This is a genomic window from Marinitoga sp. 1155 (genome assembly GCF_001021175.1).
In the GTDB taxonomy this organism is placed as follows: domain Bacteria; phylum Thermotogota; class Thermotogae; order Petrotogales; family Petrotogaceae; genus Marinitoga.
In genome coordinates this window covers 57,672-98,782 of the sequence record NZ_AZAX01000011.1, presented here as the reverse complement: position 1 = coordinate 98,782, position 41,111 = coordinate 57,672, and the positions used below count along the sequence as shown (strand labels likewise).

Annotated in this window: 44 protein-coding genes and 1 tRNA gene (1 of these 45 only partly in view); 25 read left to right on the top strand and 20 right to left on the bottom strand. The window is 27.2% G+C overall.

Annotated elements, in window-relative coordinates:
* The 6 genes from X274_RS04680 to X274_RS04655 all read left to right on the top strand — a co-directional run.
* The coding region (locus X274_RS04680) for a cysteine peptidase family C39 domain-containing protein (protein WP_047265648.1) at positions 1-298 on the top strand (298 nt) is incomplete at its 5' end.
* Positions 299-300: 2 nt separating this feature from the next.
* Positions 301-1,728: an apolipoprotein N-acyltransferase gene (locus tag X274_RS04675; RefSeq protein WP_047265647.1), complete on the top strand. Its 1,428-nt coding sequence runs from the start codon at positions 301-303 to the stop codon at positions 1,726-1,728.
* A gap of 14 nt (positions 1,729-1,742) precedes the next feature.
* Complete coding sequence (locus X274_RS04670) at positions 1,743-2,345, top strand: hypothetical protein (RefSeq protein ID WP_047265646.1); 603 nt, start codon at positions 1,743-1,745, stop codon at positions 2,343-2,345.
* Between the two features lie 14 nt (positions 2,346-2,359).
* A complete protein-coding gene (locus tag X274_RS04665; RefSeq protein ID WP_047265645.1) occupies positions 2,360-3,346 on the top strand; it encodes a hypothetical protein in 987 nt (328 codons plus the stop codon).
* 53 nt (positions 3,347-3,399) lie between these two features.
* Complete coding sequence (locus X274_RS04660; protein WP_047265644.1) at positions 3,400-3,756, top strand: hypothetical protein; 357 nt, start codon at positions 3,400-3,402, stop codon at positions 3,754-3,756.
* 4 nt (positions 3,757-3,760) lie between these two features.
* The gene (locus X274_RS04655) at positions 3,761-5,068 is read left to right on the top strand and encodes a hypothetical protein (protein ID WP_047265643.1); all 1,308 of its coding nucleotides are present in this window, start codon (positions 3,761-3,763) and stop codon (positions 5,066-5,068) included.
* Positions 5,069-5,271: 203 nt separating this feature from the next.
* Here X274_RS04655 and X274_RS04650 read toward each other — a convergent pair whose 3' ends face one another.
* From X274_RS04650 to X274_RS04635, 4 genes are all read right to left on the bottom strand, one after another.
* Positions 5,272-6,621, bottom strand: a complete 1,350-nt coding sequence (locus X274_RS04650) for an FAD-dependent oxidoreductase (protein ID WP_052913176.1) — start codon at positions 6,619-6,621, stop codon at positions 5,272-5,274.
* A 316-nt stretch (positions 6,622-6,937) separates the two neighbouring features.
* Positions 6,938-7,522 (bottom strand): hypothetical protein, encoded by a 585-nt coding sequence (locus X274_RS04645; protein ID WP_047265642.1) that lies wholly within the window; start codon positions 7,520-7,522, stop codon positions 6,938-6,940.
* 1 nt (position 7,523) lies between these two features.
* Complete coding sequence (locus X274_RS04640; protein WP_047265641.1) at positions 7,524-8,075, bottom strand: macro domain-containing protein; 552 nt, start codon at positions 8,073-8,075, stop codon at positions 7,524-7,526.
* A gap of 31 nt (positions 8,076-8,106) precedes the next feature.
* Positions 8,107-9,372: an SLC13 family permease gene (locus X274_RS04635; protein WP_047265640.1), complete on the bottom strand. Its 1,266-nt coding sequence runs from the start codon at positions 9,370-9,372 to the stop codon at positions 8,107-8,109.
* 193 nt (positions 9,373-9,565) lie between these two features.
* Here X274_RS04635 and X274_RS04630 point away from each other — a divergent pair, with 193 nt between their 5' ends.
* From X274_RS04630 to X274_RS04605, 6 genes are read left to right on the top strand one after another with little or no spacing between them, the layout of a single operon-like run.
* A complete protein-coding gene (locus X274_RS04630; RefSeq protein WP_047265639.1) occupies positions 9,566-12,061 on the top strand; it encodes an ATP-dependent Clp protease ATP-binding subunit in 2,496 nt (831 codons plus the stop codon).
* Complete coding sequence (radA, locus tag X274_RS04625) at positions 12,061-13,401, top strand: DNA repair protein RadA (RefSeq protein ID WP_047265638.1); 1,341 nt, start codon at positions 12,061-12,063, stop codon at positions 13,399-13,401. The genes X274_RS04630 and radA overlap by 1 nt, the downstream gene beginning before the upstream one ends.
* A 16-nt stretch (positions 13,402-13,417) precedes the next feature.
* On the top strand, positions 13,418-14,503 hold the full coding sequence (gene disA / locus X274_RS04620) for a DNA integrity scanning diadenylate cyclase DisA (protein ID WP_047265637.1): 1,086 nt from the start codon (positions 13,418-13,420) through the stop codon (positions 14,501-14,503).
* Positions 14,504-14,505: 2 nt separating this feature from the next.
* Positions 14,506-14,955, top strand: a complete 450-nt coding sequence (smpB, locus tag X274_RS04615; RefSeq protein ID WP_047265636.1) for an SsrA-binding protein SmpB — start codon at positions 14,506-14,508, stop codon at positions 14,953-14,955.
* 8 nt (positions 14,956-14,963) lie between these two features.
* Positions 14,964-15,887: an ABC transporter ATP-binding protein gene (locus X274_RS04610; protein ID WP_047265635.1), complete on the top strand. Its 924-nt coding sequence runs from the start codon at positions 14,964-14,966 to the stop codon at positions 15,885-15,887.
* A gap of 2 nt (positions 15,888-15,889) precedes the next feature.
* Positions 15,890-16,588, top strand: coding sequence for a pseudouridine synthase (locus X274_RS04605; RefSeq protein WP_047265634.1), 699 nt, complete (start codon positions 15,890-15,892; stop codon positions 16,586-16,588).
* Here X274_RS04605 and X274_RS04600 read toward each other — a convergent pair.
* Positions 16,523-17,026 (bottom strand): prepilin peptidase, encoded by a 504-nt coding sequence (locus X274_RS04600; RefSeq protein ID WP_175419740.1) that lies wholly within the window; start codon positions 17,024-17,026, stop codon positions 16,523-16,525. The two genes, X274_RS04605 and X274_RS04600, sit on opposite strands and share 66 nt — an antisense overlap.
* Positions 17,001-18,074 (bottom strand): tetratricopeptide repeat protein, encoded by a 1,074-nt coding sequence (locus tag X274_RS04595; protein WP_047265632.1) that lies wholly within the window; start codon positions 18,072-18,074, stop codon positions 17,001-17,003. Before X274_RS04595 ends, X274_RS04600 begins: the two co-directional genes overlap by 26 nt.
* Positions 18,075-18,264: 190 nt before the next feature.
* Here X274_RS04595 and X274_RS04590 point away from each other — a divergent pair, with 190 nt between their 5' ends.
* The 3 genes from X274_RS04590 to X274_RS04580 all read left to right on the top strand — a co-directional run bounded on the left by X274_RS04590 (position 18,265) and on the right by X274_RS04580 (position 19,853).
* Positions 18,265-19,062, top strand: coding sequence for a metallophosphoesterase (locus X274_RS04590; RefSeq protein ID WP_047265631.1), 798 nt, complete (start codon positions 18,265-18,267; stop codon positions 19,060-19,062).
* 140 nt (positions 19,063-19,202) lie between these two features.
* A complete protein-coding gene (rpmE, locus tag X274_RS04585) occupies positions 19,203-19,418 on the top strand; it encodes a 50S ribosomal protein L31 (RefSeq protein ID WP_047265630.1) in 216 nt (71 codons plus the stop codon).
* A gap of 81 nt (positions 19,419-19,499) precedes the next feature.
* Entirely contained in the window at positions 19,500-19,853 is a 354-nt protein-coding gene (locus tag X274_RS04580; protein ID WP_047265655.1) for a S1 RNA-binding domain-containing protein, read from the top strand.
* A gap of 49 nt (positions 19,854-19,902) precedes the next feature.
* On the opposite strand, the gene X274_RS04575 is transcribed toward X274_RS04580, so the two are convergent.
* Positions 19,903-20,145: an FmdB family zinc ribbon protein gene (locus tag X274_RS04575; protein ID WP_047265629.1), complete on the bottom strand. Its 243-nt coding sequence runs from the start codon at positions 20,143-20,145 to the stop codon at positions 19,903-19,905.
* A gap of 205 nt (positions 20,146-20,350) precedes the next feature.
* On the opposite strand from X274_RS04575, the gene secG reads away from it, so the two are divergent.
* The 5 genes from secG to X274_RS11975 all read left to right on the top strand — a co-directional run bounded on the left by secG (position 20,351) and on the right by X274_RS11975 (position 25,046).
* On the top strand, positions 20,351-20,590 hold the full coding sequence (gene secG, locus X274_RS04570) for a preprotein translocase subunit SecG (protein WP_084822631.1): 240 nt from the start codon (positions 20,351-20,353) through the stop codon (positions 20,588-20,590).
* Positions 20,591-20,597: 7 nt separating this feature from the next.
* Positions 20,598-21,788: a tyrosine--tRNA ligase gene (gene tyrS, locus X274_RS04565; RefSeq protein ID WP_047265628.1), complete on the top strand. Its 1,191-nt coding sequence runs from the start codon at positions 20,598-20,600 to the stop codon at positions 21,786-21,788.
* An 83-nt stretch (positions 21,789-21,871) separates the two neighbouring features.
* The gene (locus X274_RS04560) at positions 21,872-22,879 is read left to right on the top strand and encodes an S-layer homology domain-containing protein (RefSeq protein WP_047265627.1); all 1,008 of its coding nucleotides are present in this window, start codon (positions 21,872-21,874) and stop codon (positions 22,877-22,879) included.
* A gap of 113 nt (positions 22,880-22,992) precedes the next feature.
* Positions 22,993-24,561 (top strand): hypothetical protein, encoded by a 1,569-nt coding sequence (locus tag X274_RS04555; RefSeq protein ID WP_047265626.1) that lies wholly within the window; start codon positions 22,993-22,995, stop codon positions 24,559-24,561.
* Between the two features lie 338 nt (positions 24,562-24,899).
* Positions 24,900-25,046 carry a hypothetical protein gene (locus X274_RS11975; protein ID WP_156166136.1) on the top strand — a complete coding sequence of 49 codons (147 nt, stop codon included), beginning with the start codon at positions 24,900-24,902 and terminating at the stop codon, positions 25,044-25,046.
* Positions 25,047-25,094: 48 nt separating this feature from the next.
* Here X274_RS11975 and X274_RS04550 read toward each other — a convergent pair.
* Positions 25,095-25,171 (bottom strand) — tRNA-Asp (locus X274_RS04550).
* A 431-nt stretch (positions 25,172-25,602) separates the two neighbouring features.
* Here X274_RS04550 and X274_RS04545 point away from each other — a divergent pair.
* Genes X274_RS04545 through X274_RS04535 form a run of 3 tightly spaced genes read left to right on the top strand, consistent with a single transcriptional unit; the run spans position 25,603 to position 26,619 of the window.
* Positions 25,603-25,875, top strand: coding sequence for an HU family DNA-binding protein (locus tag X274_RS04545; protein ID WP_047265625.1), 273 nt, complete (start codon positions 25,603-25,605; stop codon positions 25,873-25,875).
* Between the two features lie 52 nt (positions 25,876-25,927).
* Positions 25,928-26,305 (top strand): fluoride efflux transporter CrcB, encoded by a 378-nt coding sequence (gene crcB / locus X274_RS04540; RefSeq protein WP_047265624.1) that lies wholly within the window; start codon positions 25,928-25,930, stop codon positions 26,303-26,305.
* Positions 26,302-26,619 (top strand): DUF190 domain-containing protein, encoded by a 318-nt coding sequence (locus X274_RS04535; RefSeq protein WP_047265623.1) that lies wholly within the window; start codon positions 26,302-26,304, stop codon positions 26,617-26,619. The genes crcB and X274_RS04535 overlap by 4 nt, the downstream gene beginning before the upstream one ends.
* A 34-nt stretch (positions 26,620-26,653) precedes the next feature.
* Here X274_RS04535 and X274_RS11970 read toward each other — a convergent pair whose 3' ends face one another.
* The 12 genes from X274_RS11970 to X274_RS04480 all read right to left on the bottom strand — a co-directional run bounded on the left by X274_RS11970 (position 26,654) and on the right by X274_RS04480 (position 38,477).
* Positions 26,654-26,794 carry a hypothetical protein gene (locus X274_RS11970; RefSeq protein ID WP_156166135.1) on the bottom strand — a complete coding sequence of 47 codons (141 nt, stop codon included), beginning with the start codon at positions 26,792-26,794 and terminating at the stop codon, positions 26,654-26,656.
* 156 nt (positions 26,795-26,950) lie between these two features.
* Positions 26,951-28,357, bottom strand: coding sequence for a hypothetical protein (locus tag X274_RS04530; RefSeq protein ID WP_047265622.1), 1,407 nt, complete (start codon positions 28,355-28,357; stop codon positions 26,951-26,953).
* Between the two features lie 10 nt (positions 28,358-28,367).
* The gene (locus X274_RS04525; RefSeq protein ID WP_047265621.1) at positions 28,368-29,612 is read right to left on the bottom strand and encodes a DUF58 domain-containing protein; all 1,245 of its coding nucleotides are present in this window, start codon (positions 29,610-29,612) and stop codon (positions 28,368-28,370) included.
* An 8-nt stretch (positions 29,613-29,620) separates the two neighbouring features.
* The gene (locus X274_RS04520; protein ID WP_047265620.1) at positions 29,621-30,553 is read right to left on the bottom strand and encodes an AAA family ATPase; all 933 of its coding nucleotides are present in this window, start codon (positions 30,551-30,553) and stop codon (positions 29,621-29,623) included.
* A 12-nt stretch (positions 30,554-30,565) separates the two neighbouring features.
* Positions 30,566-32,167: a hypothetical protein gene (locus X274_RS04515; protein ID WP_047265619.1), complete on the bottom strand. Its 1,602-nt coding sequence runs from the start codon at positions 32,165-32,167 to the stop codon at positions 30,566-30,568.
* 10 nt (positions 32,168-32,177) lie between these two features.
* Complete coding sequence (locus tag X274_RS04510; protein ID WP_047265618.1) at positions 32,178-32,930, bottom strand: ABC transporter ATP-binding protein; 753 nt, start codon at positions 32,928-32,930, stop codon at positions 32,178-32,180.
* Between the two features lie 15 nt (positions 32,931-32,945).
* Positions 32,946-33,668, bottom strand: coding sequence for a LytR/AlgR family response regulator transcription factor (locus tag X274_RS04505; RefSeq protein ID WP_047265617.1), 723 nt, complete (start codon positions 33,666-33,668; stop codon positions 32,946-32,948).
* Positions 33,668-34,684, bottom strand: a complete 1,017-nt coding sequence (locus X274_RS11510) for a sensor histidine kinase (RefSeq protein ID WP_052913175.1) — start codon at positions 34,682-34,684, stop codon at positions 33,668-33,670. Before X274_RS11510 ends, X274_RS04505 begins: the two co-directional genes overlap by 1 nt.
* A complete protein-coding gene (locus X274_RS04495) occupies positions 34,674-35,213 on the bottom strand; it encodes a hypothetical protein (protein WP_047265616.1) in 540 nt (179 codons plus the stop codon). The genes X274_RS11510 and X274_RS04495 overlap by 11 nt, the downstream gene beginning before the upstream one ends.
* On the bottom strand, positions 35,213-35,854 hold the full coding sequence (locus X274_RS04490; RefSeq protein ID WP_047265615.1) for a hypothetical protein: 642 nt from the start codon (positions 35,852-35,854) through the stop codon (positions 35,213-35,215). The genes X274_RS04495 and X274_RS04490 overlap by 1 nt, the downstream gene beginning before the upstream one ends.
* A 13-nt stretch (positions 35,855-35,867) precedes the next feature.
* The gene (locus X274_RS04485; RefSeq protein ID WP_047265614.1) at positions 35,868-36,569 is read right to left on the bottom strand and encodes a hypothetical protein; all 702 of its coding nucleotides are present in this window, start codon (positions 36,567-36,569) and stop codon (positions 35,868-35,870) included.
* A 177-nt stretch (positions 36,570-36,746) separates the two neighbouring features.
* The gene (locus X274_RS04480; RefSeq protein WP_052913174.1) at positions 36,747-38,477 is read right to left on the bottom strand and encodes a CehA/McbA family metallohydrolase; all 1,731 of its coding nucleotides are present in this window, start codon (positions 38,475-38,477) and stop codon (positions 36,747-36,749) included.
* Between the two features lie 307 nt (positions 38,478-38,784).
* Between X274_RS04480 and arcA the strand changes: the two genes are divergently transcribed.
* Both arcA and X274_RS04470 read left to right on the top strand, forming a co-directional pair.
* On the top strand, positions 38,785-39,990 hold the full coding sequence (gene arcA, locus X274_RS04475; RefSeq protein WP_047265613.1) for an arginine deiminase: 1,206 nt from the start codon (positions 38,785-38,787) through the stop codon (positions 39,988-39,990).
* A 32-nt stretch (positions 39,991-40,022) separates the two neighbouring features.
* A protein-coding gene (locus X274_RS04470; protein WP_047265612.1) for a basic amino acid/polyamine antiporter crosses the window boundary here: on the top strand, positions 40,023-41,111 show its 5' portion. Its footprint extends 321 nt past the window's final position; the window shows 1,089 of its 1,410 coding nt (coding positions 1-1,089); it begins with the start codon at positions 40,023-40,025; its stop codon lies off the right edge, out of view.

Below are 41,111 nucleotides of genomic sequence, written 5' to 3'. Positions count from 1 at the left end.
AATTGCAGGAACAGAACAAAAAGGAACAACCCTTTCAGGATTAAAAAAAGCTGTAGAAAGGATAGGATTTGAAGGCATTGGATTAAAAGGTGATTTTGAAAGTTTAAAAAACATAAGAAAGCCTGTTATAGCATACATAAATAATAACCACTACATTGTTATAGAAAATATTAAAAATAATAATATATATGCCTTTGATCCTCAAATTGGTTATATAAAAGTATATTATTTTGATTTTTTGAAAATTTGGAGTGGCATATACTTCAAAATTAAAACAATGAAATTAGAAGGAGAATAAAAATGTTTGCTCTTGTAACGGGGGTATTCTTTTACTTTTCAAATCCACCATTTAGAACTTTTTTCTTTATTTTTTATGCATTTATACCATTTTTTTATTATATAAATAACCAGCTTCAAAAAAGAAAGATATTATTATTTTCTGTATTAGTATCAATAATGAACTCTTCATTTATTTTTACATCGCAAATAGAATTAAAGTATAAATTTGCTGGCTTTTTATCCTTTGTTTTAATAGTAACGACACTTTTTTATTCCTTTGGAAGATTTGTAAAAAAAATAGAGAATTATAAATATAAAACATATCAAAAAATGTTTGTAATATCTTCATTCTGGTTATTTGAGGAGTACTTTTCAAGTAAAATATTTCATGGATTTACGCCTCATCCTGGTATAGCGTTATATAATATAGGAATATTTCTATTTTTTTCAAAATATATAGGAATGATGGGATTATCTTTTATTATAATAGCAACGAATTATTGGTTATATTATCTTTTAAAGAATAAAAAATATAAAATGTTTTTGATAATTTCTTTGTTGATCTTGATTTTACCCTATATGAGAATCAATTCTCAAAAAGATATAATGGAAAATAAAGTAAAAACAATTAAATTGGCAATAATACAGGGAAATATATCATCGAGGGAATATGAGGTATCGCAAAATAACAATGAATTAAGTTATAAGATATTCAAAGAATACATAAATCTTTCATTAAAAAGCTCAAAAGAATACTCGCCAAATATAATCATCTGGCCTGAAACTGCAGTTCATAGATGGATGATACGATTACCAAACTACAGAAATAAAATATTAGAGTTTGTAAGAGAAAATAAAGCTAATTTAATAATAGGAACACCTGATTTAACTCCTGAGGATAAAGAATATAATTCCATATTTATTATTTCAAAGAATGGAAAAATAATAGGGAAATATTACAAAAACAAGCTTGTACCATATTATGAAAAAGTATTTGAAAAAGGAAAAGAATTAAAAATTATTGATATAGAAGATTTAAATATAGGATTCGAAATATGTTTTGAAGTGGTGTTTCCTGAAATAACACCTGAATTAAAAAACAAAGGTGCTGATGTAGTAATAATAGCAAGCAATAATGGAATGTTTGGCTACAGTATAGTACCATATTTAATGTCAGCACATGGAGTATTTCGAGCAGCAGAAAACAATATATACATAATTCAGGCAACAAATTCAGGAGTATCACAAATAATATCTCCTGATGGAAAGATATTAAAATCATCAAAGTTATATAAAAAGGAAATTATAACCTATGAAATACCGATAAAAAAATTAAATAAAACATTTTATTCCAAATATGGAATAAAGTTATATTATTTAATATTTACAATAATAATTGTAATATTAATCAACAATAGCGCGCTATTGAAAAAACAAAGAAAAAAATGATGGGAGGATGGAAAATGAAAAAGGTAGTGATATATGCTATTTTGTTGATGATGTTTGTGAATATGATTCCAGTAAATATTTTTGCTGATTCAAAAGTTGTTAATGTAAAAGTTTTAACTAATGATGAAATGAAAAACATTATTGGTGCTGGTAGTAATAATGGTGGAGGTAATAGTGGAGGTTATACAGGATATAGATATTATTCTATTATAGATGATAATAGTAAAAAGATAATATATAAAGGTCCTGAAACAACTATATCTCCAGCAGTAGAAAATCCTGATTATTATAAAAAAATGTCTTTTACATTTACACTTAATGAAACACTTACACATGAATGGGAAGTTTCTGGTGGAGCTGAATTCCTTAAAATATGGAAAGCAAGTGGCGGATATACTCATAAAAAAAATAAAAGTAAAATTGTATCTTTTCCTGTAACAATTCCTCCGCGTCATCAGGGATATGTTGTTAAATTTAAAGAAGAGATTGAATATATTGTTTATGCTAAAAGAGAAAAATGGAAAGATGGAAAAATAATAAGAATAGATATGCCATCTGGAACAAGAAGAGATAAATTAGAAGTGCTTGCTCCAAGATATGTTAAAATTAACTATTAACGAGAGGTGAAAAAGTGAGAAAATTTATAATAGTATTAATAGTTTTTATTAATGTAATGATTTTTTCGCATAATTTATCAATGAAAAATAAAATATATATTGATCCTATTAAAGTTGATTTAGATAAGTATATTGGAACAAATAATGGTCAGATTTTTTTAATAAAAGATATTGATAATTTAAATATTGAAAGATATAATATTTATAATGAAGAGGTAACTAATTTTTTTGAATTTTTTAAAAACTTTTCTCTACCGGTTTTAGTAAAAAGTAATCCATTTTCAAAACAACCATATTACACCGAATTTTTAAAAGTAATAAATGATAAAATTTATATAATAGATCAGATTGGTGAAAAAAGAAAATTGTATATATTTTCACCTAAAAATAATGAAGAAAAAACGATAAAAATAAAAGGAGAAATTCGCTACACTTCCTTTATTTCATTTGATGCCAGGGATAACGATATTTTTTTAATTAATGAAGAAGGATATTTATATTATTATAATATAAATAATGGAGTAAGTAAAAAAGGAAATGGTTTTCCTAATAAAAACAAAATAATGATTGTAAATAATAATGTCTATGTTATTGTATATGATACAACTTTTAAATATCCGCATATAAGTATAATAAAATATGATTTTGATTTAAATATTAAAAACTTTAGCAACAGAGAATATTCGGTAATAGAAACACAGTTTGATTTTATATCAGAAAATGAAGAAAGAGAAATATATAGTAGTTTTATCGAAGATTATATAAAAATCACAAAATTTAAAAATTATATAATAATAATGGATGAAAAGAATTTTTATATAATAGACACAAGAACAGATGAAAAAGGATACTCAAAACTATTTAAAAAAATACCGATAAAAGAAGTGATCGATAAAAAAGTGGGAAGTATAAACAATTTAATACTAGATTCGGATGAAAAAAATATATATCTTATAAACAAAGAAAATTATATACTATATGTTCTAAGTTTAGATATTTAAAAAATATGGAGGAGTTATCAACTCCTCCATATAATAATGAAGGGTGGTAAGACATGAAAAGGATAATAATATTTTTTTATACAATATTGTGTATAACTATATTTTCTAACAATGGAGAATATTTTAAGAAATATTTTTTAAAAATATTTAATGGAAAAGATTTTCAAGTAGTATTAGAAAACGAGAAAACAGAATTTTATGAATTATCGAATTTTTCCATATACACTAATTATCCTTATAATGATAGATTTTATGGTAATTTAAATGCCGGAATAAAATTAAAAATTTTTGATTATTCAATGATAATAGAAAATAAAATATTGGAACATCGCAATAAAATTAATATTGCAAATATCGAAGCAAGAAAAATGAATTATCAATATATAAAACTTAGGGTGAAAGGATGGTAAGAAAATGAAAAAATATATAATCCTATACTTTTTTTTAGTTGCAATGTTGGTAATTATATTTCCTCATGAATTAAAATATTATTTTAGAGAAATAAAACCATTAAATTTAAAACCAATATATACAATAGCAACAGACAAAAAATATAAATTTGATGATGGTTCAGATATTTCAGAAGAAGAGATTATTACTATACCGAAAGAAATAATAAATGAATATTTTCCATTATCTTCTATGTATTGGATAGTTAGCGAAGATGGTAATAATATATATATTTTTAAAGGAGTAGTTGTATCATATGGAATGCCCGTTGATTATTTAGATTTAAAAGAACGTAAAGCCTTTGTTTATGTTATCAATCTAAAAACTAAAAAAATAAAAAAAATACAAATTAAAAAATTTGCACCACCACCATTTGCAGAAGGACTTGCTGTTAGAGATATAAAAGAAAAAAATGGGAAAATATACTTTTTTACAAACAGTGGAATAAGCGTATTTAACAAAGATTTTAAAATGATAGATTTTTATATTTTTGAAGATATTGCAAACCTTATTTCCAAGAAAACAAAAGAAGATTATTATAATAAAAATATTTCTGTAGTTGGATATAGCCACGGAAAGGAAATGATGATAGATAAAAATGAAAATATTCATATAATTAGTAATGTATATGAATATATAAATTCAAAAAAAATTCATAGTGTTATATATCGAAAATATAGTTCATTAAATAAAAAAGAAAAATACTTTGGATATACAATATATGGAATAAAAAAAGAATATGAAATAAAGCAGGAATTATTTGAAACAAGTAAAATGGAATCATTTTTATTAGAAGATAAAGAAATACCATATTTACTGATATTTGAAGAAAATATTAATAATCAAGAATATAATCTTTATAAAAAAATAAACAGACTTGCTTTATGGAAGATTACAGAAGATGGAATAACTGAAAGAAATAAAATTATTGATACAAGATATTCTTTTAGATATGAACAAATTACGCATGCAGCAGAATTAATAGAAAATAATTTATATTTATTAACAACTGACCCAAAAATGGGATACACAAATACAGGAAATTTGTGTTTTATAAAAAAATATGAAATTAAAGATATAGGTTTAGTTGAAAAAAATGCAAAAATATTTTTGAATTTTGGGGATAAAGAACCTGTTCAACCATATAAATTTATACCTACTGATATAAAAATAAAAAAAATAAACAATATACTATATTATTATGTATATGATAAATTTTATGAAAGATTTGTTATATTTAAAGAAATAAAATACCATCTTCAAAAATTCTAAAATACCATTGTTCACAATGCTTTCATATTAGCTTTTTAAAAAGTTTACCTCCCTGGTGTGCAATATAATTGGTTAAATTATTATTTGATTCGGTAAAATCAAACTATACACTTTTACAGGGAGGTTAAATCATGAGTAATAATTCTAAACAATTTTATCTTGATTTTGTCTATATAGTATTAAATTTTTCCTGAGTTTGACGCTTATATTTTTTTAATTGCCTGTGTTGCTGCTACAAGGTCAATATCCCATACTGGAGAAAATGGAGGTGAATAAGCCAGATCCATATTTCTTAGCATATCGACTGTGCCGTTTGTGTATAACAATGAAGTAATTGTATTCAACCTTGGGTGAGTTTCACCACCTACAAATTGTGCTCCTAAAATCTTTCCAGTTTTTTTCTCAAAAACAAGTTTAATTTTTAATTTTTTCGAGCCTTTGTAATAGTGGGCTTTGCTTCCCGATTTAATAAATACAGCTTCCGCATCATATCCTTTTTCTTTCGCCTTTTTTAAAGTTAAACCAGTTTTTGCATATTCAATATCTTCAAATTTTGTAATTAATGAACCAACAACACCTATAAATGAATCATTTCCACCAGCAATATTTTTTCCCGCAATCCTTCCCTGCTTGTTTGCCGTAGTTCCAAGTGGGATATAAACGTTTTCTTTTGTAATAAAATGATTTACTGTTGCACAGTCACCGGCTGCATAAACATCTTTTATATTTGTTTCCATTTTTTCATTTACTATAATAGCACCATTTTTTGCCATTATTAAACCAGATTCTTTTAAAAATGCTGTATTTGGTTTTACGCCTATTGACACTATAATCATATCAGCAGCATAAACGCTATCTTTTGTAATTACTTTAAATATCCCATTTTCTTTTATAATATTCTCTGCAAAAGTATTCAAAACAAATGTAATTCCTTTATCTTTTAAACTATTCATAAACTCTTCATGAATTTCAGGTTCGATTTCACCAAGAATATGGTCAGTTCCCTCTATTATAGTAATATCTATATTATGTTTTTTTAATGCTTCGGCAGTTTCAATTCCGATAAAACCTCCTCCAATTATAATTGCTTTTTTAGGGTTATTCTTATGTATAAAATTTAAAATGTTTCTTGCATCATCAGGATTTCTTAATTTAAAAATACCATTTTCTCCCCAGGTATCAAATGAAGGGATTATTGGAGATGCACCGGTAGAAACCACTAGTTTATTATACGAAACAATTTTTTCATCATTTTGTGATTTTATATATACAACTTTATTTGAAAAATCGATATTATAAGCCTCATGTTCTACAAAAACATCAGCACCTTTTTTTTCTTTAAATTTTTCAGGGGTTAAGGCAATTACAGATTCAGCGGATTCAACATCGCCGCTAATGACATATGGCAAACCACATCCGCCATAAGATATATATGGTTCTTTTTGAAAAATAGCTATTTTCAAATTTTTATTTATCCTCTTTGCACTTGCTGCTGCACTTGTTCCAGCGGCTACTCCGCCTAAAATTACAACATCGTATTCCATTTTTTTCATAACAACACCTCCGTTTATTATTAATATTTTGCTATTAATATTAACATTATCTTTAAACAATTAAGGAGCATAGCTCCTTGAAATAATAACTAATCTATACAAAATATTAATACGATGTCTAAAAAGTCAAATTCACTTAGGCAGCTCGATTGCTTATCCTTAAAATTATTCATTCTCAGCCGTCGTTCAGATTTTTCATCCATGAAAAAGCTTCACTCAAAAAAACGTCCTGTTTTTTTGACGGCTTCCATTCATAATTTTAAGGGCAATCTTCGAGCCTTCGTTTCATTTGAGACTTTTTAGACAACCTAAAATATTAATTTAATATATCGTAGTAAGACAGTAAAGATAAAAAAACAGAATAAGTCAAATATACAATGCTTGGTATATAAAATAATTGATTTTTTCCAAGTGAAGTTTTTCCAAATAGTGAAAGTCCAAACCATTGAATCCCATATTTGAATATTAAATATAAAATCGAAAATATCATAATCATAGATATTAAAAATTTCATAAAAGCTGTAATTTTAGTTGCTCTTATTTTACCCTTTAAATAATAAATAGCATTAAATTGTTCAAAAATACTATAAGAAAGATATAATATTCCAAGAATCATTATATTAAAAACATCAAGTGTGAATTGACTTCCAAGCATACTCTGGATTAGCGGTTTTTGAAAATATATTATACTCATAAGTAAAGTTAAAAAAAAGGATATTAAAAAGTTAAAGCTTGAAAAAATAATTTTCAACCATCCAATTAAAGCATTTCCGGAAGAAATATTTTCGACTATTTCTTTTTGTTGCTTAACGTTATTTTCAATTTTTTTAGTTGATTTAATTTTTTCAGACAATAAATGTTTTGTTTTTCTTTTTTCATTGTGGATTTTTAAAGTTGCCATTTTATCCTCCTATGACTTTCATAAATGTGAAAGCTCTATTTTTTTCTAAAAAACAAAATCTTATTTCTTTTAAGTATAAGGATATTTTTGAAAAATCATTTACGGCTTTTAAATAGGTTTTGCATGCTTTTTCAAATGGATAGCCAAATATTCCAGAACTTATTGCAGGTAAAGAAATTGAAGAAATTTTCATTTCGTCAGCTTTTTTAAAAGAATTAAAAACAGAATTATAAAGCAATTTCTCTTCGTTGTCATTTCCTCCGTGCCATACAGGTCCAACTGTGTGAATGACATATTTAACAGGTAAAGAACCTGCTTTTGTAACGGCAACTTCACCTGTTTTTATTATACCATTATTTTTAATATATTCATCACTTTCTTTTTGAATTTGATATCCTCCTGCTTTAACGATGGCTGCAGCAACGCCACCACCATGAGAAAGATAAGAATTAGCCGCATTTACAATTGCATCAACCTTTTCTTTTGTTAAATCACCTATAATAATTTTTAAAACGATGTTGTTTATTTTCTTTTCAAATAATACTTTATTCATAACAACACCTCCAGGTACAATCATTAGAAAATTAAATAAAAAATAAATAGATAGTACCTAAAATTAAAGGAATTAAAACAGGGAAAAAGGATTTTTTCATATACTCATTAAAGGTAACAGTTTTGTTGTAATTCTTTTCAAGTAAAGATACTCCGACAATATTCTGAACAGCACCTAAAGGAGTTAAATTGGTACCTAAATTTGCACCAATAGCATAAGCGTACCATAATTCATAAGGAGCTCCATTTAATACTAATAATTTAATAACAGGGGCTAATATGAGTGTTCCTGGCACTGCGCTCAAAAATGGAATAACAATCGCAGAAGACCACATAATTACTATCATTAATATTATCGGAGAACCTATTAAAGGGTTAAAAATATTTGCAATCATTTTAGTTACACCGATTTCCTCTAATGAAAAAGCTATTGTAAATAAGCCAGCGTAAAAAAACATGGTATCCCAATCTAAATCTTTTGACATGCTTTCAAAATCTTTTTGGGTTAACAACATAAGTATTAAAGCTCCAAAAGTAGCGATTAAAGCCAGATCTATCTTTATTACAGAATGAAACATAAAACCCATTAAAACAATAATAAATATTGTAACCCCTTTATACATCAATGACTTATTTTCAATAGCTTTTTCAGGATCCATATTAGATAGTGTTTTTAATTTTTCATTGAAAGTTTTTGTGTCTACTTTGTTGTTGAATTTAAACATAATAAGAACTGAAATAAATGATAATGTTGTAATTGGAAGCATTGTAATTAAGAATTTTGTAAAATGAAGCTCACCGATGGAACCTAAAACAATATTAAGAGGACTACCGATTAAAGTACTCATTCCACCGATATTGTCAATGGTTATTGTTAACAGCATCAACGGAACAGGGTTTATTTCAAGCGTATCAGCAACTAAAAATATAATAGGAGCAATAAGCATAATTGTAATGAGATTATCTAAAAATGCAGAAAAAAGAGCGACTAATAGCATTAGCAATGTCAAAACTACCCAGAATTTATATCTGCTTAATTTTATTGCATTAACAGCGGCAAATGTAAAAAAACCACTTTCTTTTAATATTTCTACTATGATCATCATTCCCAATAGTATTCCGAGTGTTTCAAAACTTACAATTCTTCCAATATTTTCAAATTCCAGGCCGTCTACAGGTTTTAATATGAATAGTAGAATACCAAAGAGAAAGGTAATAATAGATTTTTTAACGTTTTTTGCAAAGATAATAAAATAATATGCTACTATGGTTATCAGTAAAACAACAAACGCTGACATATAGACCGCCTCCAATTAGATAGTTTTAACATCATAATTAAACTCTTTTTCTTTAAATTTCTCTTGAAAAATATTTTAAGGTTTAAAAAAGTTTTAAGAGTATATAGCGATGAAAATCAATAATTTTAAAGGTATATTCTTCATAATTTAGTGAAAATGTGTTAAAATATCTATTAGATACGGAGGTGATAATATGTTTGATAACTTTACAGATAGAGCGGCTAAAGTTTTTATCGAAGCCCAAAATGAAGCAAGATTTATGGGACATCCTTATGTAGGAACAGAACATCTGTTATTGGGACTTTTAAAAGTTAGTGGAAAATACTTAACTCAGATTTTTTCGTATTATAATTTAACATACGGAAAAATAAAATCAGAAATAACAAATATCGTTGGAGTAAACGCTTCGCATAATATTGTAGGGTCATCCCCTCAACCTACTCCAAGAGCTAAAAGAATTATAGAATTAGCTTATGATGAATCAGAAATTCTTGGAACTTCACAAATAGATGCCGAACACTTATTGCTTGGGATATGTCGTGAAGGCGAAGGGATAGCAGCGCATGTTTTACGAAGATTGGGTATAAACCTTGTTGAAATGAGAAAAAAATTAGCAGATTTAATGTTAAACAAAAATGAGAATGAAAAAGGAGTATCACCATTTGTTGAAAAGGATGATGAAAGACTTAGACAGAGACAAAATGCGATTAAGCAGCTTGAAGGTTATGGAACTGATTTGACGGATAAAGCTGCAAAAGATGAATTGGATCCAGTCATTGGCAGAGAAGTTGAAATAAGAAGGTTAATGGAAATATTAGCACGAAGGAAAAAGAATAATCCTGTTTTGATTGGTGAAGCAGGAGTTGGTAAAAGTGCTATTGTTGAAGGATTGGCTGAAAAGATAATAAAAGGTGATGTTCCAGAAGTTTTGAAAAATAAATGCATTTTTTCTCTTGATTTAACTTCTCTTGTTGCAGGAACAAAATATCGTGGTGAATTTGAAAAGAGAATGAAAAAATTAATGCAAATACTTGAAAAAAATAAGGATATAATATTGTTTATAGATGAATTACATATGATTGTGGAGGCTGGGGCTGCAGAAGGGTCTTCAATGGATGCTGCTAATGTTTTAAAACCAGCACTGGCAAGTGGGAATATTACGGTTATAGGTGCCACGACTCCGTCAGAGTATAGGAAATTTATTGAAAAAGATCCTGCTCTTGAGAGAAGGTTTCAAAAAATATATGTAAATGAACCGACATATGAAGAGGCAATTGCTATTTTAAAAGGAATAAAATCAAAATATGAAGAACATCATAAAGTAAAATATACAAATCAGGCGTTGGAAGCGGCTGTTAACCTATCTTTAAGATATATTACAGACAGATATTTGCCGGATAAAGCTGTAGATCTTATAGATGAAGCTGGTGCAAGAATGCGATTGAATGCATTGACTCTGCCAAAAAATTTAAAAAAGATGTTAAATAAAATAACGGAATTAGAGAACAAAAAAGAGTATTTTGTTCAAAAAGATAAATATGACGAAGTCGAAGAAATAAAAAATCAGATCAATGAATTAAAGAAAAAATATTCAAAAAAATATTCAGAATGGAGAAAAAACGCGGAAAAGGATATAATAGAAATTACAGAAGAGAATATTTCAGAGGTAGTTTCAGATTGGACGGGTGTTCCTTTGAAAAAATTAGAAATGTCTGAAATGGAAAGGCTTTTAAACCTTGAAGCAGTATTACATGAAAGAGTGATAGGACAGGATGATGCTATAAAAGCAGTATCAAAAGCGATAAGACGCGCAAGAAGTGGGATTAAAGATCCAAAAAGACCAACAGGGGTATTTCTGTTTTTAGGGCCAACCGGTGTAGGAAAAACAGAACTTGCAAAAACAATTGCTGAATATTTATTTGGTGATGAAAAAGCATTGGTAAGAATAGATATGTCTGAATATATGGAGAAATTTAACGTTTCAAGATTAGTTGGAGCTCCTCCAGGATATGTTGGTTATGAAGAAGGTGGACAATTAACTGAAGCAGTAAGAAGAAGACCATATTCCGTCATTTTATTAGATGAAATTGAAAAGGCTCATCCTGATGTTTATAATATATTATTACAGATTATGGATGATGGACGATTAACAGATTCGCAGGGAAGAATAGTAGATTTTAGAAATGCTATTATCATTATGACCAGTAATCTTGGCAGTGAAACAATTAATAAAACCAAACGGTCTATGGGATTTGTGGATGACGAATCTGAAGAGAAAAAGTATAATGAAATAAAACTGTCTGTAATGGAAGAGGTTAGAAAAGCATTTAAACCGGAATTTTTAAATAGATTAGATGAAACGGTTGTGTTCCATCCTCTTACAAAGAAAGATATGAAAGAAATAATAAAAATTCAATTAAAAGATTTGGAAAAACGATTAAATGAAAAAGATTTGCATTTAAAATTCAAAGAAGAAGCTATAGACTTTTTAGTGGAAAAAGGTTTTGATCCAATATTCGGAGCCAGACCACTTAAACGAGCTATTCAAAGATATTTAGAAGATCCATTATCAGAAGAAATATTAAAAGGTAGATTTAAAGAAGGAGACAGAATAATAATAGAAATTAAAAATGATAATATTCACTTTAAAAAAGGAAGAAAAACATCATCTAAACAGAAGGTGCTATAATGGCCAAAAAGAATCAAAAATATTTTGTTTGTTCTGAATGTGGTTATGAAAGTACAAAATGGTTTGCAAAATGTCCTTCATGTAATGAATGGAATACCGCGGTGGAATTCACCGCGGATGTTTTTGATAATACGACTGTACAATCAACTTCTGAAATATTATTTTTAACCGATGATATAAAAGAACCAGTAAAAATAAAAACAGGATTTAAAGAATTAGACGAAATTTTATATGGGGGTTTAGTAGAGAGCGGTGTATATCTTCTGGCTGGTGAACCAGGTATTGGGAAAAGCACGCTTTTAACTCAGCTTTCCTCCAATATAGGAAATGAAAAAACAGTTATATATGTATCTGGTGAGGAATCTGCAGAACAAGTATTTCAGAGATTTAAAAGGTTAAATGTAAAAACAAATAAGAGCAAAATAGGACTTGTTTTTGAAAATTCTATGGAAAAAATAGTTTCATTAATAGAAAAATTGAAGGATAAACCAGATTTGTTGATAATAGATTCTATTCAAACCATAAAATCAGAAAAGTTTTCATCATATGCAGGTAGTGTATTACAGGTAAAAGAAGTAACACGGTATCTTTCTGAATATTGTAAGAAAAAAGGTATAACTTTAATAGTTGTTGGTCACGTAACAAAAGGAGGTATTATAGCAGGTCCAAAAATATTAGAGCATATGGTTGATGCAGTTTTGCAATTTGAACTTGAAAAAACTTCCGGATTAAGAATGCTCAGAATTTTGAAAAACAGATATGGTCCAACCGATGAAATTTTAATGTTTGAAATGACTCAAATAGGCTTAAAAGTTATTTCTGAATATACACAGTATTTTTTAAAAGATTATAAAAATGCATCTGGCAATGTTTTAACTATTGTTAAAGAAGGAAGTAAGTTAATTCCTATTGAAATACAGGCATTGGTAAGCAAACCGGTATATGGAAATCCTAGGAGAGTAACCTCAGGTGCTCCGCTTGATAGACTACTTATGATAATAGCTGTTTTGAGCAAAAGATTAAGGCTACCCTTTGAGTCAAAAGATATATTTTTAAGTACTTCTGGTGGTTTTAAAATATCAGATACTTCAAGTGATTTGGCAATTGCATATGCGTTACTTTCATCTTTATTTGATATTTCAACAGTTGATTCTATAGTTGTTATGGGAGAAATAGGGCTGGATGGAAATGTAAGGCATATTAGAAGTTTGGAGAAAAGAATTGATTTTGCAAGAAAAATAGGAATAACAAATATAGTTATACCAAATTCAAAATTAGAATATAAGGATATAATAAAAATAAAAAATCTTACCACTATGTTAAAAAAATTTTTTTCCTGAATAAGGGGTGATTTAAATGAAACCAGCTTTTGATGAAATTCTCAGCATTCTTGCTCCTGGAAAAAGATTAAGAACAGGAATAGATTTGATTATTTCTGCAAATTTAGGTGCATTGATTTTTTTAACAGATAAGGCAGAAGAACATCTTGAAAAAGGGTTAATACAACTTGGTTTTATTATAGATTGTGATTTTGAACCGGAAAGGTTATATGAATTGGCAAAAATGGATGGCGCTATTGTATTAAATAAAGATGCAACTAAGATTTTATATGCAAATACACAATTAAATCCATCGAGTGATATTCCGAGTTACCAGACAGGAATGAGACATAGAACTGCAGAGAGAATGGCAAAACAAACAAATGAAATATTAATTGCAGTATCAAAAAGAAGAAATCAGGTTTCTATATATCATGGAAGTAATAGTAGAGTTTTATATCCTGAGATAGTAATATTACCAAGATTAAATCAGGAGATAGCTGTCGCTCAAAGATATAAGCAGAGCTTTTTTGAATTATTATCTGAAATAAATATTGCAGAAATGGAGAATAGAGTTATATTATCAAATGTTGTAGAAGCCATCTCAAAAGGATTTATGACTTTGAAAGTTGCAGAAAAAGCCGAGAAATACCTTTTAGAATTGGGTGAAGCAGCCGAAAGTTCAAGACTTGAGATTAATGAAATTTATAGAATAACCCCGAGATATCTGGGTGCTTTGATAATGGATTATTCCATGAATTTATTGGATTACCAATATCCACAGGATTCGTTGACTTTATTTAATGGTTTGAAAACAGAAGATTTTTTAAATATGAAAATAATTGCGCAAAAATTGGGATATGATATAGAAACTGAAAATGATCTGGAAGAATTTTTTGTTTCACCACGTGGATTTAGATTACTTTATTCAACCAGAATTCCTTCAATTATTGTGAGGAATGTTGTGGAAACATTTAAAAACTTAGATTCTTTAATGAAAGCAAATATGGATGAATTAATAAATGTACCAGGAATAGGTAAAAAACGTGCAGAAAGGATTAACAGAGCTATAAAAAGGAAAAGTGAATTTTCGGAGAAGTTATCATCTGAAATGGAGGAGTAAAGATGAAAATCATAACAAATAATAAACATGCAACATATCAATATCATATTTTAGAGAAATATGAAGCGGGAATAGAGCTAAGAGGCTCAGAAGTAAAATCTTTACGTGAAGGTAGAGTTAATTTAAAGGATGCATTTTGTAAGATAGAAAAAGGTGAAATATATTTATATAATGCACATATAAGCCAGTATAAAAATGCATCATTATTTAATCATGATCCAGAAAGACCCAGAAGATTATTAATGCATAAATATGAAATACTGAAATTGGATCAAAAGGTTAAGGAAAAAGGGTTGACTATAGTACCATTGAAAATGTATTTTAATGAAAAAGGTCGTGTAAAGGTTGAAATTGCTCTTGTGAAAGGTAAAAAATTGTATGATAAGAGAGAAGATATAGCAAAAAGAGATTTAGAAAGAAGATTAAGAAAGAATTTAAAGTATGATATGTGAGGTGTATTATGAAAGCAATAGAAATGAAAAAAGTTACCCGTAATTTTGGTAATGTAGAAGCTTTAAAAAATATAAATTTTGAAGTGGAAGAAGGAAAAATTGTTGGATTATTGGGACCCAATGGTGCAGGAAAATCTACTTTGATGAAAATTGTTTCCACATTAATTTTACCTTCATCTGGTGAAGTTAAAAGTTTTGGGATTGATGTTATAAAAGAAAAAAACAAGGTCAGAAACTTTATAAGTCTTGTTTCTGATTATACAGTTTTAGAAGATGAATTAACACCATACGAAAATCTAATATTATTCGGGAAAATAAGTAATGTGAAAAGTGATTTGAAATCCAGAGCGTTAACGTTATTAGAAGATTTTGGGCTTTCTCAATATAAAAACAGATTAACAAAGAACCTTTCTTCTGGAAATAAGCAAAAACTTAATATTGCGCGCTCTTTAATAAAAGATCCTAAACTTCTGTTATTAGATGAACCAACAATAGCAATAGATGTAGAAACTTCGAGATTTATTAGAGAATATATATTGGATCAAAATTTAAAAAATAATAAAACAATTTTAATTTCGTCGCATTATATGTGGGAAGTAGAACAAATAGCATCTGAAATAGCGGTTTTGGTTGAAGGTAAAATTGTAGCGCATGATAAAATGATTAATATAATGAAAAAATTTGAAGATAAGTTTTCCATAATTGAAGTAGAATTAGAAAACGAGAAATATCTTTCCCAACTTGAGAAATTAAAAAATGAACCTGAAATATTTGGATTAAAAATTATTTCTACAACAACAGCTATAATAGAAACGCCTTTAAATATAAAACAATTTGACGAAATTATAAATAAATATAATATAAAATGTATATATAGAAATATGAAAATTTCACTTGAAGATGTATATTCATATATAACAAAAGGAAGATAATGATGGATAGATTGGATAAGTTTTTATCAAATTCAAAAATAGGCTCAAGATCAGAAGTAAAAAAGTTGATAAAATCAGGAAAGATTCGGGTTAATGGGGAAATTATTAAAAATCCCAACTATAAAGTTTCAAACTCTGATACTGTAGAATTTAATAATCAAATAATAGAAGGACATAAATTTATATATATTATTTTAAATAAGCCAGCTGGTTATGTGTCTTCAACATATGAAAATAAAAATAAATATGTAATTCAATTAATAAATCATAAATATAAAAATGAATTATCCATAGCTGGAAGATTGGATAAAGATGCGCGGGGGCTTTTGTTTTTGACAAATGATGGTGAATTAATTCATGAAATAATATCACCTAAGAAAAGGATATATAAAACTTATGAAGTTAAGGTTATAGGGGATATTACAAAGGAAAAAGTTGAAAAATTAAAAAAAGGTATACAATTAAAAGATTTTAAAACAAAACCTGCAATCGTTGAAAAAATTGAAAATAATATAATTACAATAAAGATTTCAGAAGGCAAATATCATCAAATAAAAAGAATGATGAAAGCAATAAATCTTACAGTAATTGATTTAAAAAGAGTGGCTATAGGAAATATATTTCTTCCAGATAATTTAAAAGAAGGAGAATGGATTGAAATTAGAAAACCAGATATTTTCAACAACAGTTCCCCAGAATAGAAAATAACCAAATGCGATTTTATTCTTTCTTTCAAAGATTAATGAAACAATAACAGAAAAAATTATTATATAAAACACATCAATACCATAAATTAAACCGAGACCTGATAAAAGTTTAACATCTCCAAAACCTAACTTTTTATTTTTCGCATATTGAAATAATATAAAAAACAGAAAGATGCTTATTAATATATTAAGAATGTTTGTATTTATTAAACCGTATAAAATTATTGTGTAATTTAATATGTCTGGGATATAAAGTGTATTATAATCAACAAATGCAATTAAACCAAGTAACAATATTATAATATTAAAATTTCCAAAAAATAGTACAAAAAGAACTCCCGACATAATCGGGAGCAATATTTTTTTATTTTTAAAAAACGATGATGTAAAAAGTTCAATGTCTTCTTTAATCCATGAGAATACTTTTTTCATTTTCATCAAGCATTTCATCTAAAATATTTTTCATTCCGTAGTAATACCATGGAAATTTTTCTTTAATTTCTCTAATTATTAGTTTAGCTTCTTCTTTCTTTCCTGATTTTAAAAATGGTATGGTCAATAAAATTTTAAAGTGTTCATACTCTTTGTTTTTATATAAAAATTTACTGATAAATTTTTCAACATTTTCATATTTTTTATTCTGAAACATTATTTTTGCCCATATTTCAACATCACTTACATATTCTGGCTGGGATTTGGAAATTTCTTCTTTTAATTCGTCTGCTTCAATATTTCTACTTAATTTTCTATAAATTTCGATTAATTCATATTTTGCTAAAATACTTTTTGGATATTTATTTAAGAACTTTTCTAAAATTCTTGCAGCTTTTTTGAAATTTTTACATTGCCTGTAAGCGTCAGCTATCATAAAATAAGTAACAGAGTTTTCTGGCATTAATTCTACTTCCTTCATCCATATTTCAGCAGCTTTTTCATATTCCCCGAGATTAAAATACGTTTCTCCCAATTCAGATAATGCAGCAACATTCCAAGGATCTTGTTTAACAGCTAATTCTAAATATTTTTTTCCTTCCTCTAAATTTCCTTCTTCAATTAAAACAGACCCCAATATTTCATAAGCTGGTGTATAATTTGGATCTATATCTATCATAAATTTCACAATCTTTTTTAGTTCGTCGAAATTATGATGATCAGCATAGTCCAGAATAATATCGTAGAGTTCATTTAAAGTAGCATGGTTAAAATCACCAGGAGTTAAATTAAATTCATTAAGGTAAGAAAGAAATTCGGAGAATATAAAAGGTTTAGTAACAAAATTTGAAGAAATTCCAGGAATATTTTCTGAAATAAATTTAATTTTTTTTGCTTCTGACATCAATTTATTTTTTGATTTTAAATCAGCCATCATTAAATCTAAATCACCTTCATACATAACATCTGCCAATATTACAGGAAAAACTGTATTTGTATTTATTTCAATCTTTTCACCGTTTAATTCTAAAATAGCCACTGTTTCCACGGATATCTCCTCCTATATTTAATATAGTTGTAATTTTATTTTATCATTTTTTACATAGAATAATAAATGTTATAAGTCTTTGTCAAATAGTATAATGTTAAGTAAGAGTTAAATATCTATAATTATTTTAAAATTTCTTAGTATTCTAGATGGTTTATAAAATCTTTATAAATTATAAGGTGGTTAGAAAATGCGGTTTTTAAAAAATTCTATGATTTTCATTCTAATAATAATATTTTATGCTTTTATTATTGAGCCGTTTTCCATAAAAAAAAGTTACCTGAATATAAAATTATCAGAATTAAATTTTAAAGAAAAATTTTTGAATGAAAAAAATATTAATATAAAAATAGTACATATTACAGACCTTCATATGTATAAATACATATTTTTCCATGATAAAATTTTAAATGAAATAAAAAAGGAAAATCCTGACATAATATTATATACAGGAGACACAATAATAAAAAATACAGATAAAAAAGATTTAAACATGTTTTTTAAAGCATTAAATGAAATAGCGCCTGTTTATGCTGTTTATGGCAATTGGGACTATTATGATTTAGATATGATAAATGAGATTTATAATAAAAACAATATACACGTAATTAATGATAATACAATTAGTATATATTTTAATAAATTCTCTTTAAAACTTATTGGGCTACCTATATATAAAAAATTGAGTTATATTGATACAACTCCAGCAAGTTATACCATAGTTATGGAACATATACCGGATACCATATTTTATAATAAAGAAGCATTTGATGAAGCTAATTTAATTTTAGCAGGGCACACTCATGGAGGACAGGTCTACATACCGATTATAACAAAATGGATATTAAAAAAATATGCTTTTTATCTAAGAGGTGAAAAAGAATTTGAAAATAATAAAATTATGTATATAAACAATGGTTTAGGAGCATGGTTTAACCTTAGATTTTTCGCAAAACCTGAGATTTTAGTAATAAAGCTGCAAAAATAAACTTTAAATAATTATTTGCGATTATTGTATACCATATTTTAATATAATTGTTTATTAAAATATAAATACTTTCTTGACTATGAAAAAAGAATATGTTATAATTTGTCAGACAAAAATATTATAATATAGAGGTGAATAACATGAAAAAAGGAATACACCCAGAAATGAAGTTGATTACTGTAAAGTGTGCATGTGGTGCTGAACATCAACTTTATAGCACAGAAGATAATTTCCGTGTTGATGTATGTTCAAAGTGTCATCCGTTTTATTTGGGTGAAACGAGTTCTCAGATTATAGATACTGAAGGTAGAGTACAGAAATTCAAAAACAAATATGCAAAATTTCTCAACTCATAAGTGGGAGGATAACCTCCCATATTGTTATATATAAATTTTTTATTAAATTATTTTATGGAGGTAGTTTTTGTGGCTAAAAGTATGGCATTTGGAGAAACTGTGAAAGTAACGGTTAAAGACATTAAAAAATTCGGAGCTTTTGTTACATTAGAATCTGGAGAAGAAGGTTTTATTCACATTTCAAAGATTTCCAATGACTATGTAAAAAACATTTCTGACTTTTTAAAGGTTGGACAGGAGCTTGAAGGAAAAATCATTGGTAAAACAAAGGATGGTAAAGTAGAGCTTTCGTTGAAAACAGAAGACGTAAAAGAAGAAAAAAAGGATGAAGAGTTTGAAAAAAAACTTACCCGTTTTTTGAGAGACAGTGACAGAAAATTATCCGAATACTCAAAAAGGCTCGATAAGAAAAGAGGTGGCAAGGGTAAAAGATAATCTTTTATAATTTGTGGGGGACATAAGGCGGCAATAGCCGCCTTATTTTTTATTTTTTTGAAGTTGTATTTGAACTTTTAGATGTTTTTGAGCTATTTGAGCCTTTTGAATTACTTGTTTTCGAATCATTTATATAAAACCCACTACCTTTAAAAGAAATACCAATTTTTCCAATACCTTTTTTCGCAGGACTTCCACATTTTTCACAAAATATTTCAGGAGTTTCATTCATACCATGCATTACTGTAAATTCATGTCCGCAACTGTCACAAACATATCTATAGATAGGCATATAAACACCTCCTCTCATAATTTCTTGTAAATTTTAACAATATTATGTTTAAAAACCTTTTCGAGCAAATTAATTTCACAAAACAATATTTCTAAAATATTTTATAAATTATTATCAAAGACCATTTTTTACTTGAATTATCAAAAGTTTTAGTGTATAATATTTTTTGAGAACATTAATATAAAAATCAAAGGAGGCAGTTGAAGTGTCAATCTTAACAATATTAGCTATTATTGTTCATATTATTCTATCGATTGCTTTAATTTATTTCGCATTGCAACGAATGCAAAAAAATGCTGAATTAGGTGGAGCATTTGGTTCGGGAGCTGCCCATACAATGTTTGGAAGGGAAAAAGGGCTTGATCCTGCAGCAAAGATGGCATTATGGTCAGGAATATTATTTATGATATCTTCTTTTGTAGTCGCAGCGCTTCTTGCGAGGTGAGTAAATAGTGGATTTTGAAAAGCAATTTGATATTATAAAAAGAAATACAATAGACTTAATATCATCAGAAGAATTAAAAGAGCGTTTAAAATCCGGGAAAACATTGAGGGTTAAACTGGGTGTAGATCCATCGCGCCCCGATCTTCATCTTGGGCATGCTGTCGTATTAAAAAAGTTAAGAGAATTTCAGGATTTAGGTCACCAGGTAGTCTTAATCATAGGAGATTTTACTGCAAGAATTGGTGATCCTTCTGGTCGTTCTAAAACAAGGCCGATGCTTACAAAAGAAGAGGTTGAAGCCAATGCCGAATCCTATAAAAAACAGGCTTTTCGTATATTGGATCCGGAAAAAACAGAAATAAGATATAATAGTGAATGGCTTGAAAAGATGTCTTTTTACGATGTAATTAAACTTTCATCAAATTATACAGTTGCGCGTATGCTTGAGAGAGATGATTTTGCAAAAAGACTTGCAAATAATGAACCCATAAGTGTGTCGGAATTTATGTATCCTTTAGCTCAGGCATATGACTCTGTTATGGTTGAAGCTGATGTAGAAATGGGAGGAACAGATCAATTATTTAATTTGCTGGTTGGTAGAAAAATCCAGGAAGCGTATGGTCAAAAACCTCAAATTGTTTTAACCATGCCTATCATTGAAGGAACAGATGGACATTTAAAAATGAGTAAATCATATGATAATTATATAGCCTTTGAAGATGAGCCATTTAACATGTACGGGAAGGTAATGTCTATTCCAGATACATTAATATTAAAATACATGAGATTGGCTACAGATATTCCTGAAGAACAAATAAAAGAATACAGTGAAAAAATGAAAAATAATACCATTAATCCTCGAGATGTAAAGATGAAATTAGCTTATGAAATAGTGAAATTTTTTCATGGTGAAGAAAAAGCTGAATATGCACAAAATGAATTTATAAAAGTATTTCAAAAAAAGGATATTCCTGATGAAATGGAAGAAATCATTGTAGAAAATGAAATTAAAGCTATTGATTTAATTATGAAAACAAAATCGGTTTCAAGCAAAAGTGAAGCAAAAAGGCTTATCAGTCAGGGAGCAGTAAAGATTAATGATGTTAAAATTAATGATCCTTTCCAATTATTAGAAATTAAGGGCGATGAAATACTAAGAATTGGGAAAAGACGATTTTTTAAACTAAATACGAATTAAAAGAAAATCAGTTTTTTATAGTATAATATAATTAGTGTATTTTCACAACTAAAATTCAAAATTTAAAAGAGGGGGTAGAGCGTATGCGTAAAACACTTTTAGTATTGGCATTAGTTCTTTTTGGAGTATTATCATTTGCATTTAAAGATGTACCTAAAGATCATTGGGCATATGATTATGTTATGGATTTAGCAAATAGGGGAATTCTTCCTATGGAAGATAACTTTAATCCCGATATCGTTTTAACGAAAGCTGAAATTGCAGTATTATTATCAGACACATTAACTTATATTGAAAACGACCCTGTATTGGCAAAAGCTGAAGATATCAAAAGAGTTGAAACTGTTATGAAGATTTTGGATAAAAAATTATCAAATGTAGTGAAGGCAAATGATGAGAAATTATCAGCATTGGGAGTAAAATTGGGTGCGGTTGAATCAGCTGTTACTGCAAATCAAAATGTATTGATTAATTTAACAAAAAAGGTTGAAGTTTTGAATAAAGAGATATCAGCCTTAAAAACAGCAAGTTCAAGAAGTTATTTAGAATTAAAATATACAGTTCTTGATTTATCTGATAAATTAAATTCTATGTCTTCATTAAAAGATGATGTTTCTGTAAATATTGAAAACATAGATGGATTATGGGAAGAATTAGATACTGTAAAATCTGATTTAGATTATGTAGCAGGTCAAAATGTAAAAGAACATCAAGGATTAAAAGATATGATATCTAAAAAAGCAGATAAAGAAGTTGTAGATGGATTATCTAAAGATTTAGAAAAAACAAATGCAAAATTAGAAACAATAACAAAGGTTGCTTATAGAGCATTTAATAATGCGGATATGCTTGTTGAGGATATGCTTGATTTGCAGGATCAGGTAGATGAGACAACGACAAAAGTGGATAAAGTTTCTGGTGATTTATTAAAGGTTCAATATCTTGCAAATGACTTATCAGATAGGATGACAAATGTTGAAGGAAAAGTATCTGCGAGTGCAGAAAAAGTAAACAAGGCTAACATGTTAGCAATGGTTGGAATAGCATTAGCAGGTGTAGCATTGGTACTACCATTTGTAGTAACAAAATAATATATCAATTGATTAATTAATTTAACGTTAAGAACTCTTGACATTCTTTCGTTAATATGATAGAATATTTACAGTTTAATTCAAATTAAATTATATTTAAGGAGGTTGTTTGAATGAAGAAGATCTTTGTTTTAGTTATGGTATTAGCGTTCTTAGTATCTGCGTTTGCAGCTACTGAAGTGCCTGCAACATTGTCAGTTACTAACCCTGTATTTGAGGGAACAGTTAGTTTTGAAGTTGGATTTGATGAAAATGGGTTAGATTTAATGTTTGGAAATACTTTGAAGGTTACAACAGCATTTTCATCAGGTTATTCAGCAACATTTGGTGGTAATGAAGGTGGGATGTTAACAGCTGTTTTAAGTGGTGATTTAGTTGGTTTAGCTAAAGATACTACTCCAGCTTTTGATTTAGTTAGCATTACTTACGAAGACAATATGTTAAAAGCTGTATTTAATAACAGTGGTATTTTAGATTACTCAAAATATATTGTTTATAATACTTATGATGATGATGGTAATCCAGAATTATCCAAAGTTGGTGCTCATCATGCAATTGTAACATTAAAAGATTTAGGACTTGAATTTTTATATGTTGATTTAACTTCTACAGATGATGTTAAAGCAGATGCTACACAAACAGATAATCCTGTAATGTTGAACGGTGATTTATTTGCAGCAAAATATTCTTTAAGTGTAGTTCCTCAATTTGATGTTGATTTAACAGCAGGTTTCTGGGCAGCAGATCCAGCAACAAGATTAGCAGTATCTACTCCTGCAACAAAAACAGGTTTTGCAGTTGCAGCAGCATTTACAGGTAAGGAAGCGGTTTCTGGGTTAACTGGCGAATTCTTCTTTGGATCACAGGAAGGTTCTTCAACATATTTATTATCAGCATCTTATAAAAAAGATTTCGAAGCAGGCATGTTTACTGTAACACCTCATACAACATTTGATTTTGCTAAAGCTACAACATTACCAGCATTTGTTAAACCGGTTTCTGATGCTACACAGGTAACCTTTGGTGCAGATTTATCAGCTGATTTTGGTGTTGCTGGTAGCATATCTTTAACAGATAAAGTTACATTACCATTGCCTGGCGATATGACTTATACATATGCTGTAGAATATTCAAATAAAATACATGATTTGTTTAATATTGAAAGTGTAAAAGTTTCAAAAGCAGATGGAACAGAAATTGCTACACCATTAAGCTTATCAGCTAAAGTATCAGGTTCCCAAACATTTGATGCAGTATCAGCAGTTTATGATGTAACATTGAATTCAGTTGATTTGGATAAAGTTTCTGATGAATATGCTGTTGATGTTCATAGTAAAGTTGGCTATGAAGCAGATATGGTTAATGTAAGTGCTCATGTATATTATAAATTATATGCAGCTACAAAAGATGCTACAAATAATTTAGGTTATATGGTTTCAGTTACAGTAAAACCAGTAGATAAAGTTGATGTTGAATTATCTATAAAGAACTATACAGATAGCGATTCAGATGGAAATATTTTTGAAGAAACATTCAATGAACCAAGCGAATTCTTATACACAGCAGATGTAACATACTCACCAAATGATGTTATAACAACTGGAGTACATGTAAGCAATGCATCATTTGGAAGCAAAGATTTATATTGGAATGCATACATAAAAGGTTCAGTAAGCTTCTAATAATGTTGGTTTATATAAAAAATCCCGGCAATTGCCGGGATTTTTTATGTTTTCTCATTTTACTTTTATGATAAATATTCATTTTTATTCAAATAATTATTATGATATCGATTATAAAGATAAGATTAGTACTTATTATAGAGATTTACCAAATGATTAAAACATATCTTAAGATAATTTGAAAAGATGTTTTTCAAAAATATTATTTCGAAGGCGTTTTAATTCCTATTAAAAATTTTTATATTAATACTAAATTATGGGATTATGATTATGAAAAATTAAACGATATTAACCATGAAATAGGATATGAAATCAATTTATATTATAAATTAAACGAGATGCGAACAGGTTTTGAATTTGGAAATACTATTACCGATAAAACGACAAAGCTTATTATTGGTTTTAAAGATAACCACTACTGGCAATTTTATATAAAAATAGATGTAACTCCATCAAGTGAGGAAGCCTTTGAATATAATGAATGATATTGGTGATTCAAAATAAAAAACTCCTGGATTCCTCCAGGAGTTTTTTGGCGGGGACGACGGGACTCGAACCCGCGGCCACCGGTGTGACAGACCGGCATGCTAACCAACTGCACCACGTCCCCAACTGACCGAATATATTCTACCAAAAGAAATATTACATTTCCAGTCCTGAGTGGTTTCTAAATGGTGACATGTTTTTTAGTATTATTTTAATTATACACGGTCTAAAAAGTCTCAAATGAAACGAAGGCTCGAAGATTGCCCTTAAAATTATGAATGAAAGCCGTCAAAAAAACAGGACGTTTTTTTGAGTGAAGCTTTTTCATGGATGAAAAATCTGAGCGACGGCTGAGAATGAATAATTTTAAGGATAAGCAATCAAGCTGCCTGAGTGAATTTGGCTTTTTAGACATCGTATTATATTGAAAAATATGAATTAAAATACTTTAAATAGTAAAAAACTCTAAAATTTACATTACTGCTTGATTTTAAGCAAAAAATGTGGTAAAATTCCTTTGAAATACGTTTATATCAATATATAGGGGGTGCATGTATGAACAAAAAAGAACTCGTTAGTGCATTAGCTGAAAAAGTTAATGTTACAAAAAAAGAAGCTGCTTTATTTGTTGATTCTTTTGTTGAAGTTGTATCCGAAGCTTTATCAAATGGTGAAAACGTAAAAATTGTTGGTTTTGGTACATTTGAAGTTGTAGAAAGAAAACCAAGAAAAGGTGTTAATCCACAAACAAAAGAAGCTATTGAAATTCCAGGCGGTAAAGTACCTAAATTCAAACCAGGTAAAGAATTAAAATTAAAAGTAAAATAATCTAAACGGAGCCAAAAGGCTCCGTTTAGATTTAAATGGAGGAAGATAAATTATGAGTTTGATATATATAGGCTTAGGAGGCTTTTTGGGAGCTATTTCAAGGTATTTAGTATCAAAGTATATAAACTCGATGTTTTCGCTTGCAAACATGCCGTATGGTACATTATTTGTAAATATTTTAGGGTCATTTGTTTTGAGTTTTATTATGTCTTTAGGTATAAATAGGTTAGAAATACCAAAAAATTTTATGCTATTTTTTTCGACAGGATTTATAGGATCTTTCACAACTTTTTCAACTTTCATGTACGAAACTATAATTTTAAATGAGGAATCGTTTAATTATTATTCTTTTGTATATTTAATAACAAGTATAATTCTTGGGCTTTTTTTTGCATTATTAGGATATTCGTTAGGGAGGATAGGATCATGAAATTTTTAAGAATTTATCTGGGAGAATCAGATCACTGTGGGCATGAATCAGCTTATAAACATATAGTTAAGTTATGCTATGATCATGGATTAAAAGGTGTAACGGTATTAAAAGGAGTTATGGGTTTTGGTGAAAAGCATCATGTGCATAGAGTTGACTTTTTTACTTTGAGTGAAGATTTGCCCATTATTATTGAAGTAATAGATGAAGAGGAAAAAATTCAAAGATTATTAAATGATGTAAAAAAATGCAATTTTGATGGGTTAGCAGTGTATTGGGATGTTGAATATATGAGGATAATTAAAGAAGAATAAAAGAATATAAAAAAGAAGCCCAATGGCTTCTTTTTTATATCAAGTTATTGTTTATGTATAATTCTTCTAAAGCTTCTTCTTTTAAATTTTCTAATAAAGTATCTATTTCACTGTTAGAGGCTTTTTTTTCCATAAATCCTAATTTTTTGTTTAGATAATTTTTTATAATTTTCATGTCTCTCCCTCCCCATTGTAATGTTTTCATCTTTATTATATATTTAATTTTATACAATTAGGTATCCGAACTATTATGTTATTTAACATTTATTATTTCATCTTCATTAATCAACAAGGATTTTATAAGGAGTAGACATGAATTTTTCAAATTATGTTAATTTTTATCGGATTTTTGATTTTTAGGTATACTATTAAAAAATTCTATAGATTTCATAATTATATTTTTTATTTCATTTTTTGTATAATCATAATTTTTTTCTCCATATTCTTTTAGAACAAAAAGATTAGTTAAAAGTTCAAATTCTTTTGGATAAGAAATCTTACATAATAATTCATAGGGAGTTAAATGTGAAAAGGATTTAAAAAATCTTTTTCTGATATATTTATATCCTTCTTCTATAATATATGGAATATCTTCTTTTTCAATTTTTTCTATAGAAAATTTTTTGATTTTTTTAATATCTTCTTTTTGATTTTTAAAGAATTTTTTTATAGCCATTATTACTAAAATTCCAAATAAAATTGATAATACTAAATATAGCCATTTTATAGGTTGATATAGTTTTACATAGGCTGATTTAGGTGAATTAGCAATTTCTCTAAATATATCTGTTATTTTTGAAGCAGAAATAGCGTTTATAGGTTTGTCTTTCTCTGTTAAATTGATAGAATTTTGCGATTTATTCACCATTGGCTCACGGCCTCTTTCCATATATGATATACCCGTTCCAATCAATAACAGAACAGAAAAAAATATTATCAAAGATATAACAACTTTCTTTTTTTCATTTTTTCCAAGTAATTTCCATATTATAATTGCCAAAATTATAGCGATAAACCCACCAATTGCAATATTTATTAAAATTATTGTATCCACTATTTTATTATTTAATAATATTGTTTTTCTTTCTTCTGGAGTGATGTTATTTGAAAATTTATCTTTTATTTTTTTTATTTCGGTTTCATCTTTTTTTTGGGTTAAGCTGTTTTCTAAATTTATTTCTTCAGCTCTTTTTTCATTTAGTAATTGTGTATCTGGAGAAAAATGTAATTCCTTAAAAGGATTATAATAATAATTAAAGTTTATCAGTGAAAATAATATGAATATTAGATATAATGAAATCACCATTATTTTATTTTTTTGATCTTTTAATAATTCAAATAAAGATAATAATAAAGCTATAAGAGGGAATAAAGGATTTATTAAATTTCTAAGTAAAATTAATGCAATCAGGAATAAAAATGTGAATCTAATGATATCTTTTTTGAAAGTATCTTTTTGAATTCCTGGTAGGTAATAGGATAATATGACTATTGCTATTATATTTAAACTATAGTATAAATTTTTTGAACCTGTTGCGTTTAAAAGGAAAAATGTAAACATAAATATTCCAAATAAAGCTAAAAAAGCTATATAATATGGCATACCAAATTTTCTTATTCTAATATACAGGAATGAAAACAATGTACCAAATATAAAAAGGACTAATCCTGAATTCCAATTAAATGGAATAAATGTCAAAAAGATTGAAATCAGATAAATCCATCTTTTTTTATTCATTCAATCACCCCTATATACTTTCAAAAATTTCAGTTAGAGAATTGTTTGGCGATATGAGACGGACGATAATATAATTTTCTTCGAGTAATATTGCTTTTTTTTCCAGTTCTTTTGCTTCGACTCTAAATATTTCATGTTCTTTTATATCAAGTTTTCCTTCATGTTCAATTCTAAACCCATACGGCATTATAAGCACTATAACTTTAGAAGTTCTGGCTCTCAATTTTATTAAATCCGGTATAATTTCATCAGTTAAATGAATGGAGATTATAATTACTGTATCTTCATATGTAAGATAAGGTAGTTCTTTTTTTAAAATATTTTCAAATGTATATGTGGGTTTGTTTATTCCTTCTACTATAGAAAGAATATCATAATAATCTATCCAATCATTGGAGGAAATCTTTTTAATATCCTTTCCAATAACAACTAAATTTACTTCCTGATGTTTAAGTTTTTGTGCTCTAATTATGCTTGCAGCAGCCTTTAGTGCGTATTCTTCATAGATTTTCCTTTCTTTTTTCCAGAAAATATTATTTTCTGGTATTCCAGCTGGGAGATTTAAATCTACAAACATAAATATTTTTCCAGTTGATGTATGCGAGAATTTTTTTACCATTAATTTATCATATTTTGCTGATATTTTCCAGTTTATTCGGTTCATTGGTTCATTATTATATTCATCTATATTTTCAACATATGTTACATCTTCTAATATTCTGATATTGGATTTTTCTCCTGGTAATAATTTTTTAAGACTTTCTTTGTTGAATTCGGAATATATGAATTCAGGTAAAACATCTATACTTTTATTAACCTTTATATTTTTCCAGAATTCAAATCCCAGAGGTGTTTTATAATTTATACTGATAAAACCTATTTCCTTTTTCCCTCTTGTGCCAAAAGAAGTTATGAAAACAATTTTTTTTGTTTCATGAGCAGCTAATTTTATTTTTTGATATGGAGGTCTTAGTCTACTTAATAAATTGGAAGGTGACAGCGTAATAGTAATTTCTTCATCAGAAGGGTTGTTTAATATTACCCTATATTCAATTTCTTCTTCTATAAAGCATTTTTCATATTCAAGGTCATAATTAACCTTCAAGCTTTCAAATATGCGTTTTTTTTGAATAAATTCATACCAGCTAAATATTATAAGAGACAAAAGAATGATTGTATAATTACTGAAATAGAATATATTAAGTATTATGGTAAATATACTTAATAGTACCAAACCTTTTATTTTATATTTCATACTATCATCTACTTTATTAGTTTTACTTCATTGAGTATATCCTTTATTAATCTATAAGAAGAAACTTTTTTAATTTTTGCTTCTGCTTTTAATATAATTCTATGTGATAAAACATAAGGAGCTATTTTTTTTATATCATCTGGTATTACAAATTCTCTTCCTTCAATTGCAGCTAAACTTTTTGAAAGCTGCATTAAAGCAATTGCACCTCTGGGGCTTGCGCCTACTTTTATATCTTTATGATTTCTTGTTCTGTTAACTATATCAACGATGTATTGCTTTATTTCATTTGAAACCAGAATACTTTTTATTTCTTTTTTTGAGTTTAGCAGTTCTTCTTCATTTGATACACTTTTAATTTCATAGATTGGATGCTTCATTTCTTGAGAAGAAAGCATGTTTATCTCATTTTCTATATCGGGATATCCAAGACTCAGTCTTATCATAAATCTGTCTAATTGTGCTTCTGGTAATGGGAAAGTCCCCTCAAATTCTATAGGATTTTGTGTTGCTATAACAAAAAAATTATTTTCTAATCTGTGAGTAATTCCATCTATTGATACCTGATTTTCAGCAAGAGATTCTAATAATGCAGATTGTGTTCTTGGAGTTGCACGGTTTATTTCATCACCCAATAAAATATTTGTGAAAATCGGTCCTTTTTTTAGTATAAATTCATTTTTATTTTTATCATAAATATATAATCCTATTAAATCATTTGGTAGTAAGTCAGGAGTAAATTGTATTCTTTTAAATTCAAGATCAAATGACTTTGCCAGAGCTCTGGCGAGCATGGTTTTTCCTGTTCCTGGAACATCTTCAAGTAAGACATGACCATTTGAAAGAAATACTGCTAAAACCATTTTTATTTTTTCTTCTTTTCCTTTGATTACAATTTCAACATTATTTACAATCTTTTTAGCTAAAGTAGCAGTTACCATAATGCACCCCTTTCATTCCCATTTCAACATACGTTCTTTGGTTTTCTTTATTTCTCTTTTTATAAGATATATGGTTAAAAAAAGCAAAAATAATGGAAGAACAGCTCCAATAAGATGATATAAAAGAGTTGAGTCAAATAAGAAATCAATTAATTGTTCTTTTATTTCTATATTTTTTAAAGAGGAAATATATAAATTTCCTGGCAAAAATATTCCAAGTCCAAGTCCAAGAATAATGCCTTCAAGATAAAAAACTTCTTTTCCACTTATAATATTTTTTTGGGATAAATCTCTTTTAGGATTTTTTAAATAAAGACTAATTCCGAGTATGGAAGAATACATAATTATTAAAATTACAGGAATAATACTCCAAAAAACCTCTATAGATGCTTTTCCTGATAAATATATTAATACTGTTATAGCAATATACTCAACAACGTATATTATAAAAGGCATAAATGCTTTTGAAAAAATTAAATGTCCTATTTTGATAGGGTATAATTTTGGTACTGGCCATAATTTTCCTTCATATGAAATGGCATAAATAGCAACCATTGCAGCATAAATAGCAGCGATCATAACAAAAATAATACTTATCATATCAAGTGATGTAGAAGAAAACATAAATATTATTGGAAAAAATAAAGGATATAATAAAAGGAAAAACGTTTGTGAATCTCTAAAAAGCAGTTTAAAATCTTTTTTTAATATTGGGAATTTTGAACTTTTAAACTTAATTTCTGCTTTTTTCTTTTTTCCCTTTTTTCTTGATACAGAAAATTCAAGTGTATTTGATAAGTTATAAATTATATAAGATAATATAAGTATAGTTGAATACAGCAAAATCAAGAAAGGGATACTACCTTTCATTACGTTAATTACCCATGTGTGAGGCCAGAAAATATTTAAGATTATATTTGACATTTTTTCAAGGGCGTTGGCTAACTGAGAAGGAGGAGTATTTGCAAAGTTTGGGAGTAAGTTGCTAATTCCAACATAGAAAAAAATACTTATAAAATACATAATCATTGTCCAGCGCTTAGCAGACGTTTTTGTTAAAAATTTTGAAAATAATATACCTCCTAAATTTGAAATTAATAACAATAGAATTAAAAATCCAATGCCTCCAAGTATGCTGAAAATAATACTATTTTTAGCTATTAAAGCATAAACTGCAAAAATTGGTATCATCATTCCCAGAGGAAGCCCGGCCATTATTAAACTATCAATGGCACTTGCTATATATATCGATGAACGCCTTATTGGCATAGAAAGCAACAGTTGAGTCATTTCACTTTCATATAAATTTGCAACAATAGCAGGTGAATAATTTAAGAAAAACATGAATCCCATAAGTAGAAACCACATTCCAAAAATCACATCTAAAATAGTCCAGGGCAAATTTATACCTAATTGAGAAAACGGAATGTTTAATTCTTTAAACATAAAATACATCATCGGAGCGAGAGAACCTCCAAATATTATAGCAGGGAGTATATAAGCCATTAAAGCTCCCCATGGACCTCGCTTTTTATATGTGCCATCTTTTTTCTGTTTCGGTCTTAATTTATTTTGATATGAATATTTTAATATTAATATAATCTTATTTTTCATTAGATCCCCCCTATAATTCCTTTATTATATCATCTAATTCCCCAGCACCTGTTAATTCAAGGAATAAATCTTCAAGAGATTGTTTTTCACCAGTTTTTGATAGGCTTTTTAATTCTTCTAATGTTCCTTCAGCTATTAAATTACCACTTGATATTATACCAATTCTATCACACATTTTTTCTGCAATCTCAAGAATATGTGTTGTCATAAATATTGTTGCACCTTCATGAGCGTATTTTTCTATTAACATTTTTAAGATTTTAGCAGATTTTGCATCGAGGCCAACTGTAGGTTCATCTAAAAAAATAATTTTTGGTTTCCTCATTAATACAGATGCTACCATTAACTTTTGTTTCATTCCATGAGAATAATCTCCAATAAAAGAATCAAGATAATCAATTTCAAAGGCATCACAGATTTCATCAAGCCTTTTTTTTGCATCATCTTTTCTGACTTCATATATATCCATAATAAATTCAATAAATTCCGATCCTTTTAAGTTTTCATACATTTTTGGTTCGTCAGGAACTACTCCGATATTAGCTTTGATTTTAATTTCATGTGTTTTCATATTCATTCCAAGAATTTCGATATTTCCATCTGAAGGTTGTAATGTTCCGGTTAGCATCCTTATAGTAGTGGTTTTTCCTGCACCATTTGGGCCTAAAAAACCATAGATTTCTCCGGGTTTGATATCAAGGTTTATGTTATTTACCGCAGTGAAATCCCCAAATTTCCTCACCAAATTCCTTGCTTTAATCATAAGTTGCACCTCCGTTTAAAAATTGAATTTATTTTTTATATAATTTAAATGGCTTCTGCCAATTTTCAGTTCAGTTCCATTATCAAGTTCTAAAATATAATCCCGAACAAAAAATTTTTTAAATTTTTTTATATGTTCAATTGAGACAATATAACTTTTGTGTATTCTAATAAATTTTTCCGGGTCTAATTTCATTTCTAAATTTTTTAAAGTATCATCATAGTAATATTCCTGATTTTTTGTACATAAAAAAACATATTTATCCTCTGCCTTGAAGTAATATACATCAGTTTCTGGAATTATTAATATAATATCTCTGTCTTTTACCGAAAATTTATTTATGTATTGTATATTAATATTATCTAATATTTTTTTAGTTAATAACTTTTTTCTTTCCGTTGTTCTATCTATAGCTATTTTTAATCGTTTTAAATCAAAAGGTTTTAGTAAATAATCTATAGCATTTTCTTCAAAAGCTTTTATAGCATATTCTTGATATGCCGTTATAAAAATCACAAGTGGTTCATAAGATAAATTTTTTAAAATTTCAAAACCACTTTTTTCTGGTAGATTAATATCAAGAAATAATAGATCAGGTCTTTTTTCTTCTATTAAATCAATGGCTTCGTCACCATTTTTGCTTTCACCTATTATTTCAATGCTTTCAAAATTTTCCAGCATTTTTTTTAATCTATTTAAAGATCTCTCTTCATCCTCGATTATAATACATTTAATCATTATATTTCCCCCATATTTTGTATTGATATAATAACTTTTATACCTGATGGATTATTTTGATATATATTAAAATTAGCATTATTTTTATATATAAGATTTAGTCTATTGATAACACTTGAAATGCCAAAGCCATATCTTATATTTTCAACTTTTCCTATACCATTATCAGATATTTCTATTATAAATAAAGTGTTTTTTAGATGTATATTTATATTTATAAAACCGCCATTTTTTTTTGGAGCAATGCCATGGATTATGGCATTTTCCACCAAAGGTTCTATAATTAGTGTAGGAATTTTATAATTTAAAGTTTTTTTATCAATATTTATATAATATTTTAATCTATCTCCAAGTCTCACTTTTTCAATTTCAAGATATTTTGTTACTATATTTAATTCATCTTCAACAGTACAAAAATCTTTGTCTGAAGAGTATAATATTTTTCTATATATGTCTGAAAGATTTATAATAATTTGTTCAACTTTTTCAGGAGATTCATATGCCAGATCTATTATAGCATTCAATGTATTAAAAAGAAAATGCGGGTTTATTTTAGCTCTAAGCGCTATTAATTCTGATTTTAACTTTTCGCTTTTTAATTTTTCGTTTTCAATGATTTTAATTCTGAGTTTTCTATATATTAAAATTATTGATACAATTAAAAAAATAAGTATAATATTAACAATTAAAAATAAGTATTTATATGAAGGGGAAAGATTAAATGATAATAAATTTGACATAATATATTCTGAAATAACTATACCAGAAAAAAAACTAAAAATCAAAATTAAAAATTGTAAAATTTTTCTTAAAAATTGTATTTCGATTTTTATAAACGAATACAACAATTTTTCCAGTAAAAAATATATTATTCCAATTGAATTAGAAAAAATTTCGGCAATTATTAATCCATGCCAGAAATTAAAATAAGGAGAAAAAATATATATGAGAATTAATATAAATATAGAACTTATCTGATTTTCTATTAAAATAATGTGCAATTTTTTATTTTTCATAATATATCAACCTATAATAGTTTGGATATTCTTTTAATTTTTTTAATAAAGATTTTGCTTTTTCTTTATTATCTAATTCATATATCCGGTATAATTTATACAATACTTCACCAAAGTTAAATTTATTTTTGAAATCATCATTCACTCTAATATAAATATACTCAAAATCATTAATAAAAATTTCTCTCGCAAAGTCATATGATAAAATTTCAAATGCGGTTTTTCCTCTTATATATCGATATATGAGGTTGTCAAAATTCTCTTTGACAACCTCTTTCATTTCCAGCATTCCACTATAAAGATAATAATATTTTAAAGGTAAAAACCATTCATGTTTTGCTTTTTTAACCAATACACTCCCATGGATTATTTTATTTAATCCATTTTTACTCGATTCTGTAATATTTAATATCTTATTTAATTCAGCCTTATTTAATTTATCAAAATTATTCAGATAGTAATTTAATATATTTTCTGAAAATACGTATGAAGAAAGTAAAAGTAATATAATTATAATCCGTTTTTTCATTAGAACCCCCAGATAATTCCCGCTCCAAATGAATAATAATAGTTATAATTAGGCACATTATCCGTTATTTGATATTCTCCTTCAATTTTCCAGTTTTCGGGTGAATAATTATATGTGAATTTACCTTCTATTACAACACTTAAGAATTCCATTAGATTTAAATAAATTTTAGCTCTTGGGGAAATAGAAACTTCTTCTCTTTTTAATTGTACCACATATGGAACAGAATCAATATTATTTACAATATCATCAATAGATTTTCCATTTCTTGATTCATCAACTTTTTTACTTACAATAGTTTCTCCGCCACCCAGGCCAATTCCAACATCAATATTTATTATGTTTAAATTAATTTGTTTTCCGAAAGTGAAATATCCTTGAGAAACATATAATTTATAATTTCCGTTTGTAGTTTCACCACTATAACCTTCTCCACCAAAGTAAGAACCGCCTGGTATTATACCAAAGCCGCCACCACCTTGTAAAATTAATTCATCGAAAGATAAATAATCTTTTAAAGGGTTAATCTGTTTTACCTGATCTTTAGGAATGTAATTAAGTATATATCCACCGCCACCAAAATTAATTGAAAATATTGAAACAGAAAATATCAGAGTAAAAATTAAAATCATTTTTTTCATACTATACACCTCCTCAATATTTTATAATTTGAATATTTTTATTTGAATTTATCTTACCAGTATTATTTTTATTCATTTTCACTGTTATATTTTCTGAAATAGAATTTATTTTAATATTTCTAGAATCATTCCATGTATCCAGAAAAAAGATATTGCCACTTATAGATATGCTATCAAGATTTATATTTTTTAGCATTTTAGCCTTTATGTCTAGAATCAGTGAAACACTATCAACATTTAAATTTTTTGCAAAAATATTTCCATTGATTCTTATACTTGTTCCATCAATATTTAGAGTATTTCCAATAAAGATGAATGTATTTTTTAGTATAATATTAGTTCCAGATATTTCTGCAATATTACTATTTACATTGCCATTTACCGTTATATTTAATCCGTTTATTTCAATATTTTCATATGTATATTTAGTTCCAATAATTATTTCGAGATATCTGTTTCTACTTCCGCTATTTAAAATTAATTCTTTATCTCTTTTTTTAATTAATATTTTAGATGGATAATATATTTGTGTGGCTTCAGGATCGAATTTTATATTTACATTTAAACCATCAATTTTTATTTCTTTAATATCTTTTAAATCCATGGTTTTATCTGGTATTACCGAATAATCGTTAATACTATATTCTGTAATTTGAAGTGCCATTAAAATAAAAACGATTCCAACTAAAGGTAAAAGATACCAGTATTCTCTCATGTTATCACCTCCATTTTCATTATATATGAAAAATGTTTTGATATAAAATTTTTTTTGATATATTGTCAATTTATATGTATAATATGCCTGTAAAATAAAATGAACTGAGAAATCAGTTCATTTTAATAAAAAAAAGAAAAAGATAAAATATTATAAAAAATGAGCTGATACTTCAGCTCATTTTAGTTTTAGCAGTTTTTTTATAAATAATTCATTTTTAGTATTTTCAAAAGGATTACCTGTAAATATTACATAGTTTTTATTAAGAATAAATCCTCTCTCTTTTCCTTTATATAAAATTATTTTCCCATCATTGAAATATAAATTATTGATTTTTTGATTTTTAAAACTTTTATCTGTAACTTCAAATTTCGAAGGTATTAATTTTAATACCGTGTTATTTATTTCATCTAATACTATACCAACTTTTTTACTTCTTGCAAAATCCTGGATTTTATTAAACAAAGTTTCATCTTTTAATAAGCTTGAACTTATTATAACAACTTCTGAATTTTCAATAGAACTTGTTAAATAATATTTGTCTTTTAAAAATCCAATCTCTACACCAGATGAATAAATTTTTATTCTATTTTTTAGTTCTATAACATTTTCATACCATAATATATTATTAATATATAACTTCAAATTAACGTTATTTGTGTTTGGAGTGTTTAAAATAGAATTTATTAATGTTTTTGAATAACCGTTTATTACTAATGTATTTTCAAAGTTTAGTTTATCATTAATAAAAATTTTTATATGAGCTTCTTTTGATTCTTTTGATATATTGTAAACATAAAATTTAAAAGGATTTTTTGCGTTTTTATAAAGTATATTTTTAGGTGTAGAGAAAATTCTAATACTATCTTGTGGTTCATACCATATTGCACTTGAAACTATTTTATCTCCATCATCTTGAATAAATTTAGCAAATGCATAGAAATATGCAGAATCAACATTAATTTTAATTTCTTTTTTGAAATTTGAAGGTAAATTATTGTAAATATATGTGTGATTTGGCGTATATATTTCAAGAGTTTTAACATTTTCTTTATCAGGATCTGTATAATATATATTTAGCGAAACTTCCTGTGGCTTTTTTGTATAATAAAAAACATCGCCCATTTTTGCCTTACTAGTTTCAAGCCATATTTGTACATTTTTATCCTCTGTTCCATAACTTTTTCTTTTAAAAAAAGCATTTAATATATCTTTTTTATTTCTTGATTTTGCCCAGATTGCTGTTCTTGAATCATTTGCAGCTCCCCAATTAGCACTATGATTATCCTGACCTACAGTAGCTCCAACATGCCACCCCATTTTTAAAGCTGTGATGTAATTAGAAAACATTTCGTCATTTATTGTATCGTTTTTTGCCCAACTACCATTTCCAACTTCAATCATGTTAATATATAAATCTGCTTCTGGATAATATTCGAAATTTTTGAATGTTCCAAACATAGAAATTGGATGATTGAATTGAGCCAAAGCTTTTTCGTTAATCAACCATTTATAAAAATCTTCAGTGGTAGTGTTTATATTTCTACTTGTCCAATTTTTAGATTCAAAAACATTAATATGACCACTACCAGAAGTCCATTCAAAACCGGCCAATGCTGTAAATTTATTTGTTGTTTCTTTATTTGCCATTTCTTTCATAACTTCAAATTTATTTCTACCTTTATATTTTGCTTCAAAGTAATATGCGTGATCAGTAACAGCAAGAAAATCAATGTTTGCAATATCTCTTGCATATTCGTAAGCATCGCTTGGTATGGTGCCAGGTTCTCCATCTGAAAAAGACGTATGAGAATGAGGATTTCCAAATAATACAATTAAATTATTGGAAAAAGTAAATGTTATAATAGAAACCAAAATAAATATCCAGACAAAAAAAGTTTTTCTCATAAAACTCCCCCTTTTCTTTATTATAACATAGCATTATATCATATTTTTGCTCTTTCTAAAATAGTAGAAAAGTTTTATTGAAACATTTATTATAAATCTGTTTTAATTAAAATAATTTAGACAGTTTAAATTTAATAATGAAAAAAATTCATTAATGAGCATACTCACGCATACTGATAATAAAATTATATAACCGTGAAAATTTTATCATACTTATAAAAATTCAAGGAATTTGGAACTTTTATTTTCTTAATACATAAAGTATAATAATATTTGGATTTAAATTTCAAATGTAGGGGGTAGAATTATGAGTATAAATGTGTATTCTGAAGTAAAGGATTTAAAAAGAGTACTTTTACACAGACCAGGACTTGAATTGGAAAATATGGAGCCAGATTTATTAGAAGAACTTTTGTTTGAGGATATACCATATTTAAAAAAAGCGCAACAGGAGCACGATTATTTTGCAGAAATTCTCAGAACAAACGGAGTTCATGTTGAATATATTACAGATTTATTGGCAACAGCTTTAAGTGAAGAAAATATAAAAAAAGAATTTGTAGATGAATATTTGTTTTTGAGCGAAGTAAAGAATGAATACATATTAGAAGCTTTGAAAGACTATTTGTTGAGTTTTGATACGAAACAAATGATAAATAAAATTGTTAGTGGAATAAGGATAAATGAATTTAAATTAAGAAAAGAGAATTTTTCCACAAAAGTAAGAATGAATAAGCAATTTTATTTATTGCCTCTTCCAAATCTTTATTTTCAAAGAGATCCAGTAGCTTTTGTTGGGAAAGGTATTGTTATAAATAAGATGATGACAAAGGCAAGAAGAAGAGAATCTTTATTTATGAAGTATGTTGTAAAATACAACAGAGATTTTAAATCCACACCTGTATATTATGATATGAGCTATCATTTTGCTATAGAAGGTGGAGATGTTTTAGTTTTAACGGATAAGGTTTTGGCAATAGGTATTTCTCAAAGAACAGAACCAGAAGCAGTGGAAATATTAGCCAAAAAACTTTTTTATGAAACTGATGAGAGTTTTGATACAATACTTGCAATAAATATTCCTAAAAAAAGAGCTTATATGCATCTCGATACTATTTTTACAATGATAGATAATGATAAATTTTTGGCTCATTCAAAATTAGAATCCAGTTTATTAGTATATGTGATAAAAAAAGGAAAAGATGATTTGGAAGTTATAGAGGAAAAAATGTCATTAGAAGAAATTTTGCAGAAATACATGAATAATGGGAAAATTAAAATATTAAAATGCGGAGGAGAAGATGAAATTGCTGCTAAAAGAGAGCAATGGAATGATGGTTCTAATGTTTTAGCCATAAAGCCCGGAGTCGTAATAGCATATGATAGAAATTATGTAACAAATACATTATTAAGAGAAAATGGAATTAATGTTATAGAAATTCCTTCAAGTGAATTATCAAGAGGTCGTGGAGGGCCAAGATGTATGTCCATGCCTATGAATAGAGGAAAATAAACAATAATATTTTAATAATAGGAGGTGTAGGTGTGGGAACAAATAAGGTTTTGGGTTTATTTGCGTTAACGATGATTGTTATTGGTTCTATGATTGGAGCTGGAATTTTTAATTCACCTGCTGATTTAGGTAGTGTGGCAAATCCAGGAGCTATTTTAATTGGTTGGTTGATAACTGGTTTTGGGGTATTTTCGCTTGCTATGGTTTTTCAGTTTTTGTCTTATAAAAAGCCGGAGCTTGAGGGTGGAATTTATTCTTACGCCAAAGAGCAATTTGGTGAATTTGTAGGATTTAACTCTGCATGGGGATATTGGTGGTCAGCATTACTGGGAAATATAGCTTTTTTTGCTGTTATAATGAAAATATTAAGTGGATACTTTCCGATTTTAGAAGAGAATAAACTTATTGCTTTGATTTTTTCAAGTATTATTTTATGGGTATATCATTTCTTAATTGTAAGTGGAATAAGAACTGCTGGAGTTACAAATGCGATTTTAACTATTTTAAAATTAATACCATTGTTTTTAGTAGCAATACTTTCAATATTTGCTTTTAATCCTGACCTTGTAAAAGATATATTCTTTTCAACAAAATTAGCAGCAACAGGAGAGACTTCTTCAATATTTAGTCAAATAAATAATAGTTTTGGTACTATGTTATGGGCATTTATTGGGATTGAAGGTGCAGTTGTATTATCCAATAAGGCAAAATCACAAAAAGATGTTGGTAAGGCTACTGTAATAGGATTTCTTATTACTTTAGTAATATATATATCTGTTTCAGTATTTACAATGGGAGTTGTTCCTCCAGCTGAATTAGTAAATTCAACATCACCACTTGGAACTGTTTTAAGTAAAATAATGGGTAAAACTGGTCAATATATACTTGATTTTGGATTCTTATTCTCAGTATTTGGTGCATTATTAAGCTGGTTGTTATTGACTGCTGAAATTCCATATATCGCTTCAGTTAAAGATAATGTATTTCCAAAAAGATTTGCTGAACAAAATGAGCACGCAACACCTGTTTTTTCCTTAACTATAACCAATATAATCACTCAAATATTCTTGTTATCTTTGTTGTCAGATACACTTCAAAATGTATATAATACTATATTTTAT

Bases quoted from the DNA above. Each gene is read 5' to 3' on its own strand.
- X274_RS04675 (WP_047265647.1), top strand. From the start codon at position 301: ATGTTTGCTCTTGTAACGGGGGTATTCTTTTACTTTTCAAATCCACCA.
- X274_RS04670 (WP_047265646.1), top strand. From the start codon at position 1,743: ATGAAAAAGGTAGTGATATATGCTATTTTGTTGATGATGTTTGTGAAT.
- X274_RS04660 (WP_047265644.1), top strand. From the start codon at position 3,400: ATGAAAAGGATAATAATATTTTTTTATACAATATTGTGTATAACTATA.
- X274_RS04655 (WP_047265643.1), top strand. From the start codon at position 3,761: ATGAAAAAATATATAATCCTATACTTTTTTTTAGTTGCAATGTTGGTA.
- X274_RS04650 (WP_052913176.1), bottom strand. From the start codon at position 6,621: ATGAAAAAAATGGAATACGATGTTGTAATTTTAGGCGGAGTAGCCGCT.
- X274_RS04645 (WP_047265642.1), bottom strand. From the start codon at position 7,522: ATGGCAACTTTAAAAATCCACAATGAAAAAAGAAAAACAAAACATTTA.
- X274_RS04640 (WP_047265641.1), bottom strand. From the start codon at position 8,075: ATGAATAAAGTATTATTTGAAAAGAAAATAAACAACATCGTTTTAAAA.
- X274_RS04635 (WP_047265640.1), bottom strand. From the start codon at position 9,372: ATGTCAGCGTTTGTTGTTTTACTGATAACCATAGTAGCATATTATTTT.
- X274_RS04630 (WP_047265639.1), top strand. From the start codon at position 9,566: ATGTTTGATAACTTTACAGATAGAGCGGCTAAAGTTTTTATCGAAGCC.
- radA (WP_047265638.1), top strand. From the start codon at position 12,061: ATGGCCAAAAAGAATCAAAAATATTTTGTTTGTTCTGAATGTGGTTAT.
- disA (WP_047265637.1), top strand. From the start codon at position 13,418: ATGAAACCAGCTTTTGATGAAATTCTCAGCATTCTTGCTCCTGGAAAA.
- smpB (WP_047265636.1), top strand. From the start codon at position 14,506: ATGAAAATCATAACAAATAATAAACATGCAACATATCAATATCATATT.
- X274_RS04610 (WP_047265635.1), top strand. From the start codon at position 14,964: ATGAAAGCAATAGAAATGAAAAAAGTTACCCGTAATTTTGGTAATGTA.
- X274_RS04605 (WP_047265634.1), top strand. From the start codon at position 15,890: ATGGATAGATTGGATAAGTTTTTATCAAATTCAAAAATAGGCTCAAGA.
- X274_RS04600 (WP_175419740.1), bottom strand. From the start codon at position 17,026: ATGAAAAAAGTATTCTCATGGATTAAAGAAGACATTGAACTTTTTACA.
- X274_RS04590 (WP_047265631.1), top strand. From the start codon at position 18,265: ATGCGGTTTTTAAAAAATTCTATGATTTTCATTCTAATAATAATATTT.
- rpmE (WP_047265630.1), top strand. From the start codon at position 19,203: ATGAAAAAAGGAATACACCCAGAAATGAAGTTGATTACTGTAAAGTGT.
- X274_RS04580 (WP_047265655.1), top strand. From the start codon at position 19,500: ATGGCATTTGGAGAAACTGTGAAAGTAACGGTTAAAGACATTAAAAAA.
- X274_RS04575 (WP_047265629.1), bottom strand. From the start codon at position 20,145: ATGCCTATCTATAGATATGTTTGTGACAGTTGCGGACATGAATTTACA.
- X274_RS04560 (WP_047265627.1), top strand. From the start codon at position 21,872: ATGCGTAAAACACTTTTAGTATTGGCATTAGTTCTTTTTGGAGTATTA.
- X274_RS04555 (WP_047265626.1), top strand. From the start codon at position 22,993: ATGAAGAAGATCTTTGTTTTAGTTATGGTATTAGCGTTCTTAGTATCT.
- X274_RS11975 (WP_156166136.1), top strand. From the start codon at position 24,900: ATGCGAACAGGTTTTGAATTTGGAAATACTATTACCGATAAAACGACA.
- X274_RS04545 (WP_047265625.1), top strand. From the start codon at position 25,603: ATGAACAAAAAAGAACTCGTTAGTGCATTAGCTGAAAAAGTTAATGTT.
- crcB (WP_047265624.1), top strand. From the start codon at position 25,928: ATGAGTTTGATATATATAGGCTTAGGAGGCTTTTTGGGAGCTATTTCA.
- X274_RS04535 (WP_047265623.1), top strand. From the start codon at position 26,302: ATGAAATTTTTAAGAATTTATCTGGGAGAATCAGATCACTGTGGGCAT.
- X274_RS11970 (WP_156166135.1), bottom strand. From the start codon at position 26,794: ATGAAAATTATAAAAAATTATCTAAACAAAAAATTAGGATTTATGGAA.
- X274_RS04530 (WP_047265622.1), bottom strand. From the start codon at position 28,357: ATGAATAAAAAAAGATGGATTTATCTGATTTCAATCTTTTTGACATTT.
- X274_RS04525 (WP_047265621.1), bottom strand. From the start codon at position 29,612: ATGAAATATAAAATAAAAGGTTTGGTACTATTAAGTATATTTACCATA.
- X274_RS04520 (WP_047265620.1), bottom strand. From the start codon at position 30,553: ATGGTAACTGCTACTTTAGCTAAAAAGATTGTAAATAATGTTGAAATT.
- X274_RS04515 (WP_047265619.1), bottom strand. From the start codon at position 32,167: ATGAAAAATAAGATTATATTAATATTAAAATATTCATATCAAAATAAA.
- X274_RS04510 (WP_047265618.1), bottom strand. From the start codon at position 32,930: ATGATTAAAGCAAGGAATTTGGTGAGGAAATTTGGGGATTTCACTGCG.
- X274_RS04505 (WP_047265617.1), bottom strand. From the start codon at position 33,668: ATGATTAAATGTATTATAATCGAGGATGAAGAGAGATCTTTAAATAGA.
- X274_RS11510 (WP_052913175.1), bottom strand. From the start codon at position 34,684: ATGAAAAATAAAAAATTGCACATTATTTTAATAGAAAATCAGATAAGT.
- X274_RS04495 (WP_047265616.1), bottom strand. From the start codon at position 35,213: ATGAAAAAACGGATTATAATTATATTACTTTTACTTTCTTCATACGTA.
- X274_RS04490 (WP_047265615.1), bottom strand. From the start codon at position 35,854: ATGAAAAAAATGATTTTAATTTTTACTCTGATATTTTCTGTTTCAATA.
- X274_RS04485 (WP_047265614.1), bottom strand. From the start codon at position 36,569: ATGAGAGAATACTGGTATCTTTTACCTTTAGTTGGAATCGTTTTTATT.
- X274_RS04480 (WP_052913174.1), bottom strand. From the start codon at position 38,477: ATGAGAAAAACTTTTTTTGTCTGGATATTTATTTTGGTTTCTATTATA.
- arcA (WP_047265613.1), top strand. From the start codon at position 38,785: ATGAGTATAAATGTGTATTCTGAAGTAAAGGATTTAAAAAGAGTACTT.